The sequence below is a fragment of the Cyanobium sp. Cruz-8D1 genome, assembly GCF_024345975.1.
Lineage (GTDB): Bacteria > Cyanobacteriota > Cyanobacteriia > PCC-6307 > Cyanobiaceae > Cyanobium.
Map to the genome: position 1 here is coordinate 1 of NZ_JAGQCD010000003.1, position 53,923 is coordinate 53,923.

62 protein-coding genes (1 of these 62 cut by a window edge) are annotated in these 53,923 nt (G+C 64.6%); 32 read left to right on the plus strand and 30 right to left on the minus strand.

The genetic code is table 11. The annotated features are described in order from the left end of the window. Together KBZ33_RS02670 and KBZ33_RS02675 are read right to left on the minus strand one after the other, a co-directional pair. On the minus strand, positions 1-95 hold a 95-nt coding region (locus KBZ33_RS02670; protein ID WP_254954902.1), incomplete at its 3' end, for a type II toxin-antitoxin system Phd/YefM family antitoxin. Positions 96-116: 21 nt separating this feature from the next. After that, positions 117-1,550 (minus strand): DEAD/DEAH box helicase, encoded by a 1,434-nt coding sequence (locus KBZ33_RS02675; RefSeq protein WP_254950612.1) that lies wholly within the window; start codon positions 1,548-1,550, stop codon positions 117-119. A gap of 104 nt (positions 1,551-1,654) precedes the next feature. Between KBZ33_RS02675 and KBZ33_RS02680 the strand changes: the two genes are divergently transcribed. The 8 genes from KBZ33_RS02680 to KBZ33_RS02715 all read left to right on the plus strand — a co-directional run bounded on the left by KBZ33_RS02680 (position 1,655) and on the right by KBZ33_RS02715 (position 9,138). Next, positions 1,655-1,849, plus strand: a complete 195-nt coding sequence (locus tag KBZ33_RS02680) for a hypothetical protein (RefSeq protein ID WP_254950610.1) — start codon at positions 1,655-1,657, stop codon at positions 1,847-1,849. A gap of 15 nt (positions 1,850-1,864) precedes the next feature. Further along, positions 1,865-4,579: a primase-helicase zinc-binding domain-containing protein gene (locus tag KBZ33_RS02685; protein WP_254950608.1), complete on the plus strand. Its 2,715-nt coding sequence runs from the start codon at positions 1,865-1,867 to the stop codon at positions 4,577-4,579. A gap of 284 nt (positions 4,580-4,863) precedes the next feature. Next, on the plus strand, positions 4,864-5,037 hold the full coding sequence (locus KBZ33_RS02690) for a hypothetical protein (RefSeq protein ID WP_254950607.1): 174 nt from the start codon (positions 4,864-4,866) through the stop codon (positions 5,035-5,037). 4 nt (positions 5,038-5,041) lie between these two features. Next, the gene (locus KBZ33_RS02695) at positions 5,042-5,737 is read left to right on the plus strand and encodes a hypothetical protein (RefSeq protein WP_254950605.1); all 696 of its coding nucleotides are present in this window, start codon (positions 5,042-5,044) and stop codon (positions 5,735-5,737) included. Positions 5,738-5,889: 152 nt separating this feature from the next. Next, on the plus strand, positions 5,890-6,252 hold the full coding sequence (locus KBZ33_RS02700) for a hypothetical protein (protein ID WP_396107884.1): 363 nt from the start codon (positions 5,890-5,892) through the stop codon (positions 6,250-6,252). Between the two features lie 4 nt (positions 6,253-6,256). Beyond that, the gene (locus KBZ33_RS02705) at positions 6,257-6,778 is read left to right on the plus strand and encodes a hypothetical protein (RefSeq protein WP_254950602.1); all 522 of its coding nucleotides are present in this window, start codon (positions 6,257-6,259) and stop codon (positions 6,776-6,778) included. Continuing rightward, positions 6,778-8,478, plus strand: a complete 1,701-nt coding sequence (locus KBZ33_RS02710) for a terminase (RefSeq protein ID WP_254950600.1) — start codon at positions 6,778-6,780, stop codon at positions 8,476-8,478. The genes KBZ33_RS02705 and KBZ33_RS02710 overlap by 1 nt, the downstream gene beginning before the upstream one ends. 192 nt (positions 8,479-8,670) lie before the next feature. Beyond that, positions 8,671-9,138: a sigma factor gene (locus tag KBZ33_RS02715; protein WP_254950598.1), complete on the plus strand. Its 468-nt coding sequence runs from the start codon at positions 8,671-8,673 to the stop codon at positions 9,136-9,138. A 177-nt stretch (positions 9,139-9,315) separates the two neighbouring features. Here KBZ33_RS02715 and KBZ33_RS02720 read toward each other — a convergent pair whose 3' ends face one another. Together KBZ33_RS02720 and KBZ33_RS02725 are read right to left on the minus strand one after the other, a co-directional pair. Continuing rightward, the gene (locus KBZ33_RS02720) at positions 9,316-9,918 is read right to left on the minus strand and encodes a hypothetical protein (protein WP_254950597.1); all 603 of its coding nucleotides are present in this window, start codon (positions 9,916-9,918) and stop codon (positions 9,316-9,318) included. Continuing rightward, complete coding sequence (locus KBZ33_RS02725; protein ID WP_254950595.1) at positions 9,915-10,808, minus strand: hypothetical protein; 894 nt, start codon at positions 10,806-10,808, stop codon at positions 9,915-9,917. The genes KBZ33_RS02720 and KBZ33_RS02725 overlap by 4 nt, the downstream gene beginning before the upstream one ends. Before the next feature lie 584 nt (positions 10,809-11,392). Between KBZ33_RS02725 and KBZ33_RS02730 the strand changes: the two genes are divergently transcribed. Genes KBZ33_RS02730 through KBZ33_RS02740 form a run of 3 tightly spaced genes read left to right on the plus strand, consistent with a single transcriptional unit; the run spans position 11,393 to position 14,415 of the window. After that, the gene (locus KBZ33_RS02730) at positions 11,393-12,988 is read left to right on the plus strand and encodes a DUF4055 domain-containing protein (protein WP_254950593.1); all 1,596 of its coding nucleotides are present in this window, start codon (positions 11,393-11,395) and stop codon (positions 12,986-12,988) included. Continuing rightward, on the plus strand, positions 12,985-13,503 hold the full coding sequence (locus KBZ33_RS02735; RefSeq protein ID WP_254950591.1) for a hypothetical protein: 519 nt from the start codon (positions 12,985-12,987) through the stop codon (positions 13,501-13,503). The genes KBZ33_RS02730 and KBZ33_RS02735 overlap by 4 nt, the downstream gene beginning before the upstream one ends. Before the next feature lie 3 nt (positions 13,504-13,506). Next, positions 13,507-14,415: a helix-turn-helix domain-containing protein gene (locus KBZ33_RS02740; protein WP_254950589.1), complete on the plus strand. Its 909-nt coding sequence runs from the start codon at positions 13,507-13,509 to the stop codon at positions 14,413-14,415. A gap of 25 nt (positions 14,416-14,440) precedes the next feature. Here the strand turns inward: KBZ33_RS02740 and KBZ33_RS02745 are convergent, their stop codons facing one another. Next, the gene (locus KBZ33_RS02745) at positions 14,441-14,572 is read right to left on the minus strand and encodes a hypothetical protein (RefSeq protein ID WP_254950587.1); all 132 of its coding nucleotides are present in this window, start codon (positions 14,570-14,572) and stop codon (positions 14,441-14,443) included. Between the two features lie 145 nt (positions 14,573-14,717). Between KBZ33_RS02745 and KBZ33_RS02750 the strand changes: the two genes are divergently transcribed. The 4 genes from KBZ33_RS02750 (at position 14,718) to KBZ33_RS02765 (ending at position 16,861) form a co-directional block, all read left to right on the plus strand. Beyond that, on the plus strand, positions 14,718-15,614 hold the full coding sequence (locus tag KBZ33_RS02750; protein ID WP_254950585.1) for a hypothetical protein: 897 nt from the start codon (positions 14,718-14,720) through the stop codon (positions 15,612-15,614). Between the two features lie 16 nt (positions 15,615-15,630). Then, positions 15,631-16,017 carry a hypothetical protein gene (locus KBZ33_RS02755; protein WP_254950584.1) on the plus strand — a complete coding sequence of 129 codons (387 nt, stop codon included), beginning with the start codon at positions 15,631-15,633 and terminating at the stop codon, positions 16,015-16,017. Positions 16,018-16,391: 374 nt separating this feature from the next. Then, entirely contained in the window at positions 16,392-16,685 is a 294-nt protein-coding gene (locus KBZ33_RS02760; RefSeq protein WP_254950582.1) for a hypothetical protein, read from the plus strand. Then, positions 16,685-16,861, plus strand: a complete 177-nt coding sequence (locus KBZ33_RS02765; protein ID WP_254950579.1) for a hypothetical protein — start codon at positions 16,685-16,687, stop codon at positions 16,859-16,861. Before KBZ33_RS02760 ends, KBZ33_RS02765 begins: the two co-directional genes overlap by 1 nt. Positions 16,862-16,923: 62 nt before the next feature. Here the strand turns inward: KBZ33_RS02765 and KBZ33_RS02770 are convergent, their stop codons facing one another. Then, entirely contained in the window at positions 16,924-17,190 is a 267-nt protein-coding gene (locus tag KBZ33_RS02770; protein WP_255011501.1) for a hypothetical protein, read from the minus strand. Positions 17,191-17,403: 213 nt separating this feature from the next. Here KBZ33_RS02770 and KBZ33_RS02775 point away from each other — a divergent pair, with 213 nt between their 5' ends. Then, positions 17,404-18,009, plus strand: coding sequence for a hypothetical protein (locus KBZ33_RS02775; RefSeq protein ID WP_254950575.1), 606 nt, complete (start codon positions 17,404-17,406; stop codon positions 18,007-18,009). A gap of 41 nt (positions 18,010-18,050) precedes the next feature. Here the strand turns inward: KBZ33_RS02775 and KBZ33_RS02780 are convergent, their stop codons facing one another. Next, positions 18,051-18,236, minus strand: a complete 186-nt coding sequence (locus KBZ33_RS02780) for a hypothetical protein (protein WP_254950573.1) — start codon at positions 18,234-18,236, stop codon at positions 18,051-18,053. A 254-nt stretch (positions 18,237-18,490) separates the two neighbouring features. Here KBZ33_RS02780 and KBZ33_RS02785 point away from each other — a divergent pair, with 254 nt between their 5' ends. From KBZ33_RS02785 to KBZ33_RS02835, 11 genes are all read left to right on the plus strand, one after another. Further along, a complete protein-coding gene (locus KBZ33_RS02785; RefSeq protein WP_254950571.1) occupies positions 18,491-19,408 on the plus strand; it encodes a major capsid protein in 918 nt (305 codons plus the stop codon). Between the two features lie 98 nt (positions 19,409-19,506). Beyond that, positions 19,507-19,944 carry a hypothetical protein gene (locus tag KBZ33_RS02790; RefSeq protein ID WP_254950570.1) on the plus strand — a complete coding sequence of 146 codons (438 nt, stop codon included), beginning with the start codon at positions 19,507-19,509 and terminating at the stop codon, positions 19,942-19,944. Positions 19,945-19,946: 2 nt separating this feature from the next. Then, the gene (locus KBZ33_RS02795) at positions 19,947-20,471 is read left to right on the plus strand and encodes a hypothetical protein (RefSeq protein ID WP_254950568.1); all 525 of its coding nucleotides are present in this window, start codon (positions 19,947-19,949) and stop codon (positions 20,469-20,471) included. A 13-nt stretch (positions 20,472-20,484) separates the two neighbouring features. Next, positions 20,485-21,261, plus strand: coding sequence for a hypothetical protein (locus KBZ33_RS02800; protein ID WP_254950566.1), 777 nt, complete (start codon positions 20,485-20,487; stop codon positions 21,259-21,261). 7 nt (positions 21,262-21,268) lie between these two features. After that, on the plus strand, positions 21,269-21,967 hold the full coding sequence (locus tag KBZ33_RS02805) for a hypothetical protein (protein ID WP_254950564.1): 699 nt from the start codon (positions 21,269-21,271) through the stop codon (positions 21,965-21,967). Between the two features lie 91 nt (positions 21,968-22,058). Further along, positions 22,059-22,445 (plus strand): hypothetical protein, encoded by a 387-nt coding sequence (locus KBZ33_RS02810; protein ID WP_254950563.1) that lies wholly within the window; start codon positions 22,059-22,061, stop codon positions 22,443-22,445. 464 nt (positions 22,446-22,909) lie between these two features. After that, the gene (locus KBZ33_RS02815) at positions 22,910-23,923 is read left to right on the plus strand and encodes a hypothetical protein (protein WP_254950561.1); all 1,014 of its coding nucleotides are present in this window, start codon (positions 22,910-22,912) and stop codon (positions 23,921-23,923) included. A 39-nt stretch (positions 23,924-23,962) separates the two neighbouring features. Next, positions 23,963-24,382 (plus strand): hypothetical protein, encoded by a 420-nt coding sequence (locus KBZ33_RS02820; protein WP_254950559.1) that lies wholly within the window; start codon positions 23,963-23,965, stop codon positions 24,380-24,382. 15 nt (positions 24,383-24,397) lie between these two features. Further along, complete coding sequence (locus tag KBZ33_RS02825) at positions 24,398-25,300, plus strand: hypothetical protein (protein ID WP_254950557.1); 903 nt, start codon at positions 24,398-24,400, stop codon at positions 25,298-25,300. Then, positions 25,297-26,529, plus strand: coding sequence for a hypothetical protein (locus tag KBZ33_RS02830; RefSeq protein ID WP_254950555.1), 1,233 nt, complete (start codon positions 25,297-25,299; stop codon positions 26,527-26,529). The genes KBZ33_RS02825 and KBZ33_RS02830 overlap by 4 nt, the downstream gene beginning before the upstream one ends. Before the next feature lie 128 nt (positions 26,530-26,657). Further along, complete coding sequence (locus KBZ33_RS02835) at positions 26,658-26,885, plus strand: Nif11 family protein (protein ID WP_254950553.1); 228 nt, start codon at positions 26,658-26,660, stop codon at positions 26,883-26,885. 13 nt (positions 26,886-26,898) lie between these two features. Here KBZ33_RS02835 and KBZ33_RS02840 read toward each other — a convergent pair whose 3' ends face one another. The 6 genes from KBZ33_RS02840 to KBZ33_RS02865 all read right to left on the minus strand — a co-directional run bounded on the left by KBZ33_RS02840 (position 26,899) and on the right by KBZ33_RS02865 (position 30,273). Next, positions 26,899-27,084 carry a hypothetical protein gene (locus KBZ33_RS02840; protein WP_254950550.1) on the minus strand — a complete coding sequence of 62 codons (186 nt, stop codon included), beginning with the start codon at positions 27,082-27,084 and terminating at the stop codon, positions 26,899-26,901. A 327-nt stretch (positions 27,085-27,411) separates the two neighbouring features. Further along, entirely contained in the window at positions 27,412-27,735 is a 324-nt protein-coding gene (locus KBZ33_RS02845) for a hypothetical protein (protein ID WP_254950549.1), read from the minus strand. 118 nt (positions 27,736-27,853) lie between these two features. Then, a complete protein-coding gene (locus KBZ33_RS02850; RefSeq protein WP_254950548.1) occupies positions 27,854-28,552 on the minus strand; it encodes an HD domain-containing protein in 699 nt (232 codons plus the stop codon). Positions 28,553-28,592: 40 nt separating this feature from the next. Beyond that, positions 28,593-28,931, minus strand: coding sequence for a hypothetical protein (locus KBZ33_RS02855; RefSeq protein ID WP_254950546.1), 339 nt, complete (start codon positions 28,929-28,931; stop codon positions 28,593-28,595). 427 nt (positions 28,932-29,358) lie between these two features. Beyond that, positions 29,359-29,838, minus strand: coding sequence for a hypothetical protein (locus KBZ33_RS02860; RefSeq protein ID WP_254950544.1), 480 nt, complete (start codon positions 29,836-29,838; stop codon positions 29,359-29,361). Between the two features lie 9 nt (positions 29,839-29,847). Further along, positions 29,848-30,273, minus strand: a complete 426-nt coding sequence (locus KBZ33_RS02865) for a hypothetical protein (RefSeq protein ID WP_254950543.1) — start codon at positions 30,271-30,273, stop codon at positions 29,848-29,850. Positions 30,274-30,505: 232 nt separating this feature from the next. Here KBZ33_RS02865 and KBZ33_RS02870 point away from each other — a divergent pair, with 232 nt between their 5' ends. Further along, the gene (locus KBZ33_RS02870; protein ID WP_254950541.1) at positions 30,506-31,564 is read left to right on the plus strand and encodes a hypothetical protein; all 1,059 of its coding nucleotides are present in this window, start codon (positions 30,506-30,508) and stop codon (positions 31,562-31,564) included. On the opposite strand, the gene KBZ33_RS02875 is transcribed toward KBZ33_RS02870, so the two are convergent. The 7 genes from KBZ33_RS02875 to KBZ33_RS02905 form a co-directional block, all read right to left on the minus strand. Continuing rightward, entirely contained in the window at positions 31,501-32,343 is an 843-nt protein-coding gene (locus KBZ33_RS02875) for a gamma-glutamylcyclotransferase (RefSeq protein WP_254950539.1), read from the minus strand. The genes KBZ33_RS02870 and KBZ33_RS02875 overlap by 64 nt on opposite strands. A 59-nt stretch (positions 32,344-32,402) precedes the next feature. Next, a complete protein-coding gene (locus KBZ33_RS02880; protein ID WP_254950538.1) occupies positions 32,403-32,669 on the minus strand; it encodes a hypothetical protein in 267 nt (88 codons plus the stop codon). A 95-nt stretch (positions 32,670-32,764) separates the two neighbouring features. Then, on the minus strand, positions 32,765-33,568 hold the full coding sequence (locus KBZ33_RS02885; protein ID WP_254950536.1) for a hypothetical protein: 804 nt from the start codon (positions 33,566-33,568) through the stop codon (positions 32,765-32,767). Continuing rightward, positions 33,565-33,936 carry a hypothetical protein gene (locus tag KBZ33_RS02890; protein WP_254950534.1) on the minus strand — a complete coding sequence of 124 codons (372 nt, stop codon included), beginning with the start codon at positions 33,934-33,936 and terminating at the stop codon, positions 33,565-33,567. The genes KBZ33_RS02885 and KBZ33_RS02890 overlap by 4 nt, the downstream gene beginning before the upstream one ends. After that, positions 33,920-34,303: a hypothetical protein gene (locus KBZ33_RS02895; RefSeq protein ID WP_254950533.1), complete on the minus strand. Its 384-nt coding sequence runs from the start codon at positions 34,301-34,303 to the stop codon at positions 33,920-33,922. The genes KBZ33_RS02890 and KBZ33_RS02895 overlap by 17 nt, the downstream gene beginning before the upstream one ends. An 88-nt stretch (positions 34,304-34,391) precedes the next feature. Then, positions 34,392-35,069 carry a sigma-70 family RNA polymerase sigma factor gene (locus KBZ33_RS02900; RefSeq protein WP_254950531.1) on the minus strand — a complete coding sequence of 226 codons (678 nt, stop codon included), beginning with the start codon at positions 35,067-35,069 and terminating at the stop codon, positions 34,392-34,394. Positions 35,070-35,267: 198 nt separating this feature from the next. Then, positions 35,268-35,459, minus strand: coding sequence for a hypothetical protein (locus KBZ33_RS02905; protein WP_254950529.1), 192 nt, complete (start codon positions 35,457-35,459; stop codon positions 35,268-35,270). A 95-nt stretch (positions 35,460-35,554) separates the two neighbouring features. Here KBZ33_RS02905 and KBZ33_RS02910 point away from each other — a divergent pair, with 95 nt between their 5' ends. Next, positions 35,555-36,076 (plus strand): hypothetical protein, encoded by a 522-nt coding sequence (locus KBZ33_RS02910; RefSeq protein WP_254950527.1) that lies wholly within the window; start codon positions 35,555-35,557, stop codon positions 36,074-36,076. A 20-nt stretch (positions 36,077-36,096) separates the two neighbouring features. Continuing rightward, positions 36,097-36,753, plus strand: a complete 657-nt coding sequence (locus KBZ33_RS02915) for an HNH endonuclease signature motif containing protein (protein ID WP_254950525.1) — start codon at positions 36,097-36,099, stop codon at positions 36,751-36,753. On the opposite strand, the gene KBZ33_RS02920 is transcribed toward KBZ33_RS02915, so the two are convergent. The 9 genes from KBZ33_RS02920 to KBZ33_RS02960 all read right to left on the minus strand — a co-directional run bounded on the left by KBZ33_RS02920 (position 36,750) and on the right by KBZ33_RS02960 (position 52,081). Beyond that, complete coding sequence (locus KBZ33_RS02920) at positions 36,750-37,496, minus strand: hypothetical protein (protein ID WP_254950523.1); 747 nt, start codon at positions 37,494-37,496, stop codon at positions 36,750-36,752. The two genes, KBZ33_RS02915 and KBZ33_RS02920, sit on opposite strands and share 4 nt — an antisense overlap. Beyond that, the gene (pglZ, locus tag KBZ33_RS02925) at positions 37,493-39,523 is read right to left on the minus strand and encodes a BREX-3 system phosphatase PglZ (protein WP_254950521.1); all 2,031 of its coding nucleotides are present in this window, start codon (positions 39,521-39,523) and stop codon (positions 37,493-37,495) included. Before pglZ ends, KBZ33_RS02920 begins: the two co-directional genes overlap by 4 nt. Beyond that, complete coding sequence (locus KBZ33_RS21445; protein WP_261362202.1) at positions 39,523-42,348, minus strand: DEAD/DEAH box helicase; 2,826 nt, start codon at positions 42,346-42,348, stop codon at positions 39,523-39,525. The genes pglZ and KBZ33_RS21445 overlap by 1 nt, the downstream gene beginning before the upstream one ends. Beyond that, positions 42,345-45,152, minus strand: coding sequence for a DNA methyltransferase (locus tag KBZ33_RS02935; protein WP_254950519.1), 2,808 nt, complete (start codon positions 45,150-45,152; stop codon positions 42,345-42,347). The genes KBZ33_RS21445 and KBZ33_RS02935 overlap by 4 nt, the downstream gene beginning before the upstream one ends. Positions 45,153-45,387: 235 nt before the next feature. Continuing rightward, the gene (locus KBZ33_RS02940) at positions 45,388-49,089 is read right to left on the minus strand and encodes a DUF6079 family protein (RefSeq protein ID WP_254950517.1); all 3,702 of its coding nucleotides are present in this window, start codon (positions 49,087-49,089) and stop codon (positions 45,388-45,390) included. A gap of 4 nt (positions 49,090-49,093) precedes the next feature. Further along, entirely contained in the window at positions 49,094-49,582 is a 489-nt protein-coding gene (gene brxF, locus KBZ33_RS02945) for a BREX-3 system P-loop-containing protein BrxF (protein WP_254950516.1), read from the minus strand. Positions 49,583-49,742: 160 nt separating this feature from the next. Further along, a complete protein-coding gene (locus KBZ33_RS02950) occupies positions 49,743-50,864 on the minus strand; it encodes a tetratricopeptide repeat protein (protein WP_255011512.1) in 1,122 nt (373 codons plus the stop codon). Then, positions 50,840-51,577, minus strand: a complete 738-nt coding sequence (locus KBZ33_RS02955) for a hypothetical protein (protein ID WP_255011515.1) — start codon at positions 51,575-51,577, stop codon at positions 50,840-50,842. Before KBZ33_RS02955 ends, KBZ33_RS02950 begins: the two co-directional genes overlap by 25 nt. A 93-nt stretch (positions 51,578-51,670) precedes the next feature. Beyond that, the gene (locus tag KBZ33_RS02960; RefSeq protein WP_254950509.1) at positions 51,671-52,081 is read right to left on the minus strand and encodes a hypothetical protein; all 411 of its coding nucleotides are present in this window, start codon (positions 52,079-52,081) and stop codon (positions 51,671-51,673) included. Between the two features lie 42 nt (positions 52,082-52,123). Between KBZ33_RS02960 and KBZ33_RS02965 the strand changes: the two genes are divergently transcribed. Continuing rightward, entirely contained in the window at positions 52,124-52,381 is a 258-nt protein-coding gene (locus KBZ33_RS02965; RefSeq protein ID WP_254950507.1) for a hypothetical protein, read from the plus strand. Further along, the gene (locus KBZ33_RS02970; RefSeq protein WP_254950505.1) at positions 52,378-53,355 is read left to right on the plus strand and encodes a hypothetical protein; all 978 of its coding nucleotides are present in this window, start codon (positions 52,378-52,380) and stop codon (positions 53,353-53,355) included. The genes KBZ33_RS02965 and KBZ33_RS02970 overlap by 4 nt, the downstream gene beginning before the upstream one ends. 32 nt (positions 53,356-53,387) lie before the next feature. Here the strand turns inward: KBZ33_RS02970 and KBZ33_RS02975 are convergent, their stop codons facing one another. Then, positions 53,388-53,923, minus strand: partial view of a hypothetical protein gene (locus KBZ33_RS02975; protein WP_254950503.1) — the 3' portion only. 475 nt of this gene lie beyond the right edge of the window; the window shows 536 of its 1,011 coding nt (coding positions 476-1,011); its start codon lies off the right edge, out of view; the stop codon is at positions 53,388-53,390.

Below are 53,923 nucleotides of genomic sequence, written 5' to 3' on the forward strand. Positions count from 1 at the left end.
TTGCCGGTGATCTGCACCGGCTCGTGGGACTGCCCCACCTCGTCGATCAGGGCGTAGAGCCGCTTGCGGGCTTCTGTGGCGGACACAGTGGTCATGACATGGCCTTCACCCGTACGTCAAAGCGTACTGCCAGTTGGCTTGTTGTGCTGCCTTGCGGCCCAGACGTGCCTCGCCCAGCCGGGCTTGTACCCACGTTCCTGCTCGCGCTGCAGCAGCTGCTCGAAGGTGCGGCAGCCGGCTGCTGGGTGCGTGCGCCGGGGCCTCTGCTGCTGGTTGGGTTTGGGCCGGTGGCGGGCGGCACCCGTGACTTCAACCAGCTCGCCCTCCAGCTGCTGCAGCACGCGCCGCTGCTCATCGCGTTCCTCGGCCAGGAACAGGTGGCCGCAGTCAGGACACACCTGCGCAGCGCTGGGACAGCTGCAGAAGCAGGCCGGGCAGTCCTTGATCGGAATCGAGACGCCCTCCCGCCGGCGGCGGCCGGCCAGGTTCCACTCGCGTTCATCGGTGGGTAGCCCGTGGCGATGGGCGTTGCCGACGTGATCGAGGATCACCGCTTCCTGCTTCCCAGGTGCGGGACGCAGGGCGCGCCCCACCATCTGCAGGTAGAGCGAGAGGCTCGCGGTGGGGCGCATCAGGATCGCGCCGCCGACTGAGGGGATGTCGGTGCCTTCGGAAATGATCATGCAGCTGCTGAGCACTTCCACCTCGCCGGTGCCGATCCCGGCGATCAGGCGTTTGCGCTCCTCAGCCGGCATGCTGCCGCTCACCGAGGCGGCCCGGATTCCCGCAGTGCGGAAGGCCGCGGCCATCTGCTCGGCGTGCTCGATCGTGCAGCAAAAAACAATGGCCGTGCCGGGGTGAAGCCGGCGGCGATAGTGCGACACCGCATCGCCAATGGCGGCCCGGTCCCCAAAGGCCTGGGCCGCTTGCTCCAAGTCGAACTCGCCCATGCGGCGACGCAGTTTGCTGTTGCGGGCTCCTGGCCAGGAGAAGACCTTGGGCCGGGCCAGCCACCCCTGCTCCACCAGCCAGGCCGCTGAGGGGCCGAGCACCAGGGCCTCGAAATAGCCGCCTGCTTCCACGCCGAGTCCCTTGCCATCGAGGCGTTCGGGGGTGGCGGTCTTGCCGATCAGGTGGGCGCCAGGCCAGGCCTCGATGATTCGCCCCCAGACGTTGCCGGCGACCAGGTGGTGGGCCTCGTCCTGAATGATCAGATCCGGCGGTGGCAGCTGCTCCAGCCGCCGGGCCACGGTCTGCACCGAGCCCACGGCGACCTGCTGGCCCTGCAGCCTGTGGCCAGGAGCGATCACATCCGGCTCCAGTCCCCACGCCCGCACGGTGCAGGTGAGCTGCTCGATCAGCTCAGCCCGGTGGGCGAGCACCAGCACCCGCCGGCCCTTGCCGGTCGCGCCCTGAACGATCGCGCCGATGGTCTGGCCCTTGCCCGCACCGGTGGGCATCACGGCACAGACCCGGCGGTGGATTTTGAGGGCGGCGCGGAGATCGGCCAGCAGCTGCTGCTGGTAGTCGCGCAGGACGATCGGGGCCATGGACATAACGACAGGCTTGGCGCCGAGCAGAGGGGTCTCTGCAATGTTCAACTTATCAAGCCTTGCCGGGCAGGCTTAGAGTGTGCTCAGAACTCCAGGTATCTATGGCCTCCTTTGCGCCGCCCCTGAGCGTCTCCATCACTGAGGCGCAGCTGGCTTGGCTTGACCAGCGCCGTTCCCACGGCACCCTCAGCCGCTCGGCGGTGTTGCGCCAGGTGATCGACGCCGCGATCGCGGCAGAGACGCGCGCTTCGGCTGTGCCAGGACCTGTGTTGTCGGCAGCTGCTGAGCGTCGTTGAGCTGCAGCCACAACCATGACAACCGACGCACTCACGGCGGCCTCAGGCCGCTGGCGGGAGATCCTCGAGGCGTTGGCGGGGCTGCGCCCTGAGCAGCTCAGCAATCGCCACCAGCCCTGTCCGGCCTGCGGCGGGCGGGACCGCTTCCGCTTTGACGACCGGGACGGCAACGGTTCCTGGTTCTGCAACCAGTGCGGCGGCAAGGACCACCTCGGTGGTGGTGGAACCGGGATGGACCTGCTGATGCGGGTGCGGCGCTGGAGTTTTCGCCAGGCCTGCGAGGAGGTGGAGCGCCACCTGGGCCTGGAGCCAGGTGGGAGCGGGCGGCATCGGCCCCAGCCGGTGAGCACCGGCAACGGCAACGGCGGCAAGCCCTCTGACGCCACAGGTCTGCCGGGCCACGGCGGCCGGCCCTGGCGCCAACCCGAGCTCCCGCCCCCTGACGCCTCACCGCCCGCACTGGATCAAGGCGCCATCGCCCAGTGGTGCTACCGCGATGCAGCGGGGAACCAGCTGTTCTGGATCCAGCGCCTCTGCCTGGGCGGCAAGGGCCGCAAGGCCTTTCTGCATCGGGTGTGGCTTGATGGCGGCTGGCATCGGCCCAGCCGCCGTGATCCCTTCTCCTGCGAGTGGCCAGCGCCGCGGCCGCTCTACGGCCTGCCGGGCCTGAGCGAACGGCCCGAGGCTCCGGTACTGGTGGTGGAGGGGGAGGGCACCGCCGATGCGGCCGCACGCCTGTTCCCGCAACACGCGGTGATCAGCTGGGCCAACGGCTCCAACGCCATCGCCAAGGCCGACTGGCAGCCGTTGGCCGCCCGTTCGGTGACGCTCTGGCCTGATGCCGATACCGCCGGGGTGGCGGCCATGCAGAGCCTGGCCGCCTTGCTGCACCCACTCGACTGCCAGCTGCAACTGGTGGCCCTGCCGGCGGATCTGCCGCAGGGCTGGGACCTGGCCGATGCCGACTGGACGGCCCAGCAGGCCGCAAGGCAGCTGGCGAAAGCAGCCCAGCCATGGACTCCTCCAGTCACCGGCGCTGATGGCGGTGGTGATGACGCTCCACCACCGCCACCGCCTCAACCTGCAGCACCCAGGTCGGCAGCGCCCTTTCTCTGCCTGGGTTTTGACGGCGACTCCTACTACTACCAACCGCACAACACCGGCCAGGTGATGCGCCTCTCGCGCAGCGCCCACACCGCCACCAACCTCGTTGCTCTCGCCGCCCTCAGCTACTGGGAGACGCTCTACCCCAGCAGGACCGGCATCAACTGGGCTGCTGCCGCCTCGGATCTGTTCGAGCAGCAGGCCAGCATCGGCGTCTACGACCCCGAGCGGGTGCGCGGCCGCGGCGCCTGGCTGGATGAAGGTCGCGTCATCTTTCACCTCGGCGATCGCCTCAATGTGGACGGCCGGCCCTGCTCCGTTCTGCAGCCGCCAGCGTCCCGCTACTTCTACGAGCAGGCACGGCACCTCGACGGCCCTGGCGATCTGCCCCTGCCCGATGCCGACGCGATGCAGATCCGCTACATCGCCGAGCGCTTCCGCTGGGAGATGCCGGCCTCCGCGCACTTCCTCCTCGGATGGCTGGTGCTGGCCCCCGTCTGCGGCGCCCTGAACTGGCGTCCCCACATCTGGCTCACCGGTGGGGCCGGCACCGGCAAGACCACCATCCTCAAGTTGTTCCTCCGCCCCCTGCTGGGTGGCGTTGTCCAATCCGCCACGGGCGGCACCACCGAGGCCGGCCTGCGCGGCACCCTCAAGTCCGACGCCATTCCGGTGGTTTTTGATGAGTTTGAGCAGAACGAGCAGAAGGACAAGCTGATCGTTCAAAACGTCCTGGCCCTGGCCCGCATCGCCAGCTCAGAAGGAGGCAAGATCTACAAGGGCACCACCTCCGGCGGCGCGAACAGCTTCGAGATCCGCTCGATGTTCTGCGTCTCCTCCATCAACGTCTCGCTGATCCAGAAGGCCGACATCGATCGGTTCTGTGTGCTCGGCCTGCGCAAGGACCCGATGGACAAAAGCGAGTGGCTGGACTTCGAGCGCGAGATCGCAACAGTTGCCACGATCGACAACGGCAGGGCGCTGATCCATCGCACCCTGCAACATCTGCCCGTCATCATCGAGAACGCCCGCGTCCTGGCCCAGGCCCTCGGCCGGCGCTTTGGCCAGCGCTTCGGGGACCAGCACGGCACCCTGCTGGCCGGGGCGTGGAGCCTGGAGGCAGCAGGCGGCGGACACCTCAACCTGGTGATGGCGGATCAGTGGCTGGACCAGATGGACTGGCAGCACCAGCAGCCTGACAACACCGAGGCCGATGAGATCAAGTGCCGCGACACCATCCTCCAGCAGATCGTGCGGCACGACGTCGGGGCCGAGGCCTCCTTCGGGGAGATGGTTCGCTGCGTCGCGTTGCAGGAGTCGCTGGCCGGCACCCTCTGGGACCGGCTGGTGCCGGTGCTCGGCCGCTACGGCCTGCGGGTGTTTCGCACTGGCCAGCCCCTGCCGGATGGAGAGCGCACCGAGGGGCATTTCCTGGCAGTCGCCAACGCCAACGCCCAGCTCGATCACGTGCTGCGCAGCACCCCCTGGAGCGGCGGCGCCCACCGCTCCGCGCTCAGACGGATCGACGGGGCCTATCTCCCCAAGCGTGTGGTCCACTTCGCAGGGATCGGGACCAAACGCTGCGTCATGGTGCCCATTGATGCCGCTGACCTGGAAAACGTTTGATCCAACAGGCTCCCAACAGCGACCGTTGGCCCGAAAACGATTGCGGCACAGGGGATCTGAGGGAATCTAACGATCTAACGCTTGTCCTGGCCGATACACCCCCATAGACACATAGCGCGTGTGCGCACCAGAGAGACCCCCTCACATATCTATCTCTATTGAAATAGATGTTTGATTGTTAGAGGGGTGGTCAGGCCGTAGTGGTGGAAAGCGATTTCGATCTAACACTCGACCGTTAGATCCGTGTTGGATCGTTGGATCCCGATCCCGCTTACCCTGCTGAGATGACACATCACGACCTGTCCTTTGACTGCCTGGCCGTGGGCCAGCAGTTCGCCGTCGACCTGCCGCGTGAGCTGGTGATGCGGTTGGCCAGGGCCTACATCCGAGAGAACCCCGGCACTGGTTATGGCTTCATGCGAGAAGACGGCCGCACCACCTGCACCCGAGTGGGTTGACCGCATGGCCGTTCACCCCGCCATCTCCTGGCTGGAGCCCATCACCGGCCTCTGGCGGGATGAGGTGGCCCACCGCTACTGGCTGGGGAATCACCTGTTCCCGGTGTCGATCACCGGCGTGCTGGCCCATGGCCTGAGCGAGATCGCCAAGCGCTCGATCGAGACCAAGCGGCCGATCTGGGAGCCGCGCGGCGTCACGGTGCACGCGGCTCTGGAGCACTACGCCCAGGCCCGCTTCCTGGTGGGCCGGAGCGCCGCCGATGCCCTGCTGGATGTGGAGCAGCTGCCGGGTCATCACCAGTACCGCGACTGGATCCTGCCGCTGCTGCAGCTGCCGCTCTGGGATGAAGTTCAGGTGATCGCCTGCGAACGGCTCACCTGCTGCCTCACCCGCAATGTCGCCGGTGCTTTCGATGGCGCCTACGTCTCACCGGCACTGAGCGAGCGGCGCGGCCGTGAGGTGCGGGTGCTCTACGACCTCAAGACCCTCTCGGCCCATGGCCGGCCCTATTCCACCGCCGCCCAGCTGGGGGGCTACATGGTGCTGGAGGCGGCCCAGGGGAACCACTACGAGCTGGGCCAGACGATCTGGAGCAAGCCCGGAGAAGCATTCACCAGCACCTTCTACAGCCGTGAGCAGTGCCTGGCGGCCTGGGCCGCGGCCTGGAGCGCTTACTGCCTCGCCCAAAGACCCTTCTGAGCACAGGGAGAGACTGGTTAGGAATTAACAGCCCCTGTGATTGCGGCTCTCAGGACAGAGCCCATACAGTGAAGTCCTGGCGGGCTCTGGCCTGCTGGCCTCTGAACGCCCTGCTCATAGTGATGTCTGCTGCCCTTGCTGAAGCTGCCTCGGTGCCCTTGGGCGCAGCTGACGGTGCGACGGATGCGGTGGACGCCATCGATGCGCTGCTTGATGCGATCACGGCCCTCAAGGCACAGCAGAAGCAGCTGGAACAGCAGCTCGAACCACTGCTGGAGGCCCTCAGCGAGGCGATGGCCGCCGGTCAGCTGGATCCCTCCTTCTCCCACAACGACTGGGCTTTTGCCCACAGCAGTGGGCGGCTGAGCTACGAGTTCCCGCCGGCGGTGCAGCAGATCGAGCAGCAGCTCAAGGCCGCCAAGGACGTGGCGATCCAGCAGGGGAGTGCGACGGAGAAGCGCGGCAAGCCCTTCTGGACCATCCGCCCCCCGAAGGCCCAGGACCAACCGTTCTGAGCTGATGCCGCAGCGTCCCCACGCCCTGCCTCCAGCCGATCCAGTGGAGGAGCTGCGCGCTGCAGCCAGCGCGGAGGACGACAACGGCCAGCCGCTGTATGAGCCCACCGATCCGGCCCGGCCGATCGGGCATGCCAATCCACCGCGCCGCCCCAAGGGCGTGGCGGCTCATCGGCCCCCCAGGCCCTCGCGACTTGAGGTGGAACGGCGCATTGCTCAGGCACAGCTCTGGGTGGCTCAACGCCTCCCTCTGGTGCAGATCATTGAAAATGCTCGTGATAATTGGGGAATCCACAACACCCAGACGGTCAACCGCTACCTGAATCTTGCGCGTGAGCGCATGGTTCAGGAGCTAATCTCTGACCGCCGCCGGCATCAGGCTGAGCAGATCTTTGCGCTGAACGACTGCGCCCGCCGGGCGATGGATGCGGGCCAGTTCAACGCCGCCGTCGGCGCCTTCCGGGTGATCGCCGAGATCGGCGGGCTGCTGCGAGCCCCGATCAAGCCCCCCGAGGCGAAGAGCTGATGGGCCGCATCGCTTCCACCCTGCGGCCGACAGCGAGCGTCCCGACTGATGGCGGCCTGCTGCTCGACCCCGCCACTGACCGTTGGGCCGACTGGGGACTGCTGGGCGTTCCCGATCCCGACCAGGCGTCAATTACCCGCCAAGGTCTGCTGTTTCGCGACTTCATCCGCTCCGCCTTCCCGAGCTTCCAGTTCCACCGCCTCTCTGAGCTCCTGATCGACTTGCTGCAGCAGGTGGCCGATGGCCAGCTGACTCGGTTGATCGTCTGCTGTCCGCCGCGCCACGGGAAAAGCCAGCTGGTGTCGCGGCTTTTCCCCGCCTACTGGGTGAGCCGGCACCCGGAGCTGTTCTGCGCCATCGCCAGCTACTCCGGTGAGCTGGCCTACGCCCACTCCCGCGAGGCCCGCCACTACTACCGGATCACCGGTCACGCCCTCTCCAAGGATTCGGCTGCTGTGGGGAACTGGCTGACTCCCCAGCGCGGTGGCTGCATCGCCGCCGGCGTGAGGGGGCCGTTCACGGGCAAGGGCTACAACCTCGGGATCATCGATGACCCCTACAAGGGCCCGGAGGACGCCAAGTCGGCGCTGCAGCGCGAGCGCCTGATCGACTGGCTCAAGAGCGTCTGGTTCACCAGGGCCGAACCGGGCCTCACCGCAGAGGGGTCGTTGCTTCCGGCAGCCCAGGTGGTGGTGCAGACCCGCTGGGACCACCACGACATGACCGCGTGGCTGCTGGAGCAGGAGGCCGAGGAGAACCCGGAGCACTGGACGGTGCTGAACCTCCCCGCCATCGCAGAGCCGGAAGCGATTTCGATGCGGATTCCGCATACCTGCACCAAGGTCGTCGACTGGCGTCAGCCGGGAGAGCCGCTCTGCCCCGAACGGGTGCCGCTGGCGGTGCTGCAGCGCATCCGCACCCGCCTGGGCTCCTACTGGTGGAACGCCCTCTATCAGCAGCGGCCCAGCCCGGCCGAGGGTCTGCTGTTCCGCAAGGGCTGGATTCAGCCGCCGCTGCCAACCGCTCCAGGCCAGCCCTGGAGGTATGCGCCCTTGGTGCTGAGCTGCGACCTGAGCTTTAAGGACGGCAAGGACAACGACGCCTGCGGCTTCGCCTTGCTCGGTCTGCTGGAGCCGCAGCGCCACCCGGCGGTGGAGGCAAGACGGCAGGGCCTGGCGCTGGCCGCCAATGCCGCCGGAGCTCAAGGGGCTCCCAGGGGTGTGAATGTCACTCACCTCCTTGCTGGCGGCCCGGACCCATGGGCCGAACTGCAGATCGAGGCGCTCTGGGCCCACTGTCAGCGGCTGGATCTGCCGGGGGTGATCAAGTTCCTGCTGGCGTCCTTGGCCTCGCTGGAGCGCCAGGGCCTGCGGCCCAATGCCGTCCTGATCGAAGACGCGGCGAACGGCCCAGCCGTCTGCCAACTGCTCAGGCGCCAGGTGCCGGGCTTGATCGCCATCCCGCCCAAGGGCAGCAAGGCTTCCCGCGCCCATGCCGTCGCCCCCCTGGTGGAAGCCGGCCAGGTGCGCTTTGCCCGCAAGGCTGACTCGCTGGTGGAAGAACTGCTGGCCTTCTCGCCCCGTGGCGGAGTCGACGACCAGGTGGATGCTTTTTGCCAGGGGGTGCTCTGGATCGAGGCGCAGTTCTGGCGTGGCCGGGGCTACGGCAGCTCACCGGTGCCGATGGTGTTCAGCCGCTGAGCGATGACGGTCGCCATCGCTCGGCCCCTGCGAACTCCCGCCTGCCGCGCTGCGGCAATGGGCCAGCTGGATCTTCCGCTGCGGCCCCCGGTGGTGGCGACGTGCCTGCCTCGGCCCAGCAGTGCTCAGCGAGTGCGAATCGGTCATCGACCGAGTCCGCGACTTCGGCACCAGGGCGATGCCGTCCAGCTGGTGATCGCCTTCCCGGCCAAGCCGCGGCGGCATCGACCGGTGAACCCCCATGCCACCGCCAATGCTCTGGCTCTGCAGCACCGAGACATTGCCGCCACCGTGGCGGGCAACATCTCCCGCCGCACCGGCCACCCGAAGGAAGATCTGGAGCAGATCGCCATGCTCGGCATCATCCAAGCCGCCCGTCGTTATTCACCGGAGCGGGGATCCTTTCGGCCCTATGCGCGCACTTATGCCAACGGGGAGGTGTATCACTACCTCCGGGACAAGGGATTCCTGATCAAGGTGCCGGCCTCTTGGCGGGAGCTGCATGCGCGGGGGCAGAAGTTGCTCAGGCTGGGGATGGCATCTGCAGAGGCTCCAGAGCGGTTGGGGGTCAGCGCGGAGAGGTGGAGGGAGATTGTGGCGGCATGCAGTCAGCGGGTGGTCGCGCTTGATGTGGCTGGGGAGGAGAACGAGTCTGCGTGATCTGGCCGCTTTGCGAAGGCGGCATCTGCTCCAAACCAGCTTTGTTTGCTTCAGCGACACTCGCTGCTAGTTCTTTGGCAAAAACAGCGGATTCAACTTGTCAGATCCAGCAGGAACGCTCCGGTTTAGCGGCGGCGCGCAGCCTTGACCCCTGGAACCGGTTGCTGGGCTACCTTGTCACGCTTGCTGGGATGCAAGATAAGCCGTCGAGCTAGAGCACCAAAATGACACTATTAAGCCGAGAGTAAAAACTAAGATTGATAGCGTAATTGCTGTCTTTGCGCCTTTAAGGCAATCAGCATAGAAGTCGGCCCTGCAGCACAAATCTGTAACCACATCACGAAACTCTTTTTGAGCCCTGTAGTCGAAGGAATTTGGATTAAAGCCAATACCTAAGTCCAGAACTTTGGAAGTTGATATGGATAAAGGCTGCAAAGAGAGAAGAATGCCAAAGATGGTAATTGCAAAGGCCGCAAGGAGAACGCCCTTTGGATATTGAGACGAAATGATGCCAGCAAGGCTATAGAAGCCTGCTAAGATGGACTGCAGAGACAACAAGCCGCTAAGTTTTGATTGAAGCAATGCAATTCGCTGATTAGCTTGATCATGCATGAAAATGGCGACGTCCCAAGAGCTAAATTTATTGGCATAGAGCCTGTCATTATCATACCTGCATTTCTTTACCTCTGACATTGTAAGCTTCGGTTCTACCGGAAACATAAAAATAGAGAGAATAATAAAAACCGCAACGTCTGATAATCTGGTGATAAATTTATTCATTGTCCAGATCTCAGATTCTCAAAGAAAAAGTCAGATACTCTATATTTGACAAATTCATCCATCCATACCCACTGTCCATTCGCATTATTCTCCAGGAAAAACCACGATCCATCTTTGTCCACAACAAAATCTGATGTACAAAACCTTAGCTTAGCCCTTTTCATGAGACTATGATATCCATCGAGAATACAAGCAGGCGGAACAATAACTTTGTAATCTATGCCTTTCATTTCATCCCTTCTGACGTCTAGTGATCCACCGTATAATCCAATGAATATAGACTGACCGTTGAGAAAAACAGTTCTTACATCATAAGACTTATCTATCTTTTTTTGGATTAATGATGGGCATAAGCTGATTAGAGATAGGTCAACATCTGTTCTCTCCAGCTTGTTTGTGTAAATGTGATATATGCCACCTTTGTGCTTGATGTAGCCACAGTCTATTGGTTTTACGATGCAGTCCCAATCGTGCTCCACGAGGAAGCTTGTCGCCCTATTGACTTCATTCGTAATAATCCACTCAGGAGTACGGAGGCCACACTCATCTGCTGTCATTAATTGGTGGGCTTTCTTGTCAGCCAGCCAATTACATGTTGGGAAGTTCATCCACTTTTCGAATGGCACCTGCAACATAAGATTCCAAAGAGCTTCTTCGAGCTCAGCAGACTTAAGCCTCTCGCCAACCGTGACAGGAGATGCTTTATTTTCAAAAGGTCTTCTATACCAAATTATATCAATATTTGAAAAAATGGGAACAATATCGCTTCCAATCGTGAACAGATGCTCGACGTCTGTATTTACTTGCTGGCAAGAAAGCCAGCTAGGCGCTCGCTCGATAATATAGGCAGCAGTAGCATCGGAGGAATTGCTCCAAATAACAAGGTTCATGGAAGGCCTAGCTTGACGAGCGACCTATCAGGATGCTCTTTGGCAACTTCTGTTATCGTCTTTGTGGAGCGAGATGGCTTGGTTTTTATGCTTAAAATATGTGTATCGGGAGATTCGCGATCTTGGCGCGTTTGAGTCTGCGTTTCACTTGAAGACGAACAAGATCTTGGCATTTTCTCTAAATAGCATTCAAGCAAGCATGTGGGAGCCGGAAGCGCTTCAGGCTTAGTGTTATCCGTGAAACGCTGCCCTGTTAAATTGTTCACGAAACTCTCCAAGAAATAGAGTGATTTTATTCTGTTCATAGCACACGGCTGCAAAGCATGACAATGCCTCAGGCCAGTCCAGCTACTTCTTCTCGGGTTCTCTGAACTACGGAACCCATACTGCCCTTTCCCGAGAACCATCTCGGGCCTCTCATGAGTGGAATCTGAGATCCCGACACACACATGGGCTTCGCTGTCAACTCTTCCAGATGTAGCCATGGTTCGCGGGTCCGAGAACCAGCTGATCACAGAACCACGCAGGACTCGACTGCTCTGTAGAGCCCCGCTGGCAAGAGCAAGCAGTCACGCCCAGCACCTGTGCTCTCAGCCGCCCAGTCGGAAGCTGCTCAAGCCCAAGCCTTCTGGGCCCAGCACACCACCCTGATCGCTCTGCAGCCCTCCCTGCAGATCACCGCCGACTGCTGGGCCCTGCTTGCTGCCCCTGACGGCACCAGCCGCAAGGAGCACTACCTCCCCAAGGGGGAGCGGGAACCGGATACCGCCTACCGCAAGCGCCTCGATGCAGCCCGTCCATCAGGCTTCTTCCGCGATGCGTTGCGCACCTACGCCGGTATGCTCAGCCGGGGTAGCTGGATCTGCCTCCCGGCCAGCCTGAGCTCGGTGCTCACCGACGTGGACGGTCGGGGCACGGACCTGGGTGTCTTCCTCGCTGCTGCCGACCTGCTGGTGCTGCGGGACGGGGCTGCCCTGGTGCTGGTGCTCCCCCCCGAGCACAGCTGGCCCAGCGAGGGCGACCGGCAGGAGGCCCTGCGCCGTGGGGATCGGCTGTCCCTCCCCCGGCTGCAGTTGGTGCCTCGCTCCAACTGCCTGAACTGGGAGCTGCCGGTCTCCTACGGGTTGCCGGGACGGATCATCTGGCGTGAGCCTGTGAACCGGCCCATCAGCGCGGAGCCCTCTGGAGCCGAGGGGGCAGTCACCGAGCAGATCAACGCCCTACTAGGCGATGCCGATGCTCCAGACCGTTGGCACTACCGCAGCCTGCAGCTGCTCACTGCTGGCGACGCTGTCACCGGGCTGCAGCTGGCCCATCACCCTGTCTGCGCTGACCCCCAGGCCGCCAGCGGCTGGCGCTGCGACGAGCCGGTGGTCACGACCTATGAGGGGATCCATAGGCTGCCGGCCTGCTGGTACACCTCCGATGGCTCTGCCTTCGGGGAGGGGGACCTGCCGCACTTGGGCCTGGCGCACCAGTACCTGAACCACTTCCGCTGCAAGAGCGAGTACGAGGAGCTGCTCTCCCGCACTGCCCTGCCGGTGGGGGTGCGCAAGGGGATGGTGGACGCCATGGGCAACAGCCAGGCCGGCCCGGTGGTGCTGGGCCCGAACACCTGCATGGATTTGCCCTCGGATGCGTCCTTCGAGTTCGTGGAGATCAGAGCGCGGTCCCTTGCCGAGCACCGGGCCTGGCTACAGATTCTCGACGACACCATGCGCCGCGATGCCCTGATCCCCTCTCAGAACCGAGGTGCTGCCCGCACCGAGATGGAGATCAGTCTGACGGCCTCGCAGAGCTACGCGCTGCTGCAGGCGATGGCGATCCAGAAGGCTTCGCTGTTCTCCACGCTCCTCCAGCACTGGTGTGCCCTGACCGGTGAACCCCTCGATCCAGGCGCCGGCCTGCAGGTGACGGTGAGCCCCCTCACCCCACCGAACCAGCCCCAGCCCCAGGTGAAGGAGTGGATCGAGCTCTTCGACAAGGGGGTGATCAGCCGGGAGGAGCTGCGCCACCAGCTGGCCCTGGCCACGGCCAACGCCATCAGCAGTCCGACGCTGGATGACAGCCCGGCCACCAGGGCGGGGGAGGGGAGCAACACCCCAGATCCCAGCTTTCCCGTGAGTTCGGCCCCGGTGCCCCTCAGGCAAGAGGAGTCAGCCGCGCCCTCCGCTGCATGAGCCAGACCCCGACCGACTCGCCCTACCGCTGGCGGGCTGCTGACCTGGAGGGGATTCGTGTCGCCCTCTCGATCCCGGCCCGCCTGCCCGCGATCCGCGCCATCAACGACGCGATGGCGGATCTCGAGCAGCTCTACCCCGATGCCATCCCCACAGCCCGACGGGAGCTGGATGCCATCGCCGCCATCGACACCGAGCTGGCGGGGCTGGGGCCAGATCAACTCCAGGCGCCGATCGAGAGCCGCCGCAAGGCCGTCAGCCCAGATGCCCTGCCGGAGGACGGCACCCTGCCGGTCAAGAAGGCGGATGTGATCGAGTACGACACCGAGCTGCTGCGGGAGGAGACGATCACCCGCTACGGCGAGGGTCTCTCGATCGAGCAGGCGCTGCGCCGCCAGCGGGGCAGCCATGCCCAGGCCCTGCTGCTGATGCTCCCCACCCTGGCGAACTGGAGCCGCGATTCGCAGCTGAGCGGCAACGGCGGTGCTTTTACCGCAGCGCTGGAGCGGGGCTGAGCCATGACCAGCAGTCCCGCCCATGGGGCGTTGCCTCCGTCGGCGCTGCAGCCCTACGCCAACGCCCGCATCCTGCTGTTCTCCAACGCCATCGCTGGCGTGCTGGATTCCGAGCGCACCGGCCGCTTCCTGTTCGAGGGGTTTCTCAAGCGCCTGCGGGGGATCTCCAGCAAGGAGAACGCCCCGGGGCTGGACACAGGGGACTTCACCTACGAGGGCTACCTCACCCGCGGGGCGGTGCTGCCGCTGACACCGTCCCAACCCTGGGACTGGTTGGCCACGGACATCGCCTGGAGCACCAGCGGCATCCGACCGGTGTCTGCCACCACACCGGCGCTGCTCACCCCCTGTTTCGGGGCTGTCTGGTTGGGTCCGCTTGCCGAGCTCACCCCAGCGGGGGTGCTGCCGTCGCCAAGCCGCGGCCAGTTCGCGGCGTTCTCGGTGACTGAATTCGGTGGCATCTACGGCGCCGGTGGCATCGGCTCCTTGACCCAGCCGTTGCTGGGCGAACGGATCCAATCGGCGCTCAAGCCCAACCGGGTGGTGGTTGTCAGCACCGGCGACAGCCTCAACGTGCTGGCGGAGCGCCACGGCACCACCGTCACCACCCTGCGCGGCCTGAACCCCACCATCACTGCTCGGCCATCGGATCAACTGCCGCTGGGGAGCTGGCTGTTTCTGCCCAAGCGCCGCGCCGCGACCAACGCCGACACCAGCACCACCAGCCTGCCGGCTGGCTTCTACACGCCCGAAACCCTGGCCACTTACCTGGGGGTGTCGCTCTCCACCATCTACAGCTGGAACTCCAGCGGCTACGGCCCTCCCTTCGTGAAGCTGGGCAACCTCGTCCGCTACACCTACGAGGACGTGGAGCTCTGGCTGGCCAGGCAACTGGAGCTCTCGCGGGGCTGACTAACTGCTCAGAAGGAAAGAGGCCCTACTTCTTGGCCCCTTCGGTGTTGGTGTCGCTGCTGTTCTGGTGGCCGTTCAGGTGTTTCTCGCAGGCCATGGCACCGCTGCCTCCCAGCACTGCCGCGGCGAGCAACGCAATCGAGAGCAGGCGCTTCACGGGGGGCAGGCATCTGAGGTTGACCGTAGGCAGCTCCACGGCTTCCGCTCTCTCTCCGCTGTCGTCTCCTCACAGATCGATGGCTGGCAATAGCTGGAGAGCACAGCCCGGACGGGGTGCTCCTCCACGACAGCCGCGATGGGTCATGGCCACTGCCACTGCTTCTTCCACCTCCAGCACCACCGCCACCAGCGGCCAGGGCGCTGACGACAATTACGCCGCCACGGGCCAGCCCGGTGAGGCCACGACAGCCGGAGGCCCCTCGGGCGATCCCAACGGCATCGGCGGCCAGGGCGGCACTGCTGCCAGCGGCGGCGACAACTCCGGCGCTGCTCAAACCGAAGGCGGTGCTCCCCTCACTGACGAAAGCCGCCTCACCGAGCCCCTGCGGGCCGAGCGGCGCAAGAGCAACCAGCTCGAGAAAGAGATCCGCACCCTCCGCCAGCAGCTGAACCGCTTCTCAGAGATCAATCCCGAGGAGTACGCCCGCCTGCAGGAAGCCGAACGGCAGAAGCAGATCCTCGAGCAGCAGATGGAGCTGCGCGAGCGCCAAATGGAGGAGGCCTCCGCCCAGAAGGTGGCCGCTGTCGCCGCTGAGCGCGACGAGGCCAAGCAGCAGATCCTCCAGCTCCGCAAGGACCGTCTGCTGGAGCGTGCCTTCTCCCAGGCCGAGGGCCGCACCGGCGGCGACACCCGCGGCACATTCTTCGACATCTTCAAGGGGCAGCTGGGCACCTGCTTCCGTCTCAGCACCGGTGGGGACGGCAAGGACGTGCTCGAACCGCTCGACTCCCAGGGCAAGCCCCTGCTCGGCGATGACGGGCGGCCGATGACGACCACGGAGTTCCTCGATCAGATGCGCGTGCATCCCGTCTACGGCTTCCTGTTCCAGCAGCGCGGCCCGGCCGGCATGCAGGCCGCTGGAGCACTGACGGCATCAGGCATCGGCAGCAACGGCGAGCCGATCAATCCGCAGGCCATGTCGGCATCGGAGCTCTACCGGGCGTCTTTTGCGGTCAGTGGTCGCGGGGCTCGTCGCTGAGGCCTCTGCTCACCCAATGGCACGGCGACCCCGCAGCTTCTACGCATCCCTCTCCTTCCGGCCGCCCGAGCCGGTGGCTGCAGCAGCCCGCCGTGCCCTGGAGCGCCGGGCCCAGCAGCCACCCTCCAACCGGGGCATGACGCCAGTAGGCCTGGCGCGAGCCCGGCAGCTGCTCAACCGCCAGCAGCTCTCGCCCACCACCATCGATCGCATGGTGAGCTATTTCGCTCGCCACGAGGTCGACAAGCTGGGCTCCAGCTGGGATGCCTACGGCAAGGGCCGCCAGGCCTGGGATGGCTGGGGCGGTGACCCCGGCCGACGCTGGGCCACGGCTGTCGCCCGGCGGATGGATGCAGCAGAGCAAGCAGCTCAGCGCTCAACCAATCCACCCCGCCGCCGCTGACGCGCGGGTCGATCAACCCGGCAACCGCCCGGAGCCTGGAAAACACAACCAGCCAAACGATCAACGGCTCAAAAGGGGAGAAACTGACGCGAAAAAAATCGCGAATTCTCCTCATAATTTGCGTTTCAAAATCAGCTCCCTGCAGCTCCCTGTAGATCCCCGCAGATCGCCGTAGAAGAACGCAAACCTGGGGGTATTCCCCCTGTTTCCGGGAGCGGTGCAGCGTGCCTCGGAAATTTTTCAGGTTCTGGGAAATCCCCTTCTCAGGCCCTGCTGTCCTGATCGGCTCCCGCGCCAGCCGCTGATCCTCCTCCACCGGTAGTGGAGACAGGGAGCTCGTGCCACCATTGGTAGTGGCAGCGGACCCTGCGCTGATGACGGCCACCACCTTCAACGTCCAGAACCTGCGGGGCCAGTCCCTGCTGTTTCGCTGTCTGGAGACGGGCTTCGTGACCACGGCACCAGCCCTCACCCGCTATCAGCAGGGCCGGGGCATCGACCCCAGCCGCCGCGAGTTGGTGGGTGAGCGACCCGAGCAGTGGTGCAGAAGTCGGCCGGTGACGATCTGCGAGCACTGCGGTGCGGCGATCAAGGGCAACCAGTGGACCGTCCGCCAACACCAGCAGAGCCAGCGCTGTAGAAGGTCGAGGACGCCGCTGCCGGTCTGATGGACCATCCGTTCTGGCTCCTGGTGCCCTGGCTGGTCTTCTCCATCGGCATGGGGCTCAAGACCTGGAAGGTGACTCGGCTGATCAACCATCAGCTGCGCAGGAGTGCCTGGGGGGTGGAACCGTTCCGAGCTGGGCTGGAGCGAAACTGGCAGCGGAATCAGTCGCTGAGCTGAGTCAGCCGAAAGCCCCGGGGGCCCGCAGGCCCGCCGGGGCAGGGGCCGCAGCCCCTGGCGGCTCACAGCACCGCCACGGTGCCCAGCCGCTTGGCCTGGAGCTTGCGGGCCAGCTGATGGGCCAGCTGCGCCGGAATGAAGCGGGGCTTTTTGACCGGCAGCCCGCGGCGGCCATAGAAGACCGTGAGGCGCTCAGCATCGGGCGCCTTGATCCCGCCGGGATAGACGAACACCGCAAGCTGGCGGATCTCGCAGCGGGGGAAAGAGGAGGCCATCACGAAGGAGGCGAGGGACACCCGCGTCAGGCCCCGGCTGTAGCGACCTGGCAAGGACGCCTCGCAGAGGCGCCTGGCCCGATCCTTGCCAGGGCGAGACGGCTGGGGCAGCGGTGCCCCCTTTCTCCCCCTCGCCGACCGTGAGGCCTCCGGCCCCCGCGCGTGCTGAACCCCTTCATCAAAGGGCTGCCTGCTCTGGCGGTTCTTCCCCCCCGCAGCTCACACAGCAGCCTGGAAGAGTTTAATGTTTGGCAGCATGCTATATAATTGAACTGGAAGCTATTTATTGTGATCCATAAAATTTGTCGCTACGGAATCATTCTGCTGTCATTCGTTGGGGCATCTTCGCGCGCCAGCGAGTGGTGCCACGATGTAACAGAGGGAATCCCAAGGACCATCACTGGGGCTGTCCGCCTACATGTCTCAAGCCAATATGCTTTTGGATATGATGATATAAAGCGCGTCGTCGATGCTGGCGGAGGAATTGACTGCAGGCATACCAGGCCAGCGGCGAGAACTGAGCTGCTGGCCTGCTCTAACGGTCTTCGAGCCGTAGGAACGACCAAGGACCGACTATGTACCACTCAAGAGAAGTACGGAAGCGATTCAAGCAACCGTGCAATCTGCGCGCTGACCGGCGGCACGATTCCTGAGACAGACTGGAAGATAACGGATAAGATCGGCCAAGCCTTCAATGACTATGACGAGGACTGGGAGTCTCATTCCCCTGTTCGAGGATGCGTTCTCTCCTCTTCAGGGAAATACGAGCGTCGTGGATACAAAGCACTCGGTCTAACTGCAGGAGATTACAAGCTCTACTTCGTCAGGGAAGAGCTGGATGTCTACGATCCGAAGCGTCAGCCTTCTTTTTAGGTGAGCCCCCTCCTGCAGGAGGCCCGCCTGGCTGCCTGGCTTCAGAAGGGCAGCAGTGCCTCCAGCTCTGGATCGACCGGCATGGCTGGCGCGGCTGCTTGCTGCTCGCACAGCACCTGGGCTGCCAGCTCAGCCAGCCGTGGCCAGCGCCCGCTGCAGAACGCCAGATCCTCCAGCACCTGCCAGGAGAACTGCTGCAGCTGAGCTTTGCGGGACAGAGGGGCCATGGGAGGGCTCCGCGTAGGACCCCTCAGCCGGCGGGGGGCGGGTCAAGGGCCCGTCCACAACTGAGATGCGGAGCGCAGCGCAGCCAACGTCCCAGCGGCGGGCTCGTATCACCCTTGAGGCGCCCCCCGACCATGAGGAGGGCCGGAGCGGAGTCCCAACAGCGACCTTTCAGCCACATCACCGCTGCGCTGCTTCTGCCCATGGCAATAGGCAGTGACGTGATCTGGGGCCGGGCCCCGGGAGTGCAGCACCGATGGGCCTCACCCTGATCGAGGCAGCCAAGTACGAGACCCGCCTGGAGCACCTGGCGGTGATCAAGACCTTCGCTGAGGGCGAACTGCTCAGCTGGCTGCCGTTCATGAACATCGCCGGCGGCGGCCTCTTTTATTCCGTTGAGAAGGAGCTCCCCTCGGTGGGCTTCCGGGCGGTGAACGAGGGCTACAAGCAGAGCTACGGCGTCGTCGACCCCCAGTCAGAAGCCGTGCACCTGTTTGGAGGCGACGTGGATGTGGACCGCTCGATCGTTGATCTGCAGGGCCCCGAGGCCCGGGCGGCGCAGACCGAGATGAAGGTTCGCTCGATGCGGCTGACGCTGGAGGCGGCGCTGATCAACGGTGATGCCACCGCCAGCCAGGGCCGGGGCTTTGACGGCCTGGCCAAACGCCTCGCCCCGGGCAGCGAAATGGCGCTGAACAACGGCGGCGGGGCGCTGGATTTCGACAAGCTCGATGAGCTGATCGACTCGGTCAATTCCTACGGCGGCCGGAAGTATCTGGTGATGAGCAAGGCGATGCGCCGCCAGCTCAATGCCCTCGCCCGCCAGACCGTGGGCCAGGGCGTCTACAACGTGAGCACCAACAATCTGGGCGTGATGGTGCATCACTACCAGGAGTGCCAGATCCTCACAGTTGATCGCGACGCCCAGGGCCTGGAGGTGCTGGGTTACGGCGAGGCAGGGGGCACCAGCTCGATCTACTGCTGCACCTTCGGGGATCAGGCAGTGACCGGTCTGCAGGGCCCCTTCCAGGGCCGCTACGGCATCTCGGTGCGGGATCTGGGCGAGGTGCCTGATGCCCCGGTGTTCCGCACCCGGATCGATTGGTACGTGGGCTTTGGCGTCATGCACCCCCGCGCTGCTGGCCGGCTGCACTCCATTGCCCCGATCTCTTGAGGGGCCAGGGGCCCCTTCTCAATGGGGCTGGGGCTGCGCTTTGCGGTACTGCTCTCGGCCCAACAACCACTGCTTCTTTTCGTCTTTGAGACCGACCGATGACTCGCCTGAAAGCCAACGCCCTGCTGGATGCCGCCACGGTGCTGGTGGGCTGGACCAACCGCTCCGCCACCCGCGACACCGAGAAGGTGTTCACCAGCGGTGAGGTGGTGAAGCTCAACACCAAGCTCGACGCCGCTGCCCGCTTCTCCCTGCTGGTCTCCCATCCGGGCCACAGCGATGCGGTGACCGTGGTGCTGCACCTGGCGCCTGAACTCCGCGACGGAACCATGGGCACCTTCGTCCCCGTCGCCACCGTCGCCGTCCCGGCGGAAGGCGGTCGGGTCGAGGCCTACATCTCCGGCCACGACATCCTGCTGGACACCGCCGATGTGGATAACGCTGACCTGCCGGCGCTCTGCTTTGCCAAGGCCGTCGTCACCCCTTCGACCCCGGAGGGGATGGTCGTCGGCCTGACTGCCACCCTGCCGGCCTGAACATGAACCACTCCCCCATGGCCGGGCTCGCTGCCCAGGGGCCCCTTCCGGCCGGGATGCTGCGCATCCGCCTGGGCAGTCAGGAGCGCTACGTCTGGCCGGTGCATCTGCCCGGCTGGCTGGGGCTCGGCTGGCGTGTTGCTGGGGCCGAGGCATCAGCTGGAGCCCCATCAGCTGGGGTCGCCGCTGCAGATCCGCCGGCTCCCATCGCCGCAGATGTATGCCAGCTGCTTGAGCCGAACGATGCAAAACCTGCATCACCCCGCGGCCGGCGCGGCAGGCGCCGCAAGGAAGAGCCCGAGCAACTCGCGGCACCTGCTGACACCGGTGCCGGCACCGTCAACGACAGCAGCGACAGCGATGCCAGCGGCAATGAGCTCAGCAAACAGGAGCAGGACGCTGAACCCCCTGCTGCTGGCGGCGCAGAGCCGGATCCAGATCCCGACTCTGCTGCTGATCCATCGCCTGATGCAGAGCTGGCTCTCACCGCCCTGCCGGATGACCTCTTCGACGACCCGCTGATCTGATCCCCTGCTGGCCATGCCCTACCCCCTGCCCCAGCAACCCAGCACCGTGGGCGGCCAACGGGTACGGCTGCTTCCACCGATCGGCTGCCCAGGGGTAGAGCAGTGGGTGCTGCCGATGGAGTTCAGTCGCTGGGCCGAGCTGGGCTACCGCAAGGGACCCATCCCGGCCGATGACCTCGAACTGTTCTGGCTGCCGGCCGACAGCCGCTGGAATGAACCGGTCGGCTCAGCTGCGATCGAGCTGCTGATCAACCCGCGGCAGACCATCCCCTCACCGATCTCGGTGACCTGGGGCGACGGCAGCAGCAACGTGGTGCCCTGCCCCGCGGTCTCCAGGCAGGCCCCGCGGCTGCGGCACGTCTACGCCCAGCGGGCCGATGTAACCGTGCAGGTGCAGCTGGGGATGCTGATCGCCACGCTGCGAGTGGCCCTGGTGGGTTGTCCGGTGCCGCCCCAGCAGCTGCTGAACAACCGCGATGGTGGCGGCGGCACCGGTGGTGTGATCCAGCCGCTGATCCCCAGCGGCGGCATCACCGGCGAGCCCTACGACGGCCGCCATACCGTGGTCTGGCGCCTGCGGCTCCATCCCAATGGCGGCCTGGGCTTCATGCCGGACCCGAGCAGTGGTGAGCCGGCCCTCGCTGTGGTGCAGGAATCAGGTGTCGGCAGCCGCGCCACCCGCTGGTACTCCGGCGATGGGCCGCCGCCATCCACCCTGCAGCCCCCGCCAGCGGTGGGGGACTTCTATCTGGACCGCCTCAGCGGGCAGGTCTACGAACTCTCTGCCTGATCTCCCTGTGCCTGAGCTCAACAAGGGGCTGGCCGAGCGGGTGGAGGTGTTCACCCGTGCCACCAGCGATGCCCTGCAGAAAGCCGTCGGCGAGGTTCTTGATGCCCGCAACCCCTGGCAGCTGCTCTACCGGCTCTCGCGCATCGTGCTGCTGGGGCTGGTGCTCTACACCGCCTGGCTGCTGATCACCCTTCAACCGGACCTGGCCAAGCGGATGAGCACCACCACCGCCGCCACCCTGCAGGAACAGGTGAGCGCGCATCAGGGGCAGGTGCAAACCCTCCTGCGCAGCTCGATCGAGAGCAGCGGCGATGGTCTCCACACCCTGGCTCTGCTGCAGTGGGAGGGCGGCGGCAGCGTCACCGTGCTGGCGGTCGATGGGCGCCACGGCCAGCTGGCTCTGACGCCGGGACAACAACCGCTGCTGGGTGTGGAGATGGCCGAGGCCCTGGGCCATGTGGCGTTGGGCCTCTGTGCCACTGAGGGGCCCGCGGCCCTGCCGATGGCGGTGCGTTCGCCGGCAGGCAGCAACGGCGTGATCCTGGTCTGTCCTGTGGGTTGCAGCAGTGCAGGGCGCAGCCAGGGACTGCTGCTGGCGCTCTACGACCAAGAACGACCAGAGTCCTCTGGTGGCCTGCACGAGCGGCAGCAGAAGCAGTTGCAGCTGATTTCCCAGCGACTCGGCCAGCTCCTGGCGCAGCGCTGAGCGCAACTCCAAATTTGGCGTCGATTAGGAGTTGGTTTGGAGTTGTGCATCCCGCGCTGGCAAGAGCCAGTGATGCCGCCACCTGCACTCGATGCCCCTCTCCTGGCGTCAGCTCGCCTCGCTACTCGGACCCGCTGGACCGATGCCGCCCCAGCTGGCCTTGCTGGCGAGCCCCCAGGCCAATGACCGGCGCATCCTGCTGCGGGCACCCCAGGTCCTGACCATCAGCCGCGTCGATGCCGTGCTCAGCGGCGGCACCAGCCCCAGTGTCTCCTTCTCACTGCGCCATGGCGCCGATGTTTCCGCCACAGGCACAGCTGCCACGACGGATCCGATCACCGTCACCAGCACCACGACCGGCAGTGCGAGCACGAGTTTTCAGGTCCCAGAAATCCCCGCAGGTCACTGGCTGTGGCTGCAGATCACTACTGCCTCTGGCTCACCGGCGGTACTGACGGTTTCGATCGCGATGCAGTAAGGACTCCTGCCTTCCGGAAGGGAAGACAGGAGGCTGGGCCGGGCTGGGAAAGCTGGGGCGCGGAACTGCACGCGCCCGGCGTCGCCGGTCTTGTTCAGCAGGTGGCCGGGGTGGCGCTGCCTGCCTCGGCAACACTCCACCTCTATCCAGACCCCGCAGGCCCCGACCGTCCCCCGATGGGGACAATCCCGCTCCATGGCAATAGCCGATGACGCAACACCCGTCTGGCTGCCATGGGGTCCTGGAATTCCACCGGTTCAATCCGCGGTCCTGAGGGACCCGCCGGCCCGCAGGGCTCTCCCGGCGTTCAGGGCAACCAGGGGCCTGCTGGTCCCCAGGGGGCCCAAGGGCCTGCTGGCTTGCAGGGTCCAGAAGGTCCCGCTGGCCCTTCTGGCCCGGCTGGTCCGACCGGATCGCAGGGCATCCAGGGCCCAGCCGGGATCGGCATCAACTTCAAGGGCTCGGTGGCGGCACTCGCCAACCTGCCCGCCAATGCCGCCCAGGGCGATGCCTACCTGGTGCAGGCCGATGACTCACTGCGGGTGTGGGACAGCGGCACCAGCAGCTGGGTGAATGGCGGCTCCATCCAGGGGCCCCAGGGACCAGCCGGTGTGGCGGGCCCCGCAGGTGCCGCTGGTCCCCAAGGCCCGGCCGGCCCTCAAGGTCCGCAAGGCATCCAGGGACCTGCCGGTATCGATGGCCTGATCGGCCCCCGCGGCACGGGCTGGTTCACCGGTAGCGGTGCTCCACCGCTGAACATCCCTGGTGCGGTGGATGGCGACCTCTACCTCGACCTGCTCACCGGCACCGTCTACCAGCTCGGCCCGATTCGCGTGGCCGATCTGCCCGCCATCGGCAGCTCCTTCCAGGGCGGCTACTACGCCGGTCTGATCAGCCACACCGCCAATGGGGTGGCCACCCATGCGTTGATCATTTCGCCCAAGGCTTCTGGCTCGCTGCTGAACGTGGCCTGGAAGACGGCGAACACCTCCACCACGGGCACCACAAGCGTGTTCGACGGCTGGGCGAACAGCGAGGCGATGAACAACGCCAGCCATCCGGCGGCGCAGTTCTGCCGCTCGCTCTCGATCGGCGGCTACGACGACTGGTATCTGCCGGCCACCCAGGAGTGGGATGTGCTGTATCGGTCCTTCAAGCCGGAGGCGACGGCCAACGGCACCTATTCGGGGGCGGGCTATGGCGCCAACCCCTATGCGGTGCCGGCGGGCGGCAACTACACCGACAGCAACCCGGCCCTCACCTCGGTGCTCGCCTTCCGCGCTGGTGGGGCGGAGACGCTCAAGCACTTCGACGAGGCCTACGGCGACGATCCCTTCCTGCACTGGACCTCCACCCAGGTCGCCAGCGGCACCGCCTACCAGCGGATGACCTACATGGGCGATCAGTTCGCCGAGAGCAAGACGATCGCCTCCGCCACCCAGGTGCGCGCCATCCGCCGCATCCAGGTGCTGCCTTGATGCTTCGTCCGACCGTCTGTTGCTGAGGGTGATGGGCTGATGGCCAGCTGGCTGCCGCGCACCCAGATCCCTGGCCAGCGGCTGAGCGTGAGCGCCACCACCACGCCCCTGCTCCCCGGGGCCAGCGCCCTACTCGACCTGCCCGGTCTGGGGCGGCTCGGCCATTTCCTGGCTGTCAGCACCGATGCGCCGGGCTGGGTGAGCTTCTACAGCTCGCTGGCGGCGCGGGAATCCGATGGCAGTCGTCCGATCACCCAGGACCCGGCCCCGGGCAGCGGGGTGCTGCTCGATCTAGCCACCACCACCGCCTCCCTCACGGTCACCGCCCCGCCAGGCGGCACCTACTTCTCCACCGATACCGCGGCGGCCATGCCGCTGCTGCGGGCATTGGTGCGCAACACCGGCACCAGCCAGGCCGCCATCGCCGTGACCGTGACCGCCGTCGTGCTGGCGCCTTGAGATGAGGCCCACCCGATGAGCAGCCGCACCCTGATCGACATCAGCCGCCTCGGCACCGACACCTCCTGGCCCTCGGTGGCGGTGGAGGTGAACGGCTATCTGCAGAACTGGATCGCCGCGGCCAACGCCCAGGTGAGCCAGCACCAGCTGCGCATCGCCACCGCACCCAACCCCGAGGCCACTGCCACGGACCCCTGCGGCTGGCGCATCGAGGCGACCCTCGCCCAACTCACCCCTGGCGGGGAGCCGGCGGTGCTGTTGCTGGAGGTGTTCCTCACCGGCACCACCCTGCAGATCAAGCCGGGCATCGGCAACACCGAGCCCTACGTGGGGGCCGACACCGAACAGGGCTGGGTGTACCCCGCCGGCGATGTCGGCTACAGCAATGGCACCTGGAGCACCACGCCGCTGCCGTTCAACGCGCAGGTGGGCTGGTCGCTGGCGCCAGGAGCTGAATACTTCGTGTTCGCCTACAGCCAGCACCGCTTCACGAACAGGCAGGCGGTGCCGCTGCTGATCGCTCGCGACCAGGTGTCCGGCCACTGGATCCTGGCGGGCACGCCTCCCACCAGCACCAGCGATGCTCTGCGTGCGGTGAGCTGGAACGCCCGCTCCGGCCAACCCTCGGGCTCGCGCGGCCTGCTGCGCGAGAGCTTCTCGGCACCGGTGATGATCCGCCGGCCGGGCGAGCTGGTGATCGCCACCACCGATTGGAGCTACTACGAGAGCGCCAACGAACCGGCCCAGTTCTGGGAGCCACTGCTGTTGCCGCCCGACTTCGCGGCCCTCAACGTGAGCAGCGCGGCGATGAGCTACTACAAGTCGCCCGATGGCAACGAGTGGCTGGCGATCGGCGGCCACGGCCTACTGCTGCGCACCAAGGACGCGTCTGCTCCCCAGGGAGGCGCAGGGCCATGACCTACCAGGTGTTCTGCCAGAGCTTTGCCCCCGGCAGCTGGAAGTGGACCAGCAAGGATCCCGCTGGGATCGGCATGCAGCTCGATGCCGCCTTCCGCGCCTTTGCCGCTGTGGTGAACGCCCTGCCCGGCAACGCCACCACACCGCTGAGTGTGGTGCGCTCCCATGCCGATGCGACCGCCAACCGCTGGGGTTACACCTGGCAGCTGGGCCACCCCGTTGAACCTGCGCATCTCTGGTTTCTGACTGAAAGCACTACCGCCCAGGGGGAGACCCAATCCAGCAGCAGTGCGGTCTTTGGGAACGCGCTGGCGAGCACCTTCACCAACAACACCAGCAACGGCGGTTACGGCTCCTACAGCAGCTCCACCGGCAACAGCACCGCGCTGGCCTACGTCGACAGCACCCTCACCGGGGCCACGTCGATCGGCGCGATCCTGCTGATCGCCCAGGACACCACTCCTGGTAAGGAGTTCTTCTGCTGGGCCCTCAAGACCCATGGCGGCAACGATGACCTGCACCGCGACAGCTGCCATGCCCTCTACAAGAGCCCGGGCACCACGGGCTGGAACTCGATTGCGATCTTCCCCCGCACCAGCAAGCAGTTCTACGGGCAGGTGGTGCTGCACGGCTATTCGGGCAACCGCTTTGGCGGTCTCCCCTCGGCCATCGGCTCCAGCATCACCGCCAACGGCCACCAGCTGCGCAGCGGCATCGCCCTGGGCCACTACGACTTCGTGCTCCAGGCCCAGGGGCTGTTTGATTCGCCGCCGCCGCTGATCCAGCTGCCGGCGCCGCTGTTCATCGGCTCCACAACCATCCGCGGCGCCAGCACCCATTTCGGCAAGGTGACCCGTCCCGATGGGGTGATGCTGCAACTGGGGCAGCGCTCCAGCGAGCGGGATGTGTGGCTGTGGGTGCCAGCAGGCACCAGCCACAACCAGCCCAGCCCCTGGAGCTCACCGCTGACCCTCAGCCACTGGCGGGAATGCAACGAGCTGCACTTCATCACTGGTTTGCCACCTGAGGGGCTGCAACTGATCACCAGCACGGCGGACTTCATCCGCCACTTCCCGCCCATGAGTGCGGTGGGCGCCCGCCAGCACCCGCAGCAGGGACCGCTGCTCTCCGGCTCCGCTGGTGGGGGAGGAGGAACCGGTGGTGGAGGGGAGTCAGGAGGCGGACCGACGCGACCTACAACAGGCCTGCTCTGGCCGCGGGGGATCTGATCCGCGGAATCAAAGAGCACCTCAGGCTCTCCCCGCTGAATGCAACGGATCGCGCCCAGCGTGCCGCGCTGAACCTGATGAACTTCGCTACCTGCGCGATGGTGACCAGATCCCCCGAGCGCTGAGAGATGAGCTGGTCGGATCTGGAGCGGTTGGTGGTTGATGCAGAAGCCAGTGCCCAACTCCAGGGCGTCCTGCGCCGTTGCAGCAGCCGCACCAACCTGCTGCAGACGGCACGGCGGTTGGGGTATCGGGTGACCCACAACGATCTGCGCCATGCCTGGTTGCAGCACCTCCAGGCCGCCGAGGCCCAGGAGCCCAGCGCGCTCAAGCCCGCCACGGGCGCGCGGCGCTGAGAGCCGGCTGGCTCTACACGCTCCAGCGCAGCGGCTCCTCCCAGCCGGCCTCTGGGCAGATCAGATCCCAGCAGCAGCCGATCGGCTGCGGAACCGGCAGGGAGAAGAGCACCAGCTGCCGGGCGACCTGCACTGGGTGACGGCGCTGTGGCTTGCGCTGGCGGGAACGGCAGGTAGTGGTGGTGGTGGTGGCTTCCATGGCGAACGGGAGAAGAAACGCCCCCCTCCACGCCCCTGAGCCCCGGGGTCAAGGCCACCGCTCAGGTGCTCGCCTTGGCCTTGACGCTGGGGCGCTGCCAGCCCACCGCAACTGGTGGCTGCTGGCCGCGGGGCGGACCATCGGGGAGGTGCTCTCCTGCGCCGTGGACCACCGCCAACCCCGCACTGCCCTACCGCTGCGCTCCGCCACCGCCGGCATGAGCAACCCGCCCTGGACCTCGCCTCCGGACTTGGCCCAGCCCACTGGCGGAGAGGCACATCAGGGGAGTGAAATGCCGGGATCAGGGCTCCCGGCGGGCCCTGGCCCTCAGGCCATCTGCAGCCTGAGCTCAGCCAGCGCCTCACGATCAGCCTCCAGCTGGCAGCGCTGCAGCAGCTCCTGCTGGGCCAGCAGCCGCTCATCCAGCTCATCCACCCGTGCCAGACACTGCTGGATCGCCGGAAGCACCTCCTCCTCCAGCAGGGTGATCTCCTCTTCTCCATAGGGCTGCTCGATCCAGGTGCGGCGCAGCGGCAGCCCCCGCCGGCGCACCAGGATCTCCTCCACTGAGCGCAGCGTGGACTCGAGCAGCAGAAACGGATCCTCTTCTGGGCGGCAGAACGGCGAGGAAGCGGCGGACAGCATGGCCATGGACTCGGCGCCGAGAGCGGCGCAGCGACGGGACCGATCCCAGCGGAGGCCCGACGCCAGGAGGGCCTCAAACTGGAGAGGCCCGGAGCAAGCTCCACTCAGCGATCCAGCAGGGAGCTCATGCGACAGCTCCGGCTTCGCTGGGGTCAGCCGCCTGACGCCGCTCGGCGTAGCCCGCAGCCCAAACCGCTGGGGCGATGCCTTCTGGCACGCAGGCGCGGTAGGTCTCGCTGGCCAGGATCTCCTGCACGGACTCGCCCAGCAGCTCCACTGAGCGGCTGCCCGTCAGCCGATGGGAGAAGGTCTGCTGCAGCCGCAGCAGGTACCAGGCCGAGCCCTCCAGACCAGCGTTGAACTTGGTCCACATCCCCGCGTCCCTGCGGGCATCGAGCACCATATCGCGGGCGTTGTGAGCCTTGTCGGCGGCGCTCACCAGTAGCGACTCGGGTGAGGCGCTCTGCAGGTGCTCGATGTAGCGGGTCTTGCGCAGCAGCCAAGGCTCTTTCTCCCCTCCCGCTTCCACCGCACCGGTGGTGTCGGTGCAATCGCGGACGATCTGGGCCACCCGCAAACCAAAGCGGGCGGCGATCTGGCTATCACTCACGCCGGCATCCTCGATGGCGTCGTGGAGCAGGCCCGCGATGGCCTGGTCCTCATCGCCACCGTCTTCCCAGACCAGGGAGCTCACGCCGATCAGGTGAGAGATGTAGGGCACAGGTTTCCCCTTGCGATGCTGGCGGCGATGCAGCTCACCAGCCCATCCCAGGGCATCGATGTAGCGCTGGCTGTGGGCCTGCTGCGCTTGGTTCTCAGTCATGGCTCTCCTGTGGTGTGGTGTCTCTCATCAAGCGGGTAGTTCACAGCTGGGATTGGGCCTGCTGCCGCTGCCGGTGCTCCTGCAGCAGGCGCTCCCACTCCTCTGGTGGCAGCGGCTCCTCAATCGGTCCATCGTCAAAAGCAGCCGCATCGAAATACTGGCGGGCACGCTGCTCCGGGATCTGATCCCACCAATCACCACCCATCAACCGCGCAAAGAGATCCGGGAACGGCTCCCAGGCACCGCGGATGCCACTCCAGAGGGCCTCACTGCCTGGCTCGCCGCTACGTCGAGCCAGCAGCACCGGCAGACCGTGGTTGCCGTCGAGGTCATCCTGCCAGGGATCCTCCTTGGCGTAATAGACGAAGGAATTGGTCATCAGGGCCTCCGGGATGGGGAACACCTCCCCCGGCGAGCGCCTGGAGGTTCATTGTCTCCCGGCTGCTGCAGCCCTGGAGATGACAGAGGCCCAGCGGCGGCAGAGACCACTGGGCGGCGAAAACGCCTGGCTTTCGCCATAAGCTGGCCCTAATACAGCCCTGCGTTGCAGGCATCTCCGCCAACTGGTTGGCGCAAGAGGTCTCAAACCTCAGAGATTCTGCGAAGAGATCACAAGCGCACCCGTTAGGGCCGCGCCCCTCAGCTGCAGTGGGCCGCTGCCGCCCGGGGCCATGGGCCGAGAAGGGAATCACCAAGGGACGATCGGCCTGGGCACAGAGGGGAAGGCCAAAGCGGCTTGTGGGGCAGGCCACAAAGAGAACGCCCCCATGGCAAAACATCGCCGGAGCCTCGGGCGGCCTGACTCGTTATCTGACCGCAGGGAAATCAGACTCCTTCCACTTGAAGTCCTTTGCCTCGCGTCTGACCTTGCCGAGTGGCAAACCGGTTGCAGCCTGTATCTCAGTTTCAAAGAAGCGGCTGGCGTCCCCGTTGTCGAATGCGAATGCGAGCTCAGCGACCTCTCCTTCCGGTGTGTAATAAGCAATCGAAAACGTCGACTTAAAGGAGCGCAGCCCGAAGGCGAGCAACCCTGGTGCCCCAAAGAGAAGGGTGGCACCTGCACCTAGTACGGCATTGGATTGGCTACCTGGCCCTCCCTTTGCCCAGCTGGTGACAGCATCAACGGGCACGGTCTTGCCATCAACGATCAAGCGATCACCAAGGATCTTGACCACGCAGTCGCGTTTGCTGGAGCAACGAGCTTCATAGGAGCCCGCCTGGACCGCCAAGGGGATGAAAAGCAACTGGGTCGCCAGTAGGACGGGAAGAGTGCGGCGAAAGCTCATTGGCGTTTCTCAGTTCATGGACCGAACGTCGGTGGGCTTGGCCTTGGGATCGATGGCTGTCTTCCCGACCTGCACGCCGCCGTTCTCTTCCCACTTGAATTCAAAGAAGTAATCAAAGATCGACTCTCCCTCTGGCAGCTTGACAACATTGCCGTTACCAATCACGCAGCTGGCAGGGTCATCCCAGCCGGACTGGGTTTGCTTGCATGCTCGAGCCGCAATGACGCTGTGATCCCACCACTTGGAGTAGCCAGTCCAGCCATTCACAATCAAGGTGCTCTGCTTGATGATCACACTGCGGCCATCCACCACATCAAAGATGGCCCAGCTGTTGGGCGCGCCTGAAACCCAGGCATTACCGCCTGAAAGCTTCACCTTGTAGACCACGATCTTGCCCTTGAGATCGGCGGAGTAGCCAACGCCCTCCAGATCCACATTGGCTGGATTGCCTCTGGGAGCCGCAAGCTCTTCTCGAGGAGCACCGATCGCCGCACCCGCCGATGCGATCAGAGCAAGGGCAACGAGAACTATGCGGTTTCTGCATAAATTAACCATCATTCTTCCGCTGCGACTGCTATCGAATCTATGCGAACAGCCCCATGGCGAGACCTGAATTGAGTTGCGCGGCCCGTTGGGGCAGGCTGACTGCAAGCAAGGTGCGGACGCGATGGTGGAAGCCGAGCAGCTGAAGGCTGTGCTGGAGGCGATGGCCTCGGGACCCGTTGCCGATGCCCGCCGCGAGGCCGAACGGCAGCTGGAGAGCTGGATTCAGGAGCTGCTGGATGCGAAGGTGCGCCATTCGCTGACGGCGACCAGCGGGCTGGATGAGCTGACGGCTACCGCGCTGACCAACGCCAAGGGGCTGTCGGCTGCTGGAGCGGTGGTTCTGGATCGCTTCCGCTACCGGCTGGCCCATGTGGCGATGCGCAACCAGCAATGGCAGCAGGCGTTAAGGCTGCTGGATGTGGTGCTGCAGGGCAGCGGTGAGCTGACCCGGGCCCGGCTCTACCGCACGGTCTGCAGGCTGAGGGGAGAGGGCCGCATCGACGATGAGGCCCTGCGGGAGCTGGTGCAGCGCTACCGGCAGGACGGCATGGAGCGGCCAGGTGCACCATCGCTGGATGTGCTGGTGCAGGAGCCCACCACATGCCTGCTGGAGCTGCTGCTGCTCTGCCAAGGCAGCGAGCCTCAGCTGCTGGATCAGCTCTATGAAGACCAGGGCCGGCACCGCACCACTGGCCTGAAGCTGTTCATCCAGCCCCAGGGCGAGCGCTGCAAAACCGTGGTGTTGAGCGAATGGCTGGCCCAGGCCCACCTGGACGAACTGGCCCAGGAGGGCTGGCTGGTGGTGGACAGCACGGTGGAGAGCATCGGCGAGCAGGGCCGGGGCAGCGAACTGTTCTGTTCCAACTTCCCCGTGGCTGTGCTCATGGGCTTGGCGCAGGTGCTGGCTGATGCCGCGACAGTGCCTCTCGGAGGCAACAGGGGGCTTTCTTCTGCGGCAGTCCAGGATCGATTTCTGACGCGCGACGATGGTCATCTGGTCAAGCCCGACAAAGAGCCCCGCTGGGAGTACGTGACCAGTGGGGTGCTCAAAGAGCATCCCGACAGGAAGGTGATTTGCCGTGAGCGGGCATGGAACACCTGGCGGCTGGAGCCTCCCTATGTGGTGGTGCTGAGGGATTCGGCAACTGCGGTGCGCCAGGCAACCGGCAGATCCCAGTGATCAATGCCGCAAAGGATGTGGCGCTTGTAGGACGCTTCTGCCCGTAGGCCTGAACGGCGCCTGTGATCACAGGGCACGTAGGCCAACGCCTCAAACATGGCGCCGCAGTGGCTGCGAACCATCACCCGCTCCTGGCGGTAGTGCCCGTAGTCGACCCCCTCCGCCTCATCCAGCTCGGCCAGGTCGGCAGCTGAGTGGTGTGTGACCACCCCCCAGGTGACGGCGCCGCTGCAGGGCTGGATTCCGGCATAGCCGTTGGTGGACTTGCCCCAGGCCTGCTTGTCGATCGCCCAGCTCCAGCCATCCAGCTGCACCACCATTCCCTCGCCGTCCCAGTCTCGGCAGCGCTCCTGCAGGCGTTTGGGGTTGAGGTTGGAGCCGTAGTGCAGCACCGGGGTGGTGTCCCAATCCCCATTGGGGATCACGGGATAAGGAGCCACCTGCTCGCTGGTGCCGTGATACACCCAGGCGGTGCTGCCATCGCTGAGCTGCAGCTCACTGCGGTCGTAGAAGCCGGGATAGCCCTCCAGCTGGTCGAGGCGGCGCAGGCCCGCATCGCTGACGCGGAAGAGCTCGCCATGGATCACGGCATCACTGCCGCCGGTGAGCAGGGTCATCGGGTAGGGGCCCCGGTCGTGAAGCTGGGCGCCGATCACACGCCGCCGGCCCAGGTAGGTGCTGCCGCTCAGGCAGCTGTGGTTGACCTGGCCGCGCTTGAGCGTGCCATACACAAAGACGCTGTGACTGTTGCGGGAGGTGGGTTGCATTGACGTGGGCATGGCTGTGGGTGGAGAGGGGGATTGACCGCAGGAACGGATGGTGAATGCTGTGCTGTTGCTCAGCTGTTGAGCAGCCGCTGCAGCTGGCGTTCGACGCGGCGACGGCGCCTCTGGTCATCGAGCTCGGGTTCCATGGCGTGGATGCGGCTGGCGATGCGCTCCAGCAACTCGGCACGGACGGAATTGGGGAGGCCTTCTGCAGCCAGCTCTTCGCTGACCGCGCGAACCGCGCCAGTGATCTCCGGGTGAAGGGGGCGATAGGGCTGGAAGCTGCTGCCGCGCAGGCGGCAGGCCTCAAGGAAGAAACCGGTTTCGTAGGGGCCCATGGCTCTGTGGTGTGGGACCCATGCAGTGAAAAGTCTCTGTTGTTGCTGAGGTGTTGATTGCGGCTGCGTCCACAGAAGAAGCGCTCTTCTGGGCCTCAGCGGAAGCTGTCCACCACCACCGCCCAGCCCCTGCCGGGTGCATAGCGGTAGGCACCGCCGCCGATGGGGTCCACCATCCAGCGCTTGCCGAAATTGAGACGCGAGAAGCGCAATCCCATGCCATTAGCATTGAGGGTGGCGCCACTGATCAGGTCGGGCTCCCCCCAGGGGTCGTTCACCACCACATGGGTGGGGGTGTGGCCGTAGATGATCAGCCAATGGCCTGAGCCGGTGGGCCGCTCGACCGGGCCCCGATGGATGTAGCCGCAGGGGACGGGGATACCGCGGTTGATCAGCCGCTCGATCAGCTGGAAGTCAGCGCTCTGTTCCAGCCGGGCGGTGACGCCGAAATAGGCGAGGGCGCGCAGCTGGGCGCTGGCGTCTGTGGTGTCGCCAAAACGCTGCACCACCGCCAGGTACTGGTCGTCGCCATTGGCGCCTTTGAGCGTGCCGGGCTTGATGGCCTCCAGGAGCATCGCGCAACTGGAGGAGAAGCAGGTGCGGTCCCGCTGAGAGAGCTGGGCGGAATCGCGCTGACTGAACCGGGGCACACCCACCAGCGGGTTGGGGTGGCGCAGAACGGCAGTAGCCGGCAGCCGTGCTGGCGCCTTGGTCTCCACTGCGGCCTTCCATAGGTCCCGCAGCTCACTGCCCTCAGCCAGCGCCTGGGGCTCGTGCAGCACCAACAGGTCCAGCACCGCCTGCAGCCAGGCGCGGTGATGGCTCTTGGCCGGGTCGTAGTGGCTGACGTAGTTGCTGGTGGGGACTGCAGGCTTCCCCTGCTTGGTGGTTTTGCTCATGGCTGCCACCGCTCCAGATCGTCCGGCGACGCCCCGTCCAACCAGGTCGCGAAGGCCTCATCCCCCATCTGCCCCAGGGCGTGATCCGCTGCAGCCCGTGGGTCGAAGAGCTCAAACAGCGGCCCCAGGTCGTCTGTGGCCCAGCTCTCACCGGTGCGGGCCTCCAGCTTCTGGCGCACCACCCGCTCGAGCTCGGCGCCGGAGCAGCGCTGCAGCAGCCCCGGCAGCAGCGGATCGAGCTGGCGAAACAGCACCGGCGCGACGCTCAGGATGCGGCGCTGCACAAACCGCCGGGCCAGTGGTTTCACTACGGCCTCCAGCACCCCAAGGCCCAGGAAGGCGATGGCCAGATCAACCAGCCAGCGCATCGTCCCCGTCCTCATCGTTGGCGCCACTGCGGAACTGCCCAAGCCGGTTCCTGGGCGGCAGGTGCCGCACCACGGCAGACGGGATGCCGCCATCGGGGCCGCCGCCACCCGGGCCAGGGCCCTGCCCCACAGGGCCTTGGCCCCCTGGGCCCCTGGCCCCGGTGCGGCCGGAGTCCATGAAGTAGGTGGCGGCCGACTGCCCTGCCAGAGCAATCGCCGGGAGGGCCAACGCCCAACGGCTCTCGCAGAGGGCGATGTCCTTGGCGCGGACCTCGCAGACCCCCACAAAGGCCATGAGCGAGAGGATCTCAGCGCCCACCAGGGCCAGGATTGGAGCGGTGTTACTGCTCAGTTGCGGTGGTGCCATCGGCATCAGTGGGGCCGCCGCAGGCAGATCGGCCAGCCCTCCATGGGCTTTTGCCAGGCCGGCCCACAGCCCAGCTGCAGGGAGGGCCTCAGCCCCCACCTGCAAGCTGCTGGCGCAGGGCAGCGATGGCCTTCTTCTGGGCCCGCTGCACCGACATGGCGCTGATCTGGAGCCGCTCGGCTGCAGCGCGGAGCGACAGGCCCTCCAGGAGCGTGAGCCTCAGGGCCGTGGCCTGGGCGGCGGGCAGCTGATCCACCAACTGCTCCAGCGCCAGCTGCTGCTCGGCCTCGCTGGAGGCCAGCTCGGGCTCAGGAGAGGCCAGCTGATCGAGCAGGCACGGCTCGCCATCAGCGCTGGCATCGAGGCTGAAGTGCCCCAGCGGGCACTGGCCCTGCTCATGCAGGCGATGGGGAATGCGGACCAGCCGCACCCGATCGCGCAGGTGATGCTGCAGAGCGCCTGAGATGCAGCGGCGCAGATAGGGAGCCGGCGGCTCGCCCGCTCTGCAGCGGGAGGCGGAGCGAACCAGGGCCTCACGGGCCACCTGGATCAGATCCTCCCGCTCCACCAGCGGGAACAGACGCCGGGCGGTGGCTGAGGCGATGGCATCAGCCAGGGGCAGGTGCTCCAGCACCAGGAGATCACGGGCCTTGAGGGCAGAACGACTAAGGGCCTGCGGCTGCTGGCAGGAAGGGGAGGCGAGGGGAGCCATCTGGGAGACGGCGGAGAACCCCACCCCCACCGGCCGGCCGCAGCGCCGGGGCAAGGACGCCCGACGCAGGAGAGCGCACGGCCTGATCCTTGACGCGGCGTGAGGACTGGCCGAGTGATGCGGTGGGTGTGTGCCGGCCCTGTGGGGCCTACTCCTCCCCCGCTGCCGGAGCCGGCATACGACCGCTCTGAACTGGGGCATCGCTGCGGCAACGGCAGCCAAGCCCATGGCTTGCGCCACAACTGGGCCCTGTCAAGCGATCACGGGGATGAACGGGTCGACCTCCAGCTCCTCGATCAGAGCGAGGACCGCACCCAGCAGAGGCTCCAGCTCAGCGATTACTGCCCCCTGCTCTGGAGTGCCTGGCTGGGTCATCTGACCCAGGGCATTGAGAACGGCGAGCTGAAAGAGCAGCTCAACCACGCGGTAGTGGCGCTTATCCATGGAGGCTCGGGATCTGTTGCAAAGCATTCCCACCCCCGGACAGCCTGGTTTCTGCAGCCGACCTGGCGGATCATGTGACCAGAAGCTGATGGCTGATGGGCGAGGCGGTACGAGACTGGCTACGGCTGCCGGTTGTCACCGCCGGCTCCGAATACCTGGTGATGGGGCACCTGATGCGGCGCAACATCCTCACCTACAAGGCCCCACCGGGGAATGAAGGGTATGACTTGATCTGCCTTCATCCAGATCCACGTCACCAGCCAGGACCAACAGAGAAAGCGCAGATTCGCGTGCAGGTGAAAAGTCGCTACGCGACCGACTGCGACCGAGGGTTTCCTGTCAAAGAGAAAAGCCTGAATGCCTTCGATTACTTGATCGTCGCCTTCTTAAACATCGGAAGCTTCTACGGCAAGAACGACGGCAGCACTGGCGCTGAACAGCCAGAGTTCTACACCCTATCCCAGCAGTTCATCAGGGAGCATCACGATGCAAGCTCGACCTGGGAAAAGGTCAAGCTCAAACGCCTTCAAGAAGAGATTGAGCCGTTCAAGAATGAGAGGGGCTTTGAGCTGATCGCAATCGACCTTGGCATTCCTCTGCCAAGGAAGAATCGCTGATCTTGCTCGGGGAGACAGCTATGAAGTTCAGGCTCATCCAATCGAACAATCGAGGACTTGTTACCCGAGCGGGAGATCGGACCTACGCTCGCAGCGGCCCAGCAAAGGGGGAGGAAGACTGGAAGCTGCCAACTCTGTTCATCTGGTCGAACAAGCCCACGCGTCTCGTGGCTCGCTGCTGGACCCGCTGGACAGGAGAGAAGCTCGAACGTGACTTCATCTATGAGGTGACGCGCTTTCGAGACGTCATTGATCTTCAAGGTGACACCCGCTTTCACCAGTGGTGCTCTCAGCAGCTGCGGCTGCAAATGTGGGAGATGACAGAGCCAGTTGTGGATGTGAGCCAGCACTGCTGCCCTGAGCCCGAGGCCGTTCATGAGCCTAACCGCTTGAAGACGGCGCAATATCTCGAGCGAAGAAAAACACGGCTGAGAGCCCAGACACCTTTGCTGACAGAGGAAGAAAAAGAAATTATTTCAGATCTCTATCAACTCAGGGACTCGCTCAATCAGGCCGCAGGCCATATCGCCTATCACGTTGACCACATCAAGCCGCTGGCGCTCGGAGGGCAGCATCACCCAAGCAACTTGAGAGTGACAACCTCTCGCGAAAACATGACCAAAGGAGCGAAAGACTATGAGTTGCCGCCTCCTGGGCAGCCTGTGATCGCTGGCTAGCTGGCTTGTGGCGACCTGAGTTCAACCATATCGCCATCGATCCCCTGACGATGCACATCGAAGACGGACTCTTCTCTGAGGTCTGCCATGGTTAGCGAGTGAGTAAATGGGAATAGGGCCGGATGATCCAGAAGCTGGTTGGCGGGCAGGGAGTGGTGCTCATTGTCGAGCAGGAGCGCCTCGCACACCAGCAGCGCAATCTCTCTGGAGACGGACAGAGTCTTTGGGGCTCGTCCATAAACGCCTTTTGTCTCGGTGTCCGCAAGGGCTCCCCAGTCGACAAGCGAACGGATGATCCGCTGTGTGGACTTCACCAGCACTGGACGCTCGGACCATTGCGCCACCATCCGGTTGGTGAGCTGGGCGAGGGAGAAGGTGTCCTGGAGCGTGAGCAGCCGCCCTGCCGTTCCGGCGACATCGGAGAAGATGGGATAGCAGGCGATCGCCATGGCCCAATGCAGGGCGAGATGATCACGCGCTTTTGACGCCTGAAAGGCGGCTACTGCGCGGGTCTTCAGGGGTTCAACAGCAGGAGGGACCTTGGCCCAGATCCTGGTGAGGACCGTCATGGTCTTGCCACGATCGCTGTTGAACTTGTCCCCGCTCACCTTCCCTTCGAGGTAGTCCCACATTCCGGCCCTGACCTCTTCCAGCGAGTCGCCGGCCGCCACTCGGCTGGCCGTGGCCTCCAGCCAGTCGAGCGCCAGCCGCCGATCAAAGCCAATGGTTTTGCGCCTCGTCATGCGGGCTCCTGGATGCGCACGAAGGGAACCAGAACCTCTTCCAGTGCGATGCCTCCATGGCCGAGGGTTTCCTTGCCCTGGGCGAGAAAGGCATCGACCCCGCGGGGCAGCAACACGGAATAGTCAGCTGGCAGTCCGGGACCAGGCCACAGGAGAGCGCTGGGGAGAGCCTGCTGCACCTGCGCCCGCAGCACCTCGTCGCGGAACACCCAGGCCCGCTCCCCTTTCTCTTCGGGGACGGTGCCCACGTTGGGACGACCGATCCCCTTGGCAGCAACGTTGCCGTGATCTGCGGTGACGTACACGGTGAAGCCCTGCTCCAGCAGTGCATCGATCAAGGCGCGGAAGGCACCCTGTTGGCTCCACTGCCGCACCTGGGCATGCAACCCACCCAGACCGGTGACAACGCCGTGGAGCATTTCATCGACCTTGCCGACAACGATGCCCAGCGCCCGGCAGCTTGAGCGAGATGCGGCTGCCTTGACCTTTTCCAGCAGCTCGCTGTCCGGCTCCTGTGACCCTTGCCTGACGTAGGCCACAGCGGGACCCTGCAGACCCTGCTCTGCCCAGAAGCGCTCCCAGTGCTTGGGCTCCTTGTCGGTCGTGCCAATGCTCTGCGGGAAGTACATCGGCGGCTCCGCCGCGAAGATCGTCTGCCGGGAGACGGAGGTGATCGTGGGCACCCAGGCCCAGCAGACGCTCTCCTTGAGATCGAGCCCACCCAGGGAGTCCCGCAGCAGCAGCCACTGGTCAAGAGCGAGACCATCGACAACCACCAGGGCGAGTCGCTTGGTGTCACCATCCCGCTGGTGGCCCAGGAAGTGCGCGACCTTGTCGAGGGTGACGGGACGGGGGATAGGCGGCAGCGACGACAACGCGCTGTAGCGCTGGAGCATCCAGTCCCCGAAGCGCTCCTCCAGGGCCAGCTGCAGACGAGCGAGCTGGGAGCTGGTCTGCGGGCTCAGGGAGCCACTGAGCTCCGTTTGCAGCACCTGGGCTTCTGCCCAGCGAAGGGCGAACAGCTCCCAGTCTTCGTGGGTTGCAGTAGCGCCTGGAAGTGCCTCCTCCAACAGCGGCAGAAGACGCTGCAGCCGGAGAGCTGCGTTCTCCTCCTGTTTGCCCACCACACCGAGGCGCATCCAGCCCGTGGGCACCGCGTCGGCAGCAATCGCTGTGGTGGGCTCCAGCAGGCCCTCGGCAAAGAGGTTGTCGATGAAGACCCGGATGTCGTCGTGGTCAAAGGGCAGCAGCTCGGGCCCGGGGAGCTGCGGAGCCGGCAGCTCACGCCCAGGGACAACCGGATACCCCTTGGACTGGAGAAAGAGGGGCCAGCGCTCCTGCAGGAAGGAGAAGAAGGCAGCCCGGTTGGGCAGCAGGCGCTCCAGGGGCCACTCCCGCCATTGCTTTTGGAGGCAGAGCTGCTCCAGCAGGCGCTGATCGAGCAGCGGCGGCAGTTGTTGCTGGCGGAGATGGCGCCGGAGCAGAACACGGAGCAGGTCAGCCGGCTGCTGGATCTGGCCAGGCACCACTCCAAAGAGTTCGTTGAGGAGGAAGTCCTTGGTGGCATTCGCCCCCAGCTGACCGGGGTTCGCCCGCTGCAGGGCCACACTCAGCGCATCGAACTGGCTGGGCTCAAGCTCAGAGAGAACGTTGGGGTCGAGACTGGGAAACAGGCTCGGCAGGCTGAAGCTGAACTCGCGCTGGGTGGCTCGGGCCTCTGAGAGCAGGTCGTAGGGGAGAACGGTGCGGGTCGAGGCCTCGCCGCCGTTCACGACAACGACATGGAGCGACTCTCCTGCCTCCCAGCGCGGCCGGCAGCGATGCTCAAACAGGTAGCGAAAGGCGACGGGGTCGTCGTAGGCCAGCAGCTCATAACCCCGCTCGGCCAGGAGCGAGCGGAGGACAGGTTCGGCGAACAGCTGGTCGGGATCGTTGACCACGGTGAGCCGACTGGCGGTGGCGCTCTCGCTGGTGAAGCACTCCAGTAGCGGCTGGCGCCAACTCGCCGCAGGGTCCGGGTTTGCCATCAGGCTGAAGCGGGTGCCAGGGACACCAGCTGCAGCAGCGTGAGCGAGGGCAGGGTTTCCTGGCGCCGCTGGAACTCCTGCCGCCCCTGCTGCTCCTCCTGCTGCAGCTGGGCGCGGCGGAAGTCGCGAACCTGGGGCAGTCCCAGCTGCTCGATCGCGCGCTGCCGGGCCGAGAAGGCCAGCTCCTGCTTGCGGCGCTCGCGCTCCAGCTTCTGCTGGTGTTTGGCCTGGAGCTCATCGAAGAGCGGCCTGCCCTGCTGCTGGGCCTGCTGGTGACTGCGGTCGTAGGCCTGAGCTGCCTCTGCAGGCGAGAGCTGAGCCTCTGCCAGGAGCTGCAGCCCACCTTCGAGGCTGATCAGCCGCTCCCAGATCAGGCGGGCCGTGGGCTCCAGCAGCTTGCCCTCGCTGGAGAGGAAGAGCGGCAGCATGCGTTGGCTGCGGCCCTCGCTGGTTTGCACAGCGACCCGCCAGAGCGACCAGATCCCCGACACCTTGCCGGCGAGTTCGGGAAGGTGCAACACCGGCACGGTCATGCCCGGGGCCCTGGGGGGCAAGGCTGCCGTGAGGGCGCGCAGCCTCGGCTCCTCGAGGCTGAGGTGGACCAGACCTGCCTCTTTGGCGCTCTGCCGGCTGAAGGTGGCCCTGAGGTCGCGGTGGCCATCGGGCCAGTGCAGATCCAGGCCACCAGCAGGGTTGGGCCGCACCTGCCCACCGGCCTCGGCCTGGGTCTGTAGCCAGGAGAGGGTCATGCGCTCGGTCCAGAAGGGCATCAGATGGCCGGCCACGCGCTGGGCGGCCTGGGGATCGAGCTCCTCGGAGCTGGAGAGCAGGGAGGCCCCCTCATGGGCAGACAGGGCCCGGGCGCGGATCGCCTCGGCGAGCGCCGCTGCCCGCGCTTCCGCCTCTTCTGGCGTCAGAACGGCGTTGACATAGAGCTGCTGGAAGTCGAGACCGTTTTCTTCCGAATCGAGCACATCGGAGAGCTTGTCGACGCCGAACTCCTGCAGGATCCGCTCCAGCTTTTCCTCCAGCACCTCACGCACCCGCAGCTCGACGGTGTCTTCCAGAGCAAAGTTGAGAGCCCGCACGATGTGTGTCTGGCCGATGCGATCCACCCGACCGATGCGCTGCTCCAGCTTCATCGGATTCCAGGGCAGGTCGTAGTTGATGATCACGTGGCAGAACTGCAGGTTCAGACCTTCGCCGCCGGCGTCGGTGGAGATCAGGATCTGGGCCTCGTTGGCGAAGGCCCGCTGGGCGCTCTTGCGCTCCTCCAGGTTCATGGAGCCGTTGAGCACCACGACCGGATAACCACGCTGCTCCAACACCTCCGCCAGCATCTGCTGGGTGGGCACGAACTCGGTGAACAGCAGCACCTTGAGGGCTGGGTCGTTCTCGTCTCGCTGCAGCTGCTGAATCGTGTCGAGCAGAGCCTGGGCTTTGACGTCGAGACCCCGGGCCTCACAGCGGCGGGCGGCGGAGAGCAGTAGCTCCACCTCGGCCCGTTCGTTCTTGAGCTCCTTGAGGCGGCTGTTCAGCAGCGTTTCGAGTTGCTCCTGCCCCTCCAGCTCAGCCCAGTCCTCGCCCACGTCTTCCCCAAACAGCGTGAGCTGGCCGGTGGGCAGCTCCAGCACCTGCAGGCGCCGCTCCAGGGCGGTGCGTATGGCAGCGGTACTGGAGGTGACCAGCCGCTGCATCAGGATCATCAGGAAGCCAACGGCGGGCTGCTTGTCACGCAGGGCTTGGTTGTAGCCCTCGCGCACGTACTCGGTGACGGCGTCGTAGAGGACCCGCTGCTCCAGCCGGGCGCTGTCCCAGGCGACGGAGACGATCTGGGTGTGACGCGGCTGAAACAGGGGCTCTCCCTTGTCGTTGATGGCCCGGCGCTTTTCGGTGCGGATCACGTAAGGGGCGACGTTCTCCCGGGTGACCGAGCTGTCGTCGGGGAGGGCATCGGGATCGAGGAAGCCGAGCAGACGGCGGAAGGCATCGGTCTTCCCTTGATGCGGGGTGGCGGAGAGGAGCAGCAGGTAGGGAGAGGCCTGGGCGAGCCCTTCACCGAGTCGGAAGCGGGCCACAGTTTCTGTGGAGCCGCCGAGGCGATGGGCCTCGTCGATCACCACCAGATCCCAGCCGGCGTTGATCAGGTCGTCGAAACGCTCGCGGTTGTAGCGGGCCACCTGCTCCGCACTCCAGCCGCGGCGAGAGTCCATCGGCTTGACCGAATCAAGGGTGCAGACCACCTGGTTGTGCTGCTTCCAGAGGTTTTCTTCGGGGCCGACACCGAGCAGCTGGCGCCAAGCGCCGAAGTTGCCGGGCTGGACGAGGTGAAAGGTTTCATTGAAGTGGGTGTCGAGCTCGCTGACCCACTGGCTGACCAGACCGGCAGGAGCCACCACGAGAAACCGCTTGGCCAGGCCGCGGACCTTGAGCTCACGAATGATCAGGCCCGCCTCAATCGTTTTGCCCAGGCCAACCTCATCGGCGAGGAGATAGCGGACCCGATCTCCTGCCATGGCGCGCTGGAGCGCCTGGAGCTGGTGCGGTAGGGGGATGACGGAACCCTCCAGTGGTGCGACCAGGGCGTCGTGCTCAAAGGCATCGAGGATGCGAGCCGCAGCGGCCACAAAGCTGAGCTGCTCGAGGCTGGTGGGGCTGGCCTGCTCCAGGGTCTGCAGCCGCGCAACAGGGAGACGGACCACAGCGTCTCGGCGGGACAGCCAGATCTGGGCTGTGGGGATGCCCCAGAGGTCTTCCACGGCGATCACCCGGCAGGGCTCGCCGTGATCCAGCGAGTGACACCAGTCGCCGGCCGCGAAGCTCATGCGTCGTCGCCCAACCGGGTCTGGGCGTTGTCGATGTACATGAGGAGCTTCTCGTCCTCCTGCAGCACCGCCTCTGGGAGCTTGGCCGCCACCTTGACGATGGTGGCGTAATCCCGCTCCTGCCAGCAGGCCTTGAAGCCGGCCCGCACGGCTTCCGTGCGGAACTGCTTGATGCGGCGCTGACTGCTCTCTTTGATTTCTTCGAACTCCTTGAGCAGGGCGCGTTCGCGGATCTGATCGAGATCGGCCTGCTTGTTGGGATCTGGAACGTACCAGCGGTCTCGGGCCTTCTCGATGAGTCTGGAATCTTCTTTGTCGAGATTCCGGTGATCTTTGAAGTTGGTGGAGAGATAGCTGTGGATCTGGCTCGGCACTGGGCCGCGTCCGTCGTAATGCAGAAAGTTCTGCTCAAGGATCACCTTGAGCTCTACGGTCTGCTCGTGCTTGGCCCAGGCCTGAAGCTCGCGCATGAATTGCGGTTGCAGATCCTGGAAGCTCTGCGGCTTGTCCTGCAGCTGCTGCCGGATCCACTGAATCGCACTGTGCTCATCGTTGACAAAGAAGCTGAGCTGGCGCAGCTGTGTAGCGGTGGTGCGTTTGCGGTCGTATTCCGTGACCTGATCTGGCAGGAAGTACATGCCATCTCTTTCAGGGAAGCGTTGCTGAAGACCCTGCAGAAACTCCGGACCAGAAAGAGGCACGCTGATGCCGTGCTGGACATGGAAGGCGATCATGCGATCCAGCAACATTTGAGGCGTTCGCTCAACCACAAGTTCGACTTCATTGGAACGACCAACGAACACTGGAACGTTATGAAGATGCTCGCGTACGAAGGCCCAAGCCCCATCAGCAGATGATTGTCCGATCTCGAAGCGTTGCCGCAGAGCTTCAGTAGGCTTGTAGGCGGATATCACCAGATCCTGCTTCACTGCAGAGCTTGTGACCTGCCGATAGGATCCTTGTTGCTTGTCAAGCGTCCGCACGTCGGCAACTACAAACCCTGCTGCACCCATTGCCTCCTGAATGGCTCGCCAAATCCCGTTACTCGAGTTACTAAAAACAACTGTCATCCAGCGACCTGGCTTCAGGACCCTGCCGTACTCCTCAAAGCAGCGACGCATAAGCGCTTGATAATCCGGCACTTTCTTTTGCTTGGCTTGGTCAACAATTGCTTCGCTGCCAGCAAAGGTAGTCACTCCATGCCAGGATTCAACAAGAAAGTTGAGATCCGCGTAGTATATATTTTCCCCGAACGGTGGATCCGTAAAGATATAGTCTACTGAATTATTCTTGATGCCGATTGCGGCACAGGTTCCCGTTTGAACCATGGCTGCCCCTGAAGCAACTGGAGTCGGGGCAAAGCATTTAACAATTCGATCAACCTTGGTATTTCGCTTATGCTCATCAGCAAGTATGTACCATGGGCTTAATTCGGCGGTCTGCGACGCGACATAATACACCCCGGTGAGACTTTGCCCAACCTGTGAATATCCTGTAGGCCTGTATCGGTTTAGCACCGACATCGACCATATCGCCTGTTCGGCAAACCACAGAAGCGCCCTGCGAGTACCTAGGTCCCTGACCTCATTCGCCTTTCTCCAAACCGCAGCCAAAGAATGAATGGCACGAGGGAGAAATAGGTGATGAGTTCTGGTAAACCCCTTCGGCTGCAATCGCGAACCGTGATACATCTCCCCAATTGGGAAAGGCAGGCTAGCAACATCAGGTGGATATGCTAGGGCATCAATTCTCGCGAGAATACCAAGATCGGCCTCGGTTACTGGCCTCTCACAAGTTCTCGCGCCAATATTATAGTTTATAAATACAGGCTTGAGGGCGATCCTCTTCCAAGTCTCTTTTGTGACGGGATCAACGCGAGTCTCGAAAGTTCGCTCGAGCTTGTCCTTGTTAAGATGAGAGCTGCAATGCGGACAAGGAAAGGAGTCCCGCGTCTTTTTGGTAGCCAGGTCGAGAGCTTCTTCGATAAAGTTTACCTCTCCAGCGCACTCAGGACATGTAAAGACCTCGCTCCACACCGTGAAGTTAATCCTTCCCTTGGCATTGCTTTCCGAGTGAGGCACGTCATACATCCAGCCAAGATCAGAATCAACCTCATCCAGAATCCGTTGAGCTTCTCTCTCAAAAGCTGCCGGATCAAAGGGAAGATTGTACCCGGCCGAGATGAAAGATGCTGCCGGTCCAAGGTCATTTAGGACTACTCGTCGTACGCCCCATTCGGGCGGTTCATGGCCTTCCACTTGCCAAAGCGCCTCAAGTTCCTGGCGGTACGCCAGGGGGGCAGTCCCACACCACTGAGCCGCAAGACCTGTCATCCCTGATCCACAAAAACCATCCAGGACGATGTCCCCAGGCTTGGTGTAGTGCAAGATCGAGGGGACGATCGCTAAGTGGGGAACCTTGGTGTGATAACCGTGTGCCTTGTAGAGCTGATTAGTTTTCCCGACACTCACATCAACGGCGAATGGCTCCCGCTCATAGACCTCATCCGGGTCATATGGCTTGCCATTGCAGCGGACAAAGTCTTCCAGGAAGGGATTTGGGCAGGCGGTGTAATACGGCGGATCCGACATCCGCAGGATTGCTTCATCGCTGCCTTGAGGGAAGCCCGGTGTTTTACGAAACTCCGGGTCCTGCAGCTTGTCCTTCAGAAGCGCCAGGAAGTGTTCCCGCCGCGCCTGATCGTTCTCGAAGGTGAGGCCGAGGCATTCCACCGGACCGCTTTGCCCTCTCTCTTGCTGAAGCTCCAGGGTGCCTTGCTGTTCCTGTTCTGTGGTGCTTGGCATGGCTGCAGTGTTGAAAGCGGTGGGTTGTCGGCTTGGCTGGATGACCAGAGGCGTGTGTTCAGACGTGGCCTTGAGCTGGTGAAGTGCCTCGTCGCAGGTGGCTCATTGGCGCTGCTCCACTTGCTCGGTGACATGCGCGGTCACATGGCCGGTGACTTGCTCGGTCACTCAGGCTGAGGGCCCAGCCTGCTTTGCAGCTGCCCTGGCTGATATGTGTAGTCGGTACTGGCATCACCTACTCCAGAACCAGACGGACCTTGGCCTTGTCCTTGCCCTTGGTGCGCTCGTTCAGGTAGTCGGCAAAACGGTCCTTCAGCTCGTCGAGGGTGCAGGGCAGCCCGCCCGAGGTCAGAGCCGAGCGCAGTTGGTCCTCTGTGAGCACCACCTTCTCCAGGCCCTGGAGCACCTCCTGAAGGGCCTTCAGTAGGGCCGGTTCAATCGGCTCCGGTAGTTCGCGGCTCGCGATAAGTTGCTTCAACGCTGCCTTACCGCTGCTGTCGGTGACGAGCTGCACGTTGTCGCTCACCGTTGGGTCTTCCAGGTTGCTGAGCAGCCGCTGGCACCAGTCGGCCCCCAGGCTGTCGAGCCGTTCATCCAGTGAGCTGATGAGCTGCGTTGGCTTGGTGGTCGCCGCCGCGGGCTCTTCCGCTGGGCGGAACTGGCAGTGTGGGCAGACGGGGCTTTGCTCCAGATCGGGACGTCCCAGGCTGAAGCAGGTCTTGAGACCGAACAACCTGTTCTGGAAGTCCTGCAGCTGTTGGGCGGGCATCATCTCGACCTTGGCCAGCTGCTGCAGCTGCTTCAGGCGCGGGTCCTGGGTGAGCCGCACCTTGCGCTGATCATCGGCTTGGTTCAGGCGAGCCTTGGCGTGACGGTCGAGGTAGTTGTCCTGATAGGTGGCTTTCAGCTGGGCCAGGCTCTGGCCGAGCTGGCGTTGGAAGTTGGCATCGGCGCGGTGCTTGGGGCTGGTGATCTTGGCCAGAAACTCACGTTTCTGGACGGCAACACCCTGAACCCAGGCGTCATCAGAAGGGAGCACCGCCTCAGCCGTGCCCAGGTAAGCAGTCAGCGGGCCCACATGCTGCACAAGGCTGAGCAGCTCACCGACCTCGCGGACCAAGGCCAACGGCTGCTTCTGGCCGGTGATGACCTCAGCGGTATGCGGGAAGTTCTTCAGCTTGCCGGCGGAGTTGAAGGGCTGCAGTGACTCGAGAAACTTCTGGAGGTTCTGCAGCGCCGCCAGCCACTCGCCCTGTTCCTGTTCGGAGAGCAGGGGCCTCCCCCAAAGGGCGAGATCGGCCAGTTGCCCTTGAGCAGTGACGACCTTTTCCACCAAGGAGGCCACCGTGCTCTGCAGCTGGGCAACCGCCTCGTCCCGCTTCGCTGCGTTGGCGATCAGGCCGGGCGGCAGGTTGATCAGCTCGAACAGCTCCTTGAGCGGCCCCAGGGGCAGATCCCGGGGGCGCTCCACATGCTTGAACTGCAGCAGATCTTTGACGCTGGTCTTGCCAAACAGGTCGATCTCACTGGCATCGATCTTCTTGCCGGTGATGCTCAGGACCAGGTCACCGCTGTGCACCAGGGCGGCGAGTACCACGACCAGGAACTCCGGCTCCAGCCGGAACCGCGTCCAGTACTCAATTCCCGCCTCCTCCCCGACCAGCTCTGAACGGTTCAGAACTTGGCCTTCACCTTTGTCGGTGAGCTGTTTCAGCGCCTGCTTGGCGTAGCGCGAATCCCTGGGGCGGAGCTGGTCACCATCCAGCAGCTCCAAGGCATCGAGCACCGAGGCCCCGAGCTTGCCCTTCACACTGCCCGCGATCCAGCGCAAAGCGTCCTGGGCCGCTTGCTCCCGGTTGTCGCGGGTGATCGTGGTGGTGAACACCGGGTAATCCGGGCACTGGTTCTCGAAGCAGGCAGAGAGACAGGAGGCAGCGGCTGCATCCACCGCATCCTTCACGCCGCCTCGATCGCCTGAGCGGGCCAGACCGCCCTTGAGGCGTTCCCCCAGCAGCTGCGCAGTGCCCTGGTGGGTGACCTCACAGCAGCTGGACAGGTTCTGCTGCAACCACTGCGTGAGGGAACGCAGCTGCTGCATCGCCTTGTCCTCGTAGATTTTCTTGTTGCTGCCCGAGGCGGTGAGCGCCATCTCGCGCGCCCCGGCGTAGAGCTTCACCGCGGAATGGAAGCTGGCGTCATCGCCAGGCTTCAGCCGGAAGAACACTTCATCGGCCTTCCGCTCGTCCTTGAAGTACGGCGGCTCGTAGGGCTGCAGGAAGTAGAGATAGAAATCCCGGGGCGGCTGAGCAGTGGAGCGCTCATTCGGCGCCCCAAAGAACAAGTAGCCGCTGCGGCCGGCGCGGTGCTCCCGCCACTCCAGTTCGTGCTCCCAGATGCGATAGCCGCTGACATAAGCCGGCGCGTCCGGTTCTTCGAGAATCACTCGGCGCAGGGCATCAAAGTAGTATTCATCGAGCTTGCTGTCATCAAGGGTTTCGGCTCTCTTGTCAATCAGCGAGTCGAAGTCGATGTCTTTCTTGAGATCAAGATAGTATTGACCATTCTCTGGATTAAACGACAGGAATTGGCCGCTGACCGTTTTCAGGATCTCGCGCAGAACGGTTTCAACGGTTGACTTGAGGAAGTCTGCGTCCTGTTCCGGAAGTGGAAGCAGCAGGCAGAGATCATCGCGGAGCTCTTCTGCCGTAGCACCCATCGGTGTGAAGATGTCACCGGTTGTCAGCCGATGAACGGAGAGGGCATGAATGATCCTCAGGGCAGCTGGCCTGTACTGCGGCCTTGTGAAGGCCTGCTGAATGCGTGCCTCCAGCACGTCACTTTTATCGATGACGTCGCGGATGTCCGGGACTGAGCGGAAGGAGGGGTTGTCCTTCAGCGTCTGCCAGTAGGAATCGTAGGCGATCAACCCTGGATCATCACCAGGTACCTCCTCATCCAAAAGAGAGCGGATGGCCGCACTGAGGGTTTTGAGGACTTCCCGCTTTTCGGCCGCGTAGACCCGCTCAAAGGTGTCGAGATAAGCGGGATGAACCGGGTAGAGGCGGACGAATTCCTCCAGCCGCTCATTCATCGTGGCGTACAGCTGGGTAAAGCCCTGCAAGTGCTCACGCACCAAGGCCTGCTGTTTGCTGTCCTTCTTCAGTATGCGCTGTGCCACGACGTAGGCCACGTCTTCACGAGCGATGCGCATCTGCTCAAAGCGATCCTTGACGCGCCGCAAGCTGTCGGCAGCAAACTGGAAGTGGGGATTGTCGAACAGGCTTTCCTGGACCCCGCCGATGAAGCGGAAGCGTGAACCCTTGCAGAACTCCCCGATGGCACGCAGGAAGTTGAGGTTCCGCATCAGCTCTTGCTCTCGGTTCGAGCGCAGGTAGTCGAGCAGCTCGTCGAGAACAAACAACAGGCCCTTGTCAGGGAAGACCTTGGTGAACTCCGCCATCATCGCGGCGAAGACCTCCTTGTGGTTTTTGACCTGATCCTCGGGTGGGATCTCGAAATGGACCCCGCGTTCCGCCAATGCTTCCTGAAGGCTCTCCAGAACAAATTGTCGGAGCGACATTGAGGAGTTGATCTCGGCGCGGATGACGACAAACTGTCCCGCAATCTTCTCCGCCGCCTTGGCGACAGCAGGGTTTGTCAGCTTCTCTGCCAGTTCAGCCTTCTCGGCTACCGCGGAGATCACCGCTAACTGGTGCGACTTACCTGTTCCGTAGTTGCCGACAACCAGGAGACCTTTGTTATCCGCAGGCTCCTGGAACTGAAGCTGCTGGAAGATCACACTCTCCAGCTGCTCACCCATGCGATCAGAGATCACAAAGGTCTGCACCAGCCTGAGCGCTTGGTCATTGCGTTCAGCTTCGTTGAGCTGAACAACCGTTTCGATCGGATCAAACTGAATCAGGTCGGAATATTTCATGTCTTCATGCTCCTGCGAGGCAGTGACCATTGGCGGTCACGATCTGAACATCCTTGACATCGAGGCGTCGATACTCTGGGTGGTCAGGCGAGCCGTAGATGAGTTTCCCAGCGACGACCTCCCCTTGCCAGGCTGCGATGACGGTGTGATTCCTAGATGCTCGTTGGAGCGCCAGCATCGGCTCTTGCTGCAGGGCAGGGTGAAAGAGCAGGCCAATATTGTCCAGCATGGTTACCGTTTGATTGCCCTGCTCTTCGATTAAGTCCCTGACAATGTCTGCTGTGCGCAGTCGTCTTTGTTTGCTTGTGAGATCCAGCAGGCGCTCGGAAAGAACTTTGTTGAGGTTCAGCAGGCTCCAACCCCTGGCTACTTGGAGCTCGTTGAAAGCGATGGTTTTTCCACTCCCTGGGGGACCGGCTACCACGACCAAGCGGTAGAAGCTCTTTGCTGCCAGCTCAGCCTGCTCAGCGATGGCACGGGCCAGGTCTCTCATGGGCAGGGTGGTACAGCCGATCTAGCTGGGGCTCGGGATGAGCGGCTCTTGGTGTAGGCCGCAGCACCCAGTCTGCCGCCAGGGCAGCGCAGGCGCAGCCAGGCTTCTCAAGGGTCTGCCTGCCAAGGCCAAAACTATGCAGCCTGTGCATTGTTTTGGCCTACGAGCTCTGCAACCGCACCGCCTCCTCGTACTCCGCCCCGATCCCCAGCCCTGAGTCCTCATCGGGCATCAGCCGCTTCATCCCCACGTGGATCAGACAGGCCAGGGCCAGATCGCTCCAGCTGCCGGGGAGGGTCTTGAGGCTGCGGGAGGTGCCGGGTTCGTTGATCTGCAGACCCCCCTGGCCCACGGCCCCGACCTCGCTGAGCACCGCCAGGAAGCGCTGCTGATCCATCCCCTCAAACAGCCGCAGGGCCTGGAGGCAGTAGCTCACGGCGTCCTGCCGCAGCCCATCGGGCTGGTCAGCCCGCAGGTCGCGTCTGGCGATGCTGCTGCGCAGGTCCTTGGCTTTGTTGGCCAGCTCGCCATAGGGCTGGGCCTCGATCACCCGCAGCAGCAACCGATCGGCCTCGTCGCGGTGCTCGTCTGGATCCAGCTCCAGCAAGGCCTGGGCCAGGTTGAAGGTGGCGATCAGATCGTCCGGTGCCGCCTTCAGTGCCTGGCGGAAGCGCTCCACCGCTGCCGCATAGGCCCCGGCGATCACTAGCAGGCTGCCGAGGCTGCGGAGGGCAAAGCTGTTGCCTGGCTCCACCTCGATCGCTGCCTCCAGGGCCTGGCGGGCTTCTGCCTTGTCACCCAGCCGCATGGCGGCCAGTGCCAGGGCCACCTGGGCATTGGCCTGGGCGTGGGCATCGGGGGCATTGGCGACCACCGCCCGGCGCAGCAGCAGACGGGCCTCCTCCAGCCGGCCTTCTTCGCTGGCGAGGACGCCCAGGTTGTAAAGGGCCTCCGGGTGTTCGGGCTGCAGCTGGAGCAGGGTTTCCAGCAGCGGCCGGGCCTCATCGAACCGGCGCTGCTGCAGGAGCGGGCCGATGGTGGCCATCGCCGGTGCTTCAGGCGCTGCCGGCTCCCAGGCCACCTCGATGCGGCCGGCGGCGAACACCACCGACAGCTGACCGCCCATCGACGCATACGACTTCTTGAAGTAGTCGGTCACCGCCCGGTGGAAGGCCTCGCTGCCAGGCGTGCGGCTGCCCTCGGGCAGCAGGGAGGCATCAAAGCTGGCCTCTTCGATCGAGAACGCCGTGCCTTCCATCAGGGCGTCTTCCAGACGTACCAACGCGAGAGGCCCAGCTTCTCGGCCCAGCCATCAACGATCTCCCGGTCCGGATCGGCAGTGGTGGGCTCGGCGCGGGTGATGGCGATCAGCTCCTTGGCCAGGGCCTCAAACCCTGCTGCCTGGTACGGGATCGCCAGGGGAGGGATACCCACCAGCTCGGCGGCCTGGAAGGCATAGGCGGCGTTCATCGCCCGGCTGGCCTTCACCACATCGGCGGGGCTCATTTTGTCGACCTCGGCATTGAGGCAGGGCACATTGCCCTGCACCTGGCTCTGCAGCACCGCCGCCTGCAGGCCCCGCAGTTCCGGCACCTGCTCGAACAGCCAGCGATCAGCCCACAACCCTGGGCCCATCGAGCGCAGTTGCACCATCAGCCCGTCGTAGAAGCGCAGCCCTGCCTGCCGGGCCTGGGCCAGGCCAAGGCGGCCCTTGAACAGCTTCTCCACCTGCGCGACCACCTTCTCCCTGGCCTCGCGCTTCTCGGTGAGGTTCACCCGCTGCTCGGGGGGCACCTGCACGATCCGCAGCAGCAGGGCGGCCTCAAAGGCCACGTGGTAGCTGCTTGCCTCGTCGGCATCGCGATAGGCGATCACGTGCGCCTGGTGCTCTGGCGTCGCCGGCCGCAGGGTGGCCAGGGTGCTGAGGTCGCTCTGCTGGGCCACTGCCACCGGCAGTCCGCTGGTCTCCTCCACCTGCTTGAGCAGACGGTTCACAGCCGGCAGGAGCGCATGGGCTGGCATCGCCGGGCCGAGGGGAGAGCAGGGCCCCCACGGTATCGGCGCCAGCGGGGCAGGGCCCCAGACCCCTCAGCCGAAACCCTTGGCTGGCCCTCGGGAGCCCGGCGGCAGCAGTGGGATCTCGATCACCGCGCCTTGCTCCACTGGATAGCCCTCCATCGCCAGGTGGATGTCGCTGCAGACCAGGGTGAGTGGCGGCTCCAGCTCCAGGGCCTCCATGAACACCAGCACCACGTCCTGCCCGGCCCCAGCGGCATCGGGGTGGCGCTTGACGTCCTGCTGGAACCGCAGGGACGTGTACTTCTTGAGGTCGGGCCGGGCCGAGAGCACGTTGGTGCGCAGGAAGCGGGCGTTCCCGTACTCGGTCTGGTTGACGAACGTGTCGTAGGGCTCGTCGCCATCGGGCCCGGGCAGGTCGTCCTGGGTGGTGATCCGGATGTCCTTCACGGCAGGGCTGGGTGTGAGCAGTGCACCCAGCATCCGTGATCCGGTCAGGATGGGTCACGCCCTCCAGCGAGCACCGTGAGCGCACCCCTGCAGATCGGCGACACCGTTCGTTTCACCCGGGCCTTCCTGCAGTCGATGGCCATGGTGAGCGGCCCTGAGGCCCCCACCAGCAGCGGACCATTCGCGCGGGGCACGGTGAGCGCCATTGGGCCGATCACCCCCAGCAGCCCGGTGGTGGTGGCAACGGTGAGCTGGGCCGATGGTGTTACCACCCAGGTGAACCTGACCAACCTCGAGATCCAGCCGGGCAACCCGCCGCTCACGCCTCGATGAGCCGGCTGACGCCTGAATCGATCCGGGCCAGTCAGGCGGAGCTGCCCCCGATTGGCACGGTGATCACGGAACTGCGCCGCCAGGATCCGTACATCCAGCAGGAGCAGCATCGCTACCGCTCGCCGCGGGGCTTTCAGCACTGGGCCAATCACCTGGCCTACGCCACCCTGATCGAGGCCGGCGCCGAGGTGATGAACGAGCTGGCCGATCCAATCGGCTTCTGGGCCGCCACCACCTGCCGCTGGGCGCGGATCGTCGAAGCTCCGCCTCGCTTCCTGGCACCGGAGCTGGCGGAGGCCTTCCGCCGCACACCCTCGCCCCGCCTGGATGACGAGCTGCCGCTGGTGCTGCCCTGCTTCCGGCTGATGCTTCCCGATGGCGCCCTGTTCACAGAAGACGGGGTGCCGATCCCGGTGGTGATCGTGGCCGATCTGCGGGCGATGGCCGACTGGTTGCCGGCCGAGGCCCAGCGGATCAGCGGCATCAGTTGCGTCGGCCTGGCCCTCGATGGCGCCAGCTACCTCACCCGCCATTCCTTCCAGCAGATCGGTGAACGACAGCCCACCGTGGAGGACCTGAGCCATCCGGCCTGGCAGTGGGATGAGCAGGCGGTGCAGAGCACCAACCAGCGGATGGAGGGCCTGGCGATCAACGCCTTGCTGGTGCAGCTCTACCAGCCGGAACTGCTGACCACCGGCCCGGCGGCCAAGGTACCCAGTGGCAAGGGCTTCTCGGCTGGCAGCGCGGACAACACCGGCACCGTGACGCCCCAGGGGCCGGTGTGGATCGGCAAGGACTTCCGGCTCGATCGCACCCCCAGGGCCCCATCAGAAGGGTCCGCGGCTGGCACCAGCAGCGGCGTCTCGCGTCGGCCCCACTGGCGCCGCGGCCACTGGCACACCGTGCTGCATGGCGAGAAGCGTCAGAGCCGGCGGATGCAGTGGTTCCAGCCGGTGTACGTGGGGCTGAGCTGAGCTTCAGAGAGTGGCAGGCGTCTGAGACGGGATCACTGCCCCAACAGGGCCATCTGCTCTGGGGGTCTCTTGAGGATCTCGATCGATTCCACCGCCACAAGCCTGGGCTGCTCATCGGCCGCGGCCTCGTAGCTACCACTGACCCGGACAGTGCAGTCCAGGATCTCGCGCGCCTGCCCTTTGTGCCGTTCGTCGTAGATGCAGCGGATGCCGCGCTGATACCGGGCTCCTCGGATCTCAAAGCGCAGGGCATCCAGGTCGATCTCCCGCACCACCCCCTCGAAGGCATCAGTCCCCCGGAAGCGCTGCCCTGATGCCTGATCCAAGGATCGCTGCAGGATCTTGCCGCTCTCTCGGGTGAGTGCCGCGGGCGCCACCTGGCTTTCCCCAGGACAACTGAGGAACAGCTCGGTGATGGCCTTGCTCCTGGGAGTGGGCGCAAGCTTCTGGGCCGCCACCATGACGGTGTCGCGAACTGCTGGGTCTGGAAACAGGGAATAGACATCCTCACTGACGGCTTCATCTTTGATGAGCCTGGGAATCAGGGGGAGGCTGCACACCGCTTCGC

Excerpts from the sequence above, each read along its gene's own strand:
- brxF (WP_254950516.1), bottom strand. The coding sequence starts at position 49,582 with ATGAGAGACCTGGCCCGTGCCATCGCTGAGCAGGCTGAGCTGGCAGCA.
- KBZ33_RS02890 (WP_254950534.1), bottom strand. The coding sequence starts at position 33,936 with ATGCGCTGGCTGGTTGATCTGGCCATCGCCTTCCTGGGCCTTGGGGTG.
- KBZ33_RS02685 (WP_254950608.1), top strand. The coding sequence starts at position 1,865 with ATGACAACCGACGCACTCACGGCGGCCTCAGGCCGCTGGCGGGAGATC.
- KBZ33_RS02870 (WP_254950541.1), top strand. The coding sequence starts at position 30,506 with ATGGTGGAAGCCGAGCAGCTGAAGGCTGTGCTGGAGGCGATGGCCTCG.
- KBZ33_RS02830 (WP_254950555.1), top strand. The coding sequence starts at position 25,297 with ATGACCTACCAGGTGTTCTGCCAGAGCTTTGCCCCCGGCAGCTGGAAG.
- KBZ33_RS02750 (WP_254950585.1), top strand. The coding sequence starts at position 14,718 with ATGGCCACTGCCACTGCTTCTTCCACCTCCAGCACCACCGCCACCAGC.
- KBZ33_RS02760 (WP_254950582.1), top strand. The coding sequence starts at position 16,392 with ATGACGGCCACCACCTTCAACGTCCAGAACCTGCGGGGCCAGTCCCTG.
- KBZ33_RS02695 (WP_254950605.1), top strand. The coding sequence starts at position 5,042 with ATGGCCGTTCACCCCGCCATCTCCTGGCTGGAGCCCATCACCGGCCTC.
- KBZ33_RS02820 (WP_254950559.1), top strand. The coding sequence starts at position 23,963 with ATGGCCAGCTGGCTGCCGCGCACCCAGATCCCTGGCCAGCGGCTGAGC.
- KBZ33_RS02765 (WP_254950579.1), top strand. The coding sequence starts at position 16,685 with ATGGACCATCCGTTCTGGCTCCTGGTGCCCTGGCTGGTCTTCTCCATC.
- KBZ33_RS21445 (WP_261362202.1), bottom strand. The coding sequence starts at position 42,348 with ATGAGCTTCGCGGCCGGCGACTGGTGTCACTCGCTGGATCACGGCGAG.
- KBZ33_RS02710 (WP_254950600.1), top strand. The coding sequence starts at position 6,778 with ATGGGCCGCATCGCTTCCACCCTGCGGCCGACAGCGAGCGTCCCGACT.
- KBZ33_RS02880 (WP_254950538.1), bottom strand. The coding sequence starts at position 32,669 with ATGGGCCCCTACGAAACCGGTTTCTTCCTTGAGGCCTGCCGCCTGCGC.
- KBZ33_RS02780 (WP_254950573.1), bottom strand. The coding sequence starts at position 18,236 with ATGGCCCCTCTGTCCCGCAAAGCTCAGCTGCAGCAGTTCTCCTGGCAG.
- KBZ33_RS02735 (WP_254950591.1), top strand. The coding sequence starts at position 12,985 with ATGAGCCAGACCCCGACCGACTCGCCCTACCGCTGGCGGGCTGCTGAC.
- KBZ33_RS02935 (WP_254950519.1), bottom strand. The coding sequence starts at position 45,152 with ATGCCAAGCACCACAGAACAGGAACAGCAAGGCACCCTGGAGCTTCAG.
- KBZ33_RS02785 (WP_254950571.1), top strand. The coding sequence starts at position 18,491 with ATGGGCCTCACCCTGATCGAGGCAGCCAAGTACGAGACCCGCCTGGAG.
- KBZ33_RS02675 (WP_254950612.1), bottom strand. The coding sequence starts at position 1,550 with ATGGCCCCGATCGTCCTGCGCGACTACCAGCAGCAGCTGCTGGCCGAT.
- KBZ33_RS02920 (WP_254950523.1), bottom strand. The coding sequence starts at position 37,496 with ATGACGAGGCGCAAAACCATTGGCTTTGATCGGCGGCTGGCGCTCGAC.
- KBZ33_RS02840 (WP_254950550.1), bottom strand. The coding sequence starts at position 27,084 with ATGGAAGCCACCACCACCACCACTACCTGCCGTTCCCGCCAGCGCAAG.
- KBZ33_RS02905 (WP_254950529.1), bottom strand. The coding sequence starts at position 35,459 with ATGGATAAGCGCCACTACCGCGTGGTTGAGCTGCTCTTTCAGCTCGCC.
- KBZ33_RS02940 (WP_254950517.1), bottom strand. The coding sequence starts at position 49,089 with ATGAAATATTCCGACCTGATTCAGTTTGATCCGATCGAAACGGTTGTT.
- KBZ33_RS02970 (WP_254950505.1), top strand. The coding sequence starts at position 52,378 with ATGAGCCGGCTGACGCCTGAATCGATCCGGGCCAGTCAGGCGGAGCTG.
- KBZ33_RS02885 (WP_254950536.1), bottom strand. The coding sequence starts at position 33,568 with ATGAGCAAAACCACCAAGCAGGGGAAGCCTGCAGTCCCCACCAGCAAC.
- KBZ33_RS02740 (WP_254950589.1), top strand. The coding sequence starts at position 13,507 with ATGACCAGCAGTCCCGCCCATGGGGCGTTGCCTCCGTCGGCGCTGCAG.
- KBZ33_RS02725 (WP_254950595.1), bottom strand. The coding sequence starts at position 10,808 with ATGAACCTTGTTATTTGGAGCAATTCCTCCGATGCTACTGCTGCCTAT.
- KBZ33_RS02860 (WP_254950544.1), bottom strand. The coding sequence starts at position 29,838 with ATGAGCTTTCGCCGCACTCTTCCCGTCCTACTGGCGACCCAGTTGCTT.
- KBZ33_RS02845 (WP_254950549.1), bottom strand. The coding sequence starts at position 27,735 with ATGGCCATGCTGTCCGCCGCTTCCTCGCCGTTCTGCCGCCCAGAAGAG.
- KBZ33_RS02720 (WP_254950597.1), bottom strand. The coding sequence starts at position 9,918 with ATGAATAAATTTATCACCAGATTATCAGACGTTGCGGTTTTTATTATT.
- KBZ33_RS02690 (WP_254950607.1), top strand. The coding sequence starts at position 4,864 with ATGACACATCACGACCTGTCCTTTGACTGCCTGGCCGTGGGCCAGCAG.
- KBZ33_RS02825 (WP_254950557.1), top strand. The coding sequence starts at position 24,398 with ATGAGCAGCCGCACCCTGATCGACATCAGCCGCCTCGGCACCGACACC.
- KBZ33_RS02850 (WP_254950548.1), bottom strand. The coding sequence starts at position 28,552 with ATGACTGAGAACCAAGCGCAGCAGGCCCACAGCCAGCGCTACATCGAT.
- KBZ33_RS02910 (WP_254950527.1), top strand. The coding sequence starts at position 35,555 with ATGGGCGAGGCGGTACGAGACTGGCTACGGCTGCCGGTTGTCACCGCC.
- KBZ33_RS02795 (WP_254950568.1), top strand. The coding sequence starts at position 19,947 with ATGAACCACTCCCCCATGGCCGGGCTCGCTGCCCAGGGGCCCCTTCCG.
- KBZ33_RS02705 (WP_254950602.1), top strand. The coding sequence starts at position 6,257 with ATGCCGCAGCGTCCCCACGCCCTGCCTCCAGCCGATCCAGTGGAGGAG.
- KBZ33_RS02755 (WP_254950584.1), top strand. The coding sequence starts at position 15,631 with ATGGCACGGCGACCCCGCAGCTTCTACGCATCCCTCTCCTTCCGGCCG.
- KBZ33_RS02875 (WP_254950539.1), bottom strand. The coding sequence starts at position 32,343 with ATGCCCACGTCAATGCAACCCACCTCCCGCAACAGTCACAGCGTCTTT.
- KBZ33_RS02790 (WP_254950570.1), top strand. The coding sequence starts at position 19,507 with ATGACTCGCCTGAAAGCCAACGCCCTGCTGGATGCCGCCACGGTGCTG.
- KBZ33_RS02855 (WP_254950546.1), bottom strand. The coding sequence starts at position 28,931 with ATGACCAATTCCTTCGTCTATTACGCCAAGGAGGATCCCTGGCAGGAT.
- pglZ (WP_254950521.1), bottom strand. The coding sequence starts at position 39,523 with ATGGCAAACCCGGACCCTGCGGCGAGTTGGCGCCAGCCGCTACTGGAG.
- KBZ33_RS02800 (WP_254950566.1), top strand. The coding sequence starts at position 20,485 with ATGCCCTACCCCCTGCCCCAGCAACCCAGCACCGTGGGCGGCCAACGG.
- KBZ33_RS02810 (WP_254950563.1), top strand. The coding sequence starts at position 22,059 with ATGCCCCTCTCCTGGCGTCAGCTCGCCTCGCTACTCGGACCCGCTGGA.
- KBZ33_RS02680 (WP_254950610.1), top strand. The coding sequence starts at position 1,655 with ATGGCCTCCTTTGCGCCGCCCCTGAGCGTCTCCATCACTGAGGCGCAG.
- KBZ33_RS02960 (WP_254950509.1), bottom strand. The coding sequence starts at position 52,081 with ATGCTGGGTGCACTGCTCACACCCAGCCCTGCCGTGAAGGACATCCGG.
- KBZ33_RS02895 (WP_254950533.1), bottom strand. The coding sequence starts at position 34,303 with ATGGCACCACCGCAACTGAGCAGTAACACCGCTCCAATCCTGGCCCTG.
- KBZ33_RS02835 (WP_254950553.1), top strand. The coding sequence starts at position 26,658 with ATGAGCTGGTCGGATCTGGAGCGGTTGGTGGTTGATGCAGAAGCCAGT.
- KBZ33_RS02915 (WP_254950525.1), top strand. The coding sequence starts at position 36,097 with ATGAAGTTCAGGCTCATCCAATCGAACAATCGAGGACTTGTTACCCGA.